Here is a 57,671-nt window from a genome sequence, read left to right as displayed (position 1 = left end):
GTAAGTACAGAGCTAAAAGCCAAGCTCAGTACGATAATCAGCCCCGCCACAACTTTCTATCCCGCTGAGCATTACCATCAAGACTATTACATGAACAATCCTATTCGGTATACCTTTTATCGGCAAAGCTGCGGTCGAGACAAACGCCTAAAAGTTGTTTGGGGTGACAAGTACAGTAAAGACTAATTTTATCTTTACTTATATAATAGAAAGTTAATAGTATAGATCGCAGGCTTATAACCAATATAAGAAAGGAGGCCTGCGATGGCTCATATAGTGATTTTAGGTGCAGGAACAGGTGGCATGGCGGCAGCATACGAGATGCGCCACAAGCTGAATAAAGAACATGAAGTAACTGTTGTCAACGAACGAGACTATTTTCAGTTTGTACCCTCTAACCCTTGGGTCGCAGTGGGCTGGCGCAGTGCTGATGAAATCAGCTTCAAAATTGAGCCATATCTGAAAAAACAGAATATTAATTTTATTGCCCAGCGCGTTGACCAGATTGACCCTGAAAATAAACAGATCACCTTTAGCAATCAAGAAACCCTTTCCTACGATCATCTGCTGATCATGACAGGCCCTAAACTGGCCTTTGATGAAGTGCCGGGGGCTGGCCCTGAAGGTGGCCATACACAGTCAGTGTGTTCTCTACCTCACGCACTAACCTCTTATGAAAACTTCCAAGCCCTTTGTGCTGATCCAGGTCCTGTTATTGTAGGGGCAATGGCAGGTGCCAGCTGTTTTGGCCCTGCTTACGAATATGCCTTTATTCTGAACAAAGAACTGCAAAACCGTAAAGTGCGCGACAAAGTACCTATGACCTATGTCACCAGTGAGCCTTATATTGGTCATTTAGGTTTAGGAGGTGTAGGAGACTCTAAATCAATGCTTGAGTCTGAACTACGTGCACATCACATCAAATGGATCTGCAACGCCAAAGTCAGCAAAGTTGAAGCAGGCATGATGTATGTAGACGAGCACAATGAAAAAGGCGAAGTGATCAAGCAGCATGAGCTACCCTTCAAGCACTCTATGATGCTGCCTGCATTTAAAGGGGTTGATGCCGTTGCAGCAGTAGAAGGGCTATGCAACCCAAGAGGCTTTGTCCTCATTGATGAGCATCAGCGGAACCCTAAATATGACAGTATCTGGTCAGCGGGCGTTTGTATCGCCATTCCACCAACCGAAGTGACCCCAGTGCCAACGGGCGTACCCAAAACAGGCTACATGATTGAATCCATGGTAACGGCCATTGTAGAGAATATTGATGTCGTATTAAAAGGCCAGCAACCAAAAGCCAAAGCGACATGGAATGCCATCTGCCTTGCGGATATGGGCGACACAGGCGCAGCTTTTGTGGCTATTCCACAAATTCCACCTCGTAATGTGAGCTGGTTCAAAAAAGGTAAATGGGTGCATTTAGCGAAAGTGGCTTTTGAAAAATATTTCATCCGTAAAATGAAAACAGGCAATCCTGAGCCTTTCTATGAAAAGCAAATACTGAAGATGATAGGTGTGGAGCGCCTGAAAAACGACTAAACCAATACACCGTTTTCAGCTTTAGAACCAATCTAACTGCCAAGGAAGGTGGTTAGTAAATAGCCTATTAAAAAAGGGCAATTGTTAGATGCTTTTAATATTGCCATCTACCTTGCTCTACCAGTAACGGCTTATTTTTAATATCTGTAATTTCTAGTATGCCGGAATTGTAAATAAAGTATTTGGCGCCATCAGTCATAAATTCATAACCCTGGAATGCACATGGGGTAATGCCATCAGCACACGTTGTATGTACAGTTCTCCCGATAGCAATTTGTTTTTTCTCAATGTCGGTGGGTGAGTATATGAATCTCATCATATCGCAAGTTACCTCACCTTCTTCGCAATCACGCTCAATTTGGATTGTGAAGCTATCCGTAATGAGTGTTTCAGCAAAAGCAACAGAAGACATAACTGCAATAAAAATAAGTACATATTTCATGTTACTCTCCTAGCACATAATGAACCTGTAGGAAAATCTGCATCCAGCCAGTCTTTCCCCATAACCGCTAGTTCACTGTTGTTTATTTTCGATTGCTAACTTTGACCAGCAGTCACTTGTTGATTATATATTTTTGGCCATCTGCAAGTTATATTCTATGCTGCTTCAGTGTCTATTTTAAGATTATCTTAGCTCTGTTACACCGCCTTTGCTGGCTTAGATGGCCGTATTTAGCCAGTTTTTTTACATAGAGTTGTTTATGCTGGCGCTATCTATTCGACGCTTCATCCAACTTCGTCTAAAGCGCTGTCGGAACGATGATCAAGAACTCAATCAGATATGAGGATAACTGAGCCGCAGAAGAACAAACTTGGGCTCCCTGACCGAGATCAACGACCAAAGTTGAACCTATCGGTCTTCCACTCAACTTAACATTGTCGACATTTTACTTTAGAATTGCGCCACCGAAGAAAAAGGTCGATGTAACATCGAACGCTTTGATTTATTGCAAAAAAACAATTTTTAGTGTCCGATCAAAGCTCAAACTGATGAGGGTCTTACCGTGCTTGAAGCATATCGCAAACACGTTGAAGAGCGCGCTGCAGAAGGCGTAGTGCCTAAGCCGCTGAACGCTGAACAAACCGCAGCTCTAATTGAACTGTTGAAAAATCCACCAGCAGGCGAAGAAGAGTTCATTCTTGACCTGATCACCAACCGCGTTCCTGCGGGTGTTGACGAAGCTGCTTATGTTAAAGCAGGTTTCTTAGCGGCTATCGCTAAAGGTGAGACAGCTTCTCCACTGATCGACAAAAAACATGCTGTTAAGCTGTTGGGCACCATGCAAGGTGGCTACAACATCGAGACACTGGTAAGCCTACTAGACGATGCTAACCTAGCGGATGCAACTGCTGAAGAATTGAAGCACACTCTGCTGATGTTCGAAGCCTTCCACGATGTAGCCGACAAAGCTAAAGACGGTAACGCTGCTGCTAAAACCGTTATTGAATCTTGGGCGGCTGGCGAGTGGTTTACCTCTCGCCCTAAACTGGCTGAAAAAATCACTTTGAGCGTTTTCAAAGTGACTGGCGAAACCAACACTGACGATTTGTCACCTGCGCCAGACGCATTCACTCGTCCAGACATTCCAAAGCACGCGATGGCGATGCTGAAAATGGAACGTGATGGTATCAACCCTGATCAACCAGGCGTTCAAGGCCCAATCAAACAGATTGAAGCTCTAATTGCAAAAGGTCACCCTGTTGCATACGTGGGTGATGTTGTGGGTACGGGTTCTTCTCGTAAGTCTGCAACTAACTCTGTGCTGTGGTTCTTCGGTGATGATATCCCGAACGTACCGAATAAGCGCGCAGGCGGTTTCTGCTTTGGTAACAAAATTGCGCCAATCTTCTTCAACACTATGGAAGACGCTGGTGCTCTGCCAATTGAAATGCCAGTAGAAAACCTGAACATGGGCGACGTGATCGACGTTTATCCATACGAAGGTAAAGTGTGTAAGCACGGTACTGACGAAGTGGTTTCTACGTTCGAACTGAAAACCCAAGTGCTGTTAGACGAAGTTCAAGCAGGTGGTCGTATACCTCTGATCATCGGTCGCGGTCTGACTGAAAAAGCACGTGAATTCCTAGCACAAGGTCCTACTGACCTGTTCAAGCGCCCTGACCAGCCAAAAGATACTGGCAAAGGTTACTCGCTGGCACAGAAAATGGTTGGTAAAGCTTGTGGCGTAGAAGGTATCCGTCCAGGTACTTACTGCGAACCTAAGATGACCACTGTAGGCTCTCAAGATACCACTGGTCCTATGACCCGTGACGAGCTGAAAGATCTGGCTTGCCTAGGTTTCTCTGCTGATCTGACTATGCAGTCGTTCTGCCACACTGCAGCTTATCCTAAGCCAGTAGACGTGAACACACACCATACACTGCCAGACTTCATCATGAACCGTGGTGGTGTTTCTCTGCGTCCAGGTGATGGTGTAATTCACTCTTGGCTGAACCGTATGCTGCTGCCTGATACTGTAGGTACTGGTGGTGACTCTCACACCCGTTTCCCAATCGGTATCTCTTTCCCTGCAGGTTCTGGTCTAGTAGCTTTCGCTGCTGCGACTGGTGTTATGCCTCTGGATATGCCTGAGTCTGTTCTGGTACGTTTCAAAGGTACTAAACTGCAGCCAGGTATCACACTGCGTGACCTAGTGAACGCAATTCCTTACTACGCAATCAAGCAAGGTCTGCTGACTGTTGCTAAAGCGGGTAAAAAGAACATCTTCTCTGGTCGTATTCTAGAGATCGAAGGTCTGCCTGATCTGAAAGTTGAGCAAGCGTTCGAACTTTCTGACTCTGCTGCTGAGCGTTCTGCTGCTGCATGTTCTATCAAATTGAACGAAGCACCAATCGCTGAATACCTAACTTCTAACATCACCATGCTGAAGTGGATGATCTCTGAAGGTTACGGCGATGTACGTACCATTGAGCGTCGCATCAAAGGTATGGAAGAGTGGTTGGCTAACCCTCAGCTGATGGAAGGCGATGCAGACGCAGAATACGCAGCTGTAATCGAAATCGATCTAGATGACGTTAAAGAGCCTATCTTGGCTTGCCCGAATGATCCAGATGACGTGAAACTGCTGTCTGAAGTTGCTGGTGCGAAAATTGATGAAGTGTTCATCGGTTCTTGCATGACCAACATCGGTCACTTCCGTGCAGCAGGTAAACTGCTGGATGCAGCTGGCAAACAACTGCCAACTCGCATGTGGATTGCACCACCAACTAAGATGGACGCAGCACAGCTGACAGAAGAGGGTTACTACAACATCTTCGGTCGCTCTGGTGCGCGTATGGAGATGCCAGGTTGCTCTCTATGCATGGGTAACCAAGCACGTGTAGGCGACAACACTACTGTAGTGTCGACTTCTACTCGTAACTTCCCGAACCGTCTGGGTACTGGTGCTGACGTTTACCTGTCTTCTGCTGAACTTGCTGCAGTTGCAGCACTGCTGGGCAAACTGCCTACAGTTGCAGAATACATGGAATACGCAGCACAGCTAGATCCTCTAGCAGCTGACGTTTACCGTTACCTGAACTTTGACCAGATCGCTTCTTACCAAGCGGCAGCGTCTAAGTTTATCCCTCTGGCTCAGGAAGCCTAATCAGTTACTACTGATTGAATGACTGAAACCCAAAACCCCAGCCTAGGCTGGGGTTTTCTTTTTTTTGGTTAATTATTCGGCAAAGCTGCTGGAGATGGTACAAAATCCTTAGCGTGAGCAATGCAGATACAAAGAAACAAAGGGGTTTGAGGGTAGGAAATGAACCCAAGCCTCAGTTTTGAGGCTTGAGTATTCGAGCAGGCAGAGTTAAATCGCGTTAGCAACACGCTCCATCTGTTGGCTGGCCTGTGTGATATTGGTGCTTTGTTGGCGTAGTTGCTCCGTCTCGTTTTCAACCACTTTTGCTGCGCTGACCAACTGATGAATGTTGCTATTCACTTCGCTGATGGTCACTTGCTGCTGCTCAGTCGCGCTGGCAATTTGTAGGTTCATGCTTTCTAACTGAGCTACAGCGTTTTGGATAGAGGTGAGTGCCGCTTCCGCTTCCTTAGAACGCTCTACTGTTTCTTTGGCTTCAACTGCGCCTTCTGCCATAGTTTTGATAGCATTGTCGATTAGCTTCTGTAGCTCATCAATAACAATCTGGGTTTTTTCTGTTGAACGTCGCGTTTGTTCTGAAAGCGTGCGAACTTCATCGGCTACAACTGCAAAACCTCGACCATGCTCACCTGCCCGTGCGGCTTCAATAGCTGCATTCAATGCCAGTAAGTTAGTTTGTTCGGCAATACTGGTGATGCTGTTTAAAACCTCACCAATTTGTTCACTGGATTGATGGAGTTTTTCCAGCTCTTGTGCGGCACCGTTGATTCGCTCAGAAAGTGCAGTGACTTGTTTCTGGTTTTCTACAATAGCTTTATGGCCACGCGCAGCTTCTTGTTTGGCTTGGGCGCTTTCTTCTGAAGCTGTTTGTGCTTGGCGTGCAACATCATCAAATGTACTGCTCAGCTCATTGGCAGCTGAAGCGACATGATCCATTTCAACCGTTTGTCGTCCAACTTGTTCGGCCAGAACTGCGCCACTTCGCTCTAGCTGCTGGGCTTCATTATTGAGATTACCTGCAACCCCTTTAATGCTGTCAACGGATTGGCCAAGCTTGGCCATAAAATCATTAAAGCTTTGTGTCACTGCTCTAATCTCTTTAGGGCCTGACGCTGTTAAGCGCGCACCAACGCCACTTTCATCACTGGTAACAACAGCCATAGCTTTTGCTAAAGCTGCAATTGGCTTGGCAAGTGATAGACTGGCCAGTACAACCAATACGGCAATAATGACTAAGCCAACAAACATTGTTGTGATAAGTAAAGAGGCTAGGCTATTGGCTGAAGCATAAAGTTGAGCGCTAGGTACCGACATACCAAACACCCAGCCTGGGGTATTGTTTATGGTTTGGAAAATCATTGTCACAGATTTCCCCTCAATATTTAAAATCTCACCCGTGCCAGACTGTCCTTGAACCATTTTTTTGCCATAGGCATCTAACCCTTTAAAGCCATGTTTGTCTGCATCGGTAACATTGATGCTCATACGAGCCTTTGGGGAAGGGTGAGCAATTAACAAACCTGAAGAGTCAATGATCCAGCTATAACTGTCGGGTGTGATCTTTGCTTGTTCAGTAATCTTGGTCAGCATCTCTAAGGTGATGGTAATTGCGATAATACCAACGGTCTTACCTTGGTTATCTTTTACACTGTGTGCAATAACTGAAATCGGTAAGTTTGTAGCTTTAGATATAATGGGGTTGGTTAGTATGCTTTCTGCTTTGCCACTGAGAATATCTTGCACATATTGGCGCTGGCTAAGGTTGGCGCTACCCGTTTTACCCGATGTTGCAAGGTAGTTAGCTTGGCCTTGCGAATCAACGAAGAAAATCATTTCAGCAAAAGACAGTTTTGACAAGTTACCTTTCATCCACTCAAGCATTTCACTGCTACGTTGCTCACCCCTTACTATTGGAGAGGTCGATAGCATGGCGACCTCTTCTTGTAACGCGAATAAGGTGGCCCCTACTTCGGCAGCTCTTGCTTTTGCAACCTGTTCACCAGAGTTCAACATAAGATCAGAGGTTTCTTGCTTAATCTCCGAATAGATCCAGAAAGTTAAACCTGACATCAAAATCAGAATTGGTAGTAAAACAGAGAATAGCATTTGGTGTAATAAAGGGGTTCCACTGCTGGTTTGCAGAGCTGATCCGTGGTTTCTCGTCATGAGGCTTCTCCATGTAAGTTAGCGCTTTTTTTTATTGTTGTTAATAAGGCGAATTGTCCTAAAAATACTGTTATCGTATTTTGAGTTTGTCTATGAAATCAATGAATAGGGTGTTTGCTAATTTAGCGCAAACTTAGACTATTTGCTCGCTTAAATTACAGTTTAGTGTGACCGTAAAGGTTCGTTTAACCTTGATATTCAAATACAGCTTCAAGAATTTGCACTTTGTTATCTGCTAAGTTTTGCTGCACATTTTTTCCCATTGTTATAAAGCGCTCACCAAAGACTAAAACAGGTGTTAAAGGTGACTTACTTTGAATGTTGCCTTTGGGCTGCTGCCCTTGCTCTCGCTGGCTATGTTTAGTGCGCCAGTCTAGGGCTTTATCCGTAATTAGTTGGCAATGCAGAGGCTTGAAATGGTGTTGTGCCAGTAACTCTACCAGTTGATTTAAACTAGGTAGGTGGCTTTGCTCAGCTTGACTGGCCCAAGGCACAGGTAGTGCTAGAGGTTCGGTATTGGCACCTGCAATTACTTCATGAAGTAGCAACTTACCACCTTTTTTCAGTACTCGCGCCAAGGTGGAGAAGAGCTTGTCTTTGTCTGGGATATTCATGATAGTGTGTTGGCTCCACACCGCATCTTGACTGTTGTCAGTCAGTTCAAGCTCAGAAGCATCTGCGCAAACTGAGTTGATAGTGCTGTAACCTTGGATTCGATTAATCTGTTGGCAAGCGAAGGTAAATGCGGGAGTGATGTCAACCGCTGTAATATGGGCATCTAAACGATCAGACAATAAGCGTGCAGTACCGCCCAAACCTGAGCCTATCTCTAAAATATAAGACTCTGGTGCCAAACCTGACACTGCAAGTAGGTCAGTTGACGCACTGCGTCCACCAATATGCAGCTGGTCAATTGGAGCTAACAAATCACTGTTGAGGTCCGACTCAGAAAAGCCTTTTTTCTCTAAGTGTTCACAAATGGTTTGCCATAAAAAGGTGGGATCATCATTGTATTGATAGTGCTGTTCGGTAGGTTGCTGAAGCTCTGACATCTCTATTAGCCTTTATAAAAAAGCGGCAGCCTGTCCTGTTATTGGTTTACAAGACAAACTGCCGCTTTGAGTCACACAAAGTTCAGTGCAAGCGAGACTTAGCCTTTCAAACCAAGCTCTTGAGTACTGATTTCACGCATTTTGAACTTCTGAATCTTGCCCGTTACAGTCATAGGGAAGTCACGGGTAATCTTGAAGTAGCGCGGGACTTTAAAGTGAGCAATTTTACCTTTGCAGAATTCACGCAGATCTGCTTCGGTCAGGTCTTTGCCTTCATGCAGCGAAACCCATGCCATCACTTCTTCACCATACTTGTCATCTGGGATGCCAATCACTTGAACATCGCTGATGTCTGGGTGAGTGTATAGGAACTCTTCGATCTCACGAGGGTAGATGTTCTCACCACCACGAATGATCATATCTTTGATACGACCTGTGATAGCAACGTAGCCCTCCTCGTCCATCTCGGCTAAGTCGCCTGTGTGCATCCAGCCATTGACGATTGACTTAGTGGTGGCTTCTTCATTGTTCCAGTAGCCCAGCATCACACTGTAACCACGGGTACAAAGTTCGCCTTTTTCACCGCGCTCAACCACTCGGCCAGTTTCTGGGTCTACCAGCTTCACTTCAAGGTGTGGGTGAATGGTGCCGACGGTAGAAACGCGCTTCTCAATAGGGGCATCCATCTTGGTCTGGAAGCTTACTGGGCTGGTTTCGGTCATGCCATAGCAGATGGTGACATCTTTCATATGCATGTGGGCAATGACTTTCTTCATGACCTCAATAGGACAAACTGCACCAGCCATAATACCTGTGCGCAGTGTGCTTAGGTCGTACTGGTTGAAGTTAGGGTGATCCAGTTCGGCAATGAACATGGTCGGTACGCCATACAGTGCGGTAGCTTTTTCTTCAGCGACTGCTTGTAAGGTGGTTTCAGGATCAAAACCATCGCTTGGGTAGATCATGGTAGCACCATGCGTCACGCAGCCTAGGTTACCCATTACCATGCCGAAGCAGTGGTACAGTGGTACAGGAATCACCAGACGGTCTTTATCTGTGAAGTCCATGCCGCGCGCCACAAAATAGCCGTTGTTCAGGATGTTATGGTGACTAAGGGTTGCGCCTTTAGGTGCGCCAGTTGTACCTGAGGTGTACTGAATATTGATAGGGTCATCAAATTGCAGTGTGCTTTGTAATGCACGCAGTTCAGCGTCGGTCACTTGGTCGTGCATTGAGATCAGATCAGACCAAGTCCACATACCTTCAGTGGCCAAATCTTCATCTAAACAGATCACACGACGTAGGTCTGGTAAACGCTCAGAGCTGAAGCTAGCGGGTGTTGCTGTTTTTAGCTCTGGTGCCAGTTCACAGATCATATTGACATAGTGAGAGGCTTTAAATTGGCCTTGTACAATCAGGGTGTTGGTGCCTGATTGCTTCAGGGCATACTCCAGTTCATGGGTGCGGTAGCTTGGGTTGATATTCACCAAGATGGCACCAATTTTTGCGGTTGCAAACTGAGTAATGCACCATTGAGTGTTGTTAGGCGACCACATCCCAACGCGATCACCTTTGGTAACGCCCATGTGCATCAGGCCTTTGGCGCACTTATCTACTTCAGCTTGCAGCTCTTGGTAGGTGTAGCGCAAGTTTTGATGGCGAGAGATCAGGGCGTCATTATTAGGATACTTGGATACGGTTTCATCAAACATATCGCCGATGGTCATGCCTTTTAGAGGCGTATCGCTGGTACCACTTACATAGCTCAATGCTTTAATCGTCATAACCCACCTTCTAGGTTGATTTTATTGTTGTTTTGTTAAGAGGAGCTGTCCTGCTCGGTTTTTAAAGTCGTACCGGTATTATTTTTAGTCTCCGGTTTGTATAGGGTCTAAATAAAATAGAGAGTCTTATTCGATAATGAAACCTAGGTAAAGCTTGATTGTATTAACTGGGTTTCTTTTTATGAATAACCACTTCATTTAGTGCCTTCTGGCAGCGATCTTTTACAGCTTCAAGCTCTGCTTTAACACGCACAATATCTTGTAGTTGCTGCTCAAGCTCAGCATGACGCTGTTCAAGAATACCCATCATCAATTTAAGCTGTTTTTCATCACCTTCTAAGGTGGAATCGTACAGGTCAAACAGCTCCTTGGTTTCAGCCAAGCTAAAACCTAAACGCTTGCCTCGTAGTGTTAGCATTAAGCGCACACGGTCTTTTTCTGCATAAATACGGGTTTGACCATTACGAGTAGGGTTAATAAGCCCTTGTTGCTCATAAAAGCGAATCGTTCGTGTCGTGACCTCGAACTCTTTTGACAACTCGCTAATGGAGTATGATTTTTTGGTTAGCATAATGATGTTTACCTGTCAGTTATGGCCTACTCTATCCAATGTTGACGTTTACGTAAAGGTGAAATTAAACCCAAATGACGCTAAAAATAGGCTGGACTTTCCTTGTTCATCTTTCTTGATTCGTGACCATTGAGTCATTTTTTCGACATTGTATGTTGCTGCGCTTGCGTTGTCAGGGATTAATCTTATTTGGAAACAGAGTTTAAACGTTTATCGCAGCTGGTTCCGACGGTACTGGGTGGGTGCTATCCCCATTACTTTCTTAAATAAGCGTGAAAAGTAGTAACTGTCTTCGTACCCTAGGCTGTAGCTGATCTCGCTGATGCTTTTTTGTGTGATATCGAGCATGTAGCATGCGCGCTCAATTTTGAGGTGCAGAAAATGTTGAATCGGTGTAAGCCCTGTCATCTCTTTGTATTTGTTTACAAAATGAAATTTAGACAGATTAACCCGTTGCGCCAGTGTGTCTAAATCCAAGCGGGTGTGTAGGTTTTCCTGCATTAGGGCATGTATGGTGTCTAAGTTCAGTTGTGAATTACGTGCATGAGAGGTGACGGGCTTTAGCAGAGCAATAAATGAAAAAATCTGTCTTAGCAGGCAGGCGGCATAGATTGAGGTATTCAAATTAAAGCCGCTGCTACGGCAGTCAATTAGGCTGTCAAAATCCTGAATCAGTCGAGGGTGATTGCCGTAATGGCGAATGAAAGTTTGCTCATTAAAACCTGCATGTTGGCTGGCTAAAGCGCAATCTTCTCCTGTTACGTGTAACCAATAGATCGTCCAAGGGTCGTCATCGTGGGTTTTATAGTGGTGGCTGACCCCTGGAGGGAGTAGCAAAACATCCCCTCCCTGAATTTGTAGATATTGATCCTTTAACCACAGATCTGCTTTGCCATGTATACAGTAGATCAGCAGATAATCATCATGGTTCTGGCGTTTCATTTCGTGGCCTTTAGCCTTTTTATAGTTACCAAAGGAAACAGGATATAGGCCACAGCTTAAGGGGTGTTGTCGAAGTTTGTCGCATAAAAACTGTGGCACTAAGTAGCGAATACTGCCGGAGGGTAGCGGCCAATCTGAGGTCTGAGACATTAGTCTAGCTCTTGCAAATTAAAAATGATTAGACCGCAATATAGTCCATTAGGTGAGCAACTTAGTCAATCCTTGCACTTTTTTAGCTGTGCTACTTTACAGTCATCCAAGCAACCGCTAGGTTTGTAGCTAGCTCAGTTGCACTTACTCAGTCGTACTAAGTGAATAATTCATTAGTACGATCTACGCCAGAACAACAACAAAACCGTTAGATCGGTCTGAAGGAAGGTAATTACCATGACAAAAAGAGTGCCACTATTCATCGACGGTGAATTCGTACAGAGTCAATCTGAGAAGTTTCTACCAGTGACTAACCCAGCTACTCAGGAAGTGCTGTGTGAAGTGCCTTTCGCAACACAAAGCGAAATGGAAGCGGCTTATGCCAGCGCTAAAGCTGCATTTTTGACTTGGAAAGAAACGCCGATCTCTGAACGTGCTCGCGTAATGATGCGCTATCAAGCGTTGCTAAAAGAGCATCATGATGAAATTGCAGAGATTCTAAGCTCTGAAACAGGTAAGACCTTTGAAGATGCGAAGGGCGATCTGTGGCGTGGTATTGAAGTAGTTGAGCATGCAGCCAATATCCCAAGCATGATGATGGGTGAAACGGTTGAAAATGTAGCTCGTGAAATTGACACTTACAGCTACACTCAACCACTGGGTGTTTGTGCGGGTATTACACCATTCAACTTCCCAGCGATGATCCCTCTATGGATGTACCCAATGGCAATCGCTGCGGGTAACACCTTCATTCTGAAACCTTCTGAGCAAGATCCGCTGACGCCAACGCGTTTGGCTGAACTCTTTGTTGAAGCGGGCGCGCCAAAAGGCGTACTGCAAGTGATTCACGGTGGTAAAGAGCAGGTTGACTTCTTACTGCACCACCCAGACATCAAGGCGATCTCTTTCGTAGGTTCTGTACCTGTTGGTCAGTACATCTACAAAACAGGCACTGCCAACATGAAGCGTGTACAGAGCTTCGCGGGTGCTAAAAACCACATGGTGGTGATGCCTGATGCAGCTAAACAGCAAGTGATCAATAACATTGCAGGTGCGTCTGTGGGTGCTGCGGGTCAGCGCTGCATGGCGATCTCTGTTGCAGTACTGGTGGGCGAAGCTCGCGAGTGGAAGCATGAAATTAAAGAAGCACTGCAAAAAGCCCGTCCAGGTGCATGGAATGATCCAGGTGCAAGCTATGGTCCAGTGATCAGCCCTCAAGCGAAAGAGCGTATTTGTAACTTGATTCAACAAGGTGTTGATGAAGGCGCAGAAATTCTACTAGACGGCCGTGATGTTGTAGTAGACGGTTATCCAGATGGTAACTGGGTTGGTCCAACGCTGTTCGCTGGTGTAACCCCAGAAATGAGCATCTACAAAGATGAGATTTTCGGCCCAGTGCTATGCCTAGTTGAAGTGGACACCTTGGATGAGGCGATCGAGCTGATCAATAACTCACCATACGGTAACGGTACTTCTATGTTCACCGCATCTGGCGCGGCTGCACGTAAGTTCCAGCACAACATTGAAGTGGGTCAAGTGGGTATCAATATCCCAATTCCGGTACCTCTACCATTCTTCTCGTTCACTGGCTGGAAAGGTTCTTTCTACGGTGATCAACACGCGTATGGTAAGCAAGCGGTACGTTTCTACACAGAAACCAAGACCATCACTGCGCGCTGGTTCAATGAAGACACGAAATCAGGCCCTAACTTCTCAATCAACTTGAAATAAGTTTTTGAGATTTTAGGTCTGTAACAGGAGAGGCTGCCCCCTCTCCTGTTTTAAATGATTGAAGACCTTGATCGCACAAGATTGTTTTTTAAAGCCTAACGGGCTGTTGGTTTTAAAAAGCGATGCGTTCGCTGTATCAAGTTGTGCTAAGACAGATTCTTAATTAGAAGAACAAAAACTGACGGTATTATTATGGATTTCAATCTTACAGAAGATCAGATCGCCTTTCGTGATGCAGCTCGTGCCTTTGCAGAGAATGAGATGGCACCCCATGCCGCAAAGTGGGATGCCGAGCATATTTTCCCGATTGAGGTGATTAAAAAAGCCGGTGAGATGGGGTTTTGCGGCATCTATGTACCTGAGGAAGCAGGCGGCATGGGACTGAGCCGTCTGGATGCCAGTGTGATTATTGAAGAGCTGGCGATGGGCTGTACCTCAACCACCGCTTATATCACCATTCACAACATGGCGACATGGATGATCGCAACCTTTGCTGACGAGGCACTGCGCGATGAATTTGCCCCCGCGATGGCGATGGGTGAAAAGTTAGGCTCTTACTGTTTAACTGAGCCGGGTGCGGGTTCTGATGCAGGTGCATTGCGTACAACAGCGCGTCGCGATGGCGATGATTTTGTGCTAAATGGCAGCAAAATGTTTATCTCTGGCGCGGGTAGTACCGATGTTTTAGTGGTTATGGCGCGGACAGGCACGCAGGAAGATGGCCCTAAAGGCATCTCTGCCTTTGTTGTACCTGCGGATACAGCAGGTATTCATTACGGCAAAGCAGAGGAGAAAATGGGCTGGAACAGTCAGCCAACGCGTTTGATCACCTTTGAAGATGCTCGTATCCCTGCGCGCTATATGCTCGGTAAAGAAGGTGACGGCTTCAAAATCGCCATGAAAGGCTTAGATGGTGGGCGTATCAATATCGCCACTTGCTCTCTAGGTGCGGCCCAAGCAGCGATTAACGACACGCAGCGCTATATGCAAGAGCGCTCACAGTTTGGTAAGCCGCTGGCGAGCTTCCAAGCGTTGCAATTTAAACTGGCTGATATGGTGACGCATCTTGTGGCATCTCGCCAAATGGTACGTTTGGCAGCCTCTAAGCTGGATGAGAAAGACAGCGAAGCCACATTGTACTGTGCAATGGCCAAACGCTTTGCCACAGACGCTTGTTTTGACGTGACCAATGATGCCATTCAACTGCATGGCGGTTACGGCTATATCAAAGAGTATCCATTAGAACGTTATATGCGTGATGCCCGTGTGCACCAGATTTTAGAAGGCACTAACGAGATCATGCGCTTAATTATTTCCCGTCGAGTGATGATGGACGGCGTGTTAGAGGTGATTCGATGAGTACTGAAAAACTATTAGTTGAAATCCAAGGTCATACTGCAATTGTGACCATCAACAACCCACCTGCAAACACTTGGGATGATGTGAGTTTGCCTGCGTTAAAAGCGCTGGTGGAGGAGTTGAATGCCAATCGTGATATCTATGCGTTAGTGATTACCGGTCAGGGCGAGAAGTTTTTCTCAGCGGGCGCTGACCTGAATAAATTTGCCGATGGCGACAAAGCAGTGGCTCGTCATATGGCGCGTATCTTTGGTGAAGCATTTGAGACTTTGTCAGAGTTCCGTGGTGTTTCGATTGCCGCAATCAACGGCTACGCAATGGGTGGCGGTCTAGAGTGTGCCCTTGCTTGCGACATTCGAATCGCTGAGGAACAAGCGCAAATGGCATTGCCAGAAGCCGCAGTAGGTTTACTGCCTTGTGCCGGTGGTACACAGAATTTAGCTTGGCTGGTAGGTGAAGGCTGGGCGAAACGCATGATTCTGTGCGGTGAGCGTGTAACGGCAGAGAAAGCTTTGCAGATTGGCCTAGTTGAAGAAGTGGTAGGCAAAGGCGAAGCCTTAGCAACCGCAATTGCGCTGGCTGAAAAAGTGGCGAAACAGAGTCCTGTTGCCGTCACCGCGTGCAAAAAACTGGTACACAATGCCCGTGGCAATAACTCACTGGCAACAGGTTGTATGCAAGAGCGTGAGCTGTTTGTTGATCTGTTTGATACCCAAGATCAGAAAGAGGGCGTCAATGCTTTCTTAGGCAAACGTAAACCAGAATGGAAGAACGCATAATGTCTGATTCGCCTGCGATTTTAGATCCTGTAGTTTTCGAAGAGCTGGCCACCCGTGATGGCCACTTGATCGGTATTGCGACGCTGAACGCGCCCAAAGCATTAAATGCCTTAAGCCTTGAGATGATCGACCTGCTGTATCCCAAACTTCTGGAATGGCAGGCGAACAGCAGCGTTGTGGCTGTTTGGCTACAAGGCTCGGGTGACAAAGCTTTTTGTGCGGGTGGCGACATTGTTCAGCTTTATAACTCAATGGTTGAGCATGGTGAGCAACAAAACCCTTATGCGGAAAAGTTTTTCACTGACGAATACCGTTTAGATCACCTGATTCACACCTACAGCAAGCCGTTTATTCTATGGGGTAACGGTATTGTCATGGGGGGCGGTTTGGGCTTGATGGCGGGTGCCAGTCATCGTGTGGTGACAGAGTCTTCTCGTATCGCTATGCCTGAAATCAGCATTGGCTTATACCCTGATGTGGGTGGCAGCTTCTTCTTGAATCGTATGCCGGGTCGTACAGGCCTGTTCCTAGGCTTGACCGGTGCCAGCATTAATGCCGCAGATGCTTTATTTGTGGGGTTAGGGGATCGCTTTGTGACCCATGATCGCCGCGAAGCGGTGATTGATGCGCTGTTATCTGTCAGTTGGGCAGACAATGCCACTCATATTGTTAACTCGGTACTGCGCCAACATGAGCGCGCCAGCCTAGGCCAACTGCCAGAGTCTGAGGTGCGTAAGCATTTTGATCTGATACAGCAGTTAACCGACGGAGATGATGTGGCGGCAATCGTGGATAACATCACCTCTTGTCATACCGATGATAAATGGTTGTCTCGCGCAATTGGTTCTTTGGCCGTTGGCTCACCCACTGCGATGCATTTGATTGTGCGCCAGTTAAAAGCCACCAAACAGATGTCATTGGCTGAAGTGTTTCGTGCCGAACTTGATCTATCGGTTCAGGCGGCTTGCAAAGGTGAGTTTGCAGAGGGAATTCGTGCCTTGTTAATCGACAAAGACCGTCAGCCAAAGTGGCATGGTGGCACTTTGGCCGCAGTAGAGGCTGAGTGGATCGACAGTTTCTTCGTGTCCCCTTGGTCAGGTGAGCACCCACTGGCTGATTTGAAATAATGTGTTTTCGGCACCCCTGCGATGGCTTGGGTGCTTCTTAAGATATTCCAGTAACAAGAACAACAAACTCGGAGAGTGAACATGGCGAAGATCGCGTTTATCGGTTTGGGCAATATGGGCGGCCCAATGGCGGCCAACCTAGTGAAAGCAGGTCATGAAGTGACAGTGTTTGACCTAGTGGCAAGCGCAGTACAAACGCTAGTCGATGCAGGCGCAAGCTCAGCAGAAACTGCGGTTGAGGCGGCTAAAGGCAAAGACTTTGTAGTGTCTATGTTGCCAGCCAGTCAGCACGTTGAGGGTTTGTATATCGACCAGTCTGCGCTTTTAGATGTGGTAGATAAAAATACGGTTATTATTGACTCGAGCACCATCTCTCCTGAGTCGGCGCGTCGTGTGGGTGCTGAAGCAGCCAAACGTGGTATCACAATGGTAGATGCGCCTGTATCTGGCGGTGTAGGCGGTGCCAAAGCGGGTACATTGTCGTTTATCGTAGGTGGCAGCGCTGAGGCTTTTGCAACCGTAAAACCTGTGTTAGAAGCGATGGGCAAAAACATCTTCCACGCAGGTGACAGCGGCGCAGGCCAAGTGGCCAAAATCTGTAACAACATGATGTTGGCGATCTTGATGGCGGGTACGGCAGAGGCGATCGGTTTAGGCGTTAAAAATGGCTTAGATCCGGCTGTACTGTCTGACATCATGTCAAAAAGTTCAGGCAACAACTGGTCACTGCAAGTGTACAACCCATACCCAGGTGTGATGGAAGGCGTACCTTCTTCTAACAACTATCAAGGCGGCTTTATGGTTGACCTGATGGCGAAAGACCTTGGTTTGGCCTTCGACTCTGCCGTTAAGTCTCGTAGCAGCATTCCAATGGGCGCATTGGCGCGTAACCTGTTTGCAATGCATGCGGCCAATGGCAATGGCGCACTGGACTTCTCCAGTATCCAGAAAATGTTTGCTGATCTGGACTAATAGACGCTCAGCCAATACGTTGCTTAAAAGGGTGTTTTTAAACACCCTTTTTTAACCTTTTTAAAAATGCTCAATCTGAGTGTGACAAACAGCCTGAAAGGGTGTTGATTTGTGACAATGCAGTGGGCCGCAATAACCGGATGATGGGTGATACAGCTGACAAATACTGACTAAAAAGCTTCGCTTGTCGCTTGTTCTGGCTGTAATCGCATCATCACGGATGATCACAACCTAACGGTTAACCACAACAATAAAAACGGAAAGCCGACATGAGTTATGCAACTGAATATCAGCGTTCGCTGACACAACCGGAACAGTTTTGGGCTGACCAAGCTGATCTGATCCCTTGGTTCAAAAAACCAACTTCTATTCTTGCAAACCTACCAGATGGCACCCACCGCTGGTTTGCCGATGGTGAGCTGAATACCGCTTATATCGCCCTTGATTATCAAATTGAACAGGGTCGAGGCGATCAAACCGCACTGATTTACGACTCACCTGTTAGTAATACCAAAAAGCGCTTTACCTATACCGAGCTGCGCGACCAAGTCGCACAGTTTGCAGGCGTATTGACCAACCTAGGCGTGGGTAAAGGTGATGGCGTAATCATCTATATGCCGATGGTACCTGAAGCGGGTATTGCGATGTTGGCTTGCGCTCGTGTCGGCGCAGTGCACTCTGTCGTATTTGGTGGTTTTGCACCTCATGAGTTGGCGATTCGTATTGATGATGCGAAACCTAAGGTCGTATTGACCGCTTCTTGTGGTTTGGAATTCACCAAAGTTATTGAATACAAACCGCTCGTCGATCAAGCCATGCTTGAGGCGACGCATAAACCTGAACACGTCGTGGTATTGCAACGTCCACAAGCACAAGCGCAATTACAAGCGGGTCGTGACCTGGATTGGTATGAGCAATTCAATGCTGCCAATCCAGTGGGCTGCACGCCCGTTAAAAGTACAGATCCGCTTTACATCATGTATACCTCCGGCACGACGGGTAAGCCAAAGGGTATTGTGCGTGACAACGGTGGTCATGCCGTGGCGTTGCACTATGCTCTGCGTAACATCTACAACATGCAGGCAGGGGATGTCTGGATGGGTTGCTCCGATGTGGGCTGGGTCGTCGGTCACTCGTTCATTATGTACGGCCCACTAATGGGTGGTTGTACCACTGTATTCTTTGAAGGTAAGCCTGTTCGTACGCCTGATGCAGGTACTTTCTGGCGTATGGTGCAGGAGTATGGTGTGAATGGCATGTTTGCTGCGCCAACCGCTTTCCGCGCTATTCGCAAGGAAGATCCAGAAGGTAAGCTGTTCCGCCAATATGATGTTTCTTCACTGAAGCATATCTTTGTAGCCGGTGAGAAACTCGACTCGCCGACCTATCACTGGCTGCACGAAATTGCCCAAAAACCGGTGTACGACCACTGGTGGCAAACCGAAACGGGATGGCCTGTGACGGCACCCGCTACGGCACTAGGTGCAACAGATATTCGAGTGGGCTCGACCAACCGTGCGGTCGCAGGCTATGACGTACAAGTGTTAGACCCTATGGGTACTCAGCTTGGCGCCAATACCACGGGCGGAATTGCCATCAAGCTGCCATTACCACCAGGTTGTGCACAAACCCTATGGAATGACCATGAGCGCTATCTCAGCTCATATTTAGGGGAATATCCGGGTTATTACCATACAGGGGATGGGGGGTATATCGACGAAAATGGTTTTGTTTACATCATGGGGCGTACCGATGATGTGATTAACGTTTCCGGCCACCGTCTCTCAACGGGCGAAATGGAAGAGCTGGTGGCTAAGCATCCGGCAGTTGCAGAATGTGCGGTAATCGGTGTGCATGAGGCATTAAAAGGTCAGGTTCCGGTTGGCCTTATTCTGCTAAAAGATGGGGCGGATATTGAGCACAAAGCACTGGAGCGTGAGTTAGTCGCCATGATCCGTGAACAGATCGGGGCTATTGCCTGTTTTAACCGTGCCATTGTGGTGGATCGTCTGCCTAAAACACGTTCAGGAAAGATTTTGCGGGCAGTGCTACGCAAAATTGCGAACGGTGAAACTTATGCAACACCTTCCACCATTGACGATGAATCCATTTTGCCGGAGATCACTGAAAAAATGGTGCAGGAAGGCTTAGTGTTTGAAAGCAGTCCTGAAGAGGCTTAATGGTGAACAAGTAAAATGAACGGAGTGCAGTTGAAGTCGCCAAGATAATGTCAATTGCACTCTATTCTAAGCCTGTTCGATACATGTACATGGATGTGCACGTTAGTGACCATATAGTCTCTTTTTTGCTACAAATGACCGCTAATAGTCATCTGTTTTAAACGTATTAATCTTTAGTCTAAATGGATAAAAAAAAGGATTGTGCCTCTTTTTTAAACCCTATATGTTACGTTTACGTAAAGGTGAGATTATGCCTTTGTCTGAAACAACACCGATAAGCTACAACAACAAAATAATCGGCATTTAATTTTCAGACGCGTTACAACAATAACAATATTTTGGGAAAGTTTTTTGCAGTTTCAAAACTTCCCTGCTAACGAGGACTTCCGAATGAGCCAAGATTTTGTGCTGGAAACCCAAGGATTGATCAAAGAGTTTAAAGGGTTTACCGCCGTTGATGATGTGAATCTTCAAGTTCAACGTGGGCATATCCATGCGTTGATTGGTCCAAATGGTGCGGGCAAGACTACATGCTTCAACCTATTGACCAAATTTTTGACACCTACCCACGGTAAAATCTTGTTTAACGGTAAAGATATTACCCACAAGTCACCAACCGATATCGCGAAGATGGGTATGGTGCGTTCTTTCCAAATTTCTGCGGTTTTCCCTCATTTAACTGTGATGGAAAATGTGCGTATCGCTTTGCAACGTAAGCTGGGCACTTCATTTCATTTTTGGAAATCAGATGCCAGTTTGAATGTACTGAATGACCGTGCCATGCAACTGCTTGAAGAAGTAGATCTAGGCCAGTGGGCAGACACCATCACAGTTGAGATGCCCTATGGCCGTAAGCGTGCTTTAGAGTTGGCGACAACTTTGGCACTAGAGCCTGAGCTAATGCTATTAGATGAACCGACTCAAGGCATGGGACATGAAGATGTTGAGCGTGTTATGCATCTGATCAAGAAAGTGTCTGCGGGTCGTACTATTTTGATGGTTGAGCACAACCTGCACGTTGTTTCAAGCCTCTCTGACCGGATTACAGTATTACAACGCGGTGCGGTGTTAACTGAAGGTCCTTATGAAGAAGTTTCTCAGAATCCACAAGTTCGTGAAGCTTACATGGGGAGCGAAGCAGCATGAGTCAAAATCATAAAAAGCACGATGTTGAACAGTTAAGAATTTCAGATTTACACGCGTTCTATGGCGAGTCTCATATTCTTCACGGCATCGACATGAAAGTTAATCGTGGTGAATTAGTTACTCTATTAGGTCGCAACGGCTCTGGGCGTTCAACAACACTTAAGTCAATCATGAATATGGTGGGCAAGCGCACAGGCTCTATCATGGTGAATGGTAGTGAAACAGTGGGTATGCAGGCGCATCAAATTCCTCATTTAGGTATTGGCTTTTGCCCAGAAGAGCGTGGCATCTTTGCCAGCTTAAATGTAGAAGAAAACCTGATGTTACCGCCTACTGTACGTAGCGGCGGTATGAGCTTGGAAGAAATTTACGACATGTTCCCTAACCTATATGAGCGCCGCATGAGTCAAGGCACGCGCTTATCTGGTGGTGAGCAGCAGATGTTAGCAATGGCTCGCATCCTACGTACAGGGGCAAACCTGCTGCTGTTAGATGAAATTACGGAAGGTCTTGCGCCTGTTATCGTACAGAAGCTGGGCGAAGTATTGCTGAAGCTAAAAGATAAAGGCCTAACGATTGTGCTGGTTGAGCAAAACTTCCGTTTTGCTGCGCCGTTAGCTGACCGTCATTACTTGATGGAGCACGGTACTATCGTAGAAGAGATCGCCAGTCATGAGCTGGAAAGTAAAATGGATGTGCTGAATACCTATCTGGGTGTGTAACTGATAGGCAGACAAAAAAAATAAAAGTGCCTAAGCATGGGGGTTCACAATGAGTGTGAAGCACCCATTAAATAAGAAAACCACAACAACAATAACAACGCGAAAGCGATGGAGTGGACTATGAAAATGTTGAAAAAACTGATGTGCAGCGCGGTTGTTTCTGCAATGGCAGCTTCTACGGCAGCTCATGCTGGATCAATCTCTAATGATGAAGTGCGTATCGGTTATCTGGCAGATATGTCAGGTACTTATAGCGCGCTTGCTGGCCCAGGTGGCCTTGAAGCAGCAAAAATGGCGATTGAAGATTTTGGCGGTAAAGTAAACGGCAAAAAAATCACTATCGTTGGTGCTGATGATCAGAACAAACCAGATATTGGCGCAAACAAAGTACGTCAGTGGATCGATGTTGAAAACATCGACATGGTTGCAGGCATGGTATCTTCTGCTGTAACCATCGCTGTAAACAAAGTGGTAGAAGCGAAAGATAAAATCTCTATCGTATCAGGTTCGGCCTCTTCTTCTATTACCAACCAATACTGTACTGCAAACTCTATTCACTACGTGTATGACACTTACGCCCTGGCACACGGTACAGGTGAAGCGGTTGTACAAGAAGGCGGCGACAGTTGGTTCTTCTTAACAGCTGACTACGCATTCGGTCATGCAATGGAAGCTGACGTAACAGAAGTTGTTAAACAAAGTGGTGGTAAGGTTGTTGGCGGTGTTCGTCACCCATTGGCAACCAATGATTTCTCTTCGTTCATTCTACAGGCACAAGCGTCTGGCGCTAAAATTGTTGGCCTAGCTAACGCAGGTGCTGACACTACTAACTCGCTGAAAACTGCTAAAGAGTTTGGTGTTGTACAAGCAGGTCAGAAAATTGCTGGCTTGTTAATCTTCTTAACAGACGTATACAGCCTAGGCCTAGAAACCACACAAGGTCTACAGTTGACTACTGGTTTCTACTGGGATCGCACACCAGAAACTCGTGCATGGTCAAAACGTTATTTCGAGCGTACAGGTGCAATGCCATCAATGGTACAAGCAGGTATCTACTCTTCAGTTAATCACTACCTGAACGCAGTGAAATCTGCGGGCACTGATGAAACTAAAGCGGTTATGGCTGAAATGAAGAAGACCCCAATTAATGACTTCTTCGCTCAAAATGGTCAGATTCGTGAAGATGGTCGTATGATTCACGACATGTATTTAGCAGAAGTGAAAAAGCCATCTGAGTCAAAAGGTGACTGGGATCTGTACAAAATCCTACGCACTATTCCAGCAGATAAAGCATTCCGCCCTCTGTCTGAATCTAAGTGTAAGTTAGTAGCTGGCCGTTAATATTCAGCTTGTTGTTGGGTGGCCTTGCCACCCAACTCACTACTCACAGCTACAGCGTTTTATGAGTAGAGAAGGCTGGAATAGAGTGAAAAATAACAATAAATACACCTGTGTTTTAGGTGTTTGCGTCGACAAGAGCGTTAAAGGGTTTTGGTTATGGCAGAGTTACTAGGTTTTCCGCCGCAGGTTTTGTTTGGGCAGCTATTGATTGGTCTGATCAATGGCTCATTTTACGCCTTACTCAGTTTGGGTTTGGCAATTATCTTTGGTCTGTTAAATATTATTAACTTTGCTCATGGTGCTCAGTATATGCTGGGTGCGTTTGTAGCATGGTTTGGCTTAAAGTTTTTTGGTGTTAACTACTGGGTGGCCTTAATACTCGCGCCATTAGTGGTGGCTGCCATCGGGATTGCAATAGAGAAGACGTTATTACGTCGGTTATACAAAGAAGACCACCTTTATGGTTTGCTGCTGACCTTTGGTTTAGCACTGATTATTGAGGGTTCTTTTGTTCACTTCTTTGGTGTATCAGGTCAACCTTATTCTGTACCAGCTGCATTGCAGGGTGGGAATAACTTAGGCTTTATGTTCCTGCCAACCTACCGTGCATGGATCATTGTTGCGTCTTTAGTAGTGTGCTTTGGTACTTGGTACATGATCGAGCGCACGAAATTAGGGGCTTATCTGCGCGCAGGTACTGAAAACCCTAAATTATTACAAGCTTTTGGTATCAATGTACCTTTATTGATTACACTGACCTATGGTTACGGGGTTGCTCTGGCTGCATTTGCAGGAGTTTTAGCCGCACCAATCTACTCTGTAAGCCCTGTGATGGGCTCCAACATTCTGATTGTTGTATTCGCAGTGGTAGTAATCGGTGGTATGGGCTCTATTATGGGCGCTGTAGTAACTGGCTTGCTGATGGGGCTGATTGAAGGTTTAACCAAAGTGTTTTATCCAGAGGCTTCAACGACTGTGATCTTCCTTGTGATGATTGTTGTGCTGTTGGTTCGTCCTGCAGGCTTATTTGGTAAGGAGGCCTAACATGACAACTCAAGTACTCAAGAATAGCGCAGTGGAGAAAGGTATGAGCAAAACAAAAATGGGCTTTATGCTATTGCTGTTGATCGGCTTAGTTGCGCCTTATGCGATCTACCCTGTATTTCTAATGAAAGTGTTGTGTTTCGCGCTTTTTGCCTGTGCCTTCAACTTAATGTTGGGCTATGCTGGCCTGCTTTCCTTTGGTCATGCAGCGTTCTTAGCAACAGGGGGTTATATTACAGGCTATGCAGTCATGGAAATGGGGGTTACACCAGAGATCGGTATTTTGATCGGTGTGATTGCATCTGCCGCAATGGGCTTTGTGTTTGGTAAGCTTGCGATTCGTCGTCAAGGGATCTACTTTGCAATGATCACCTTGGCACTGGCTCAGCTGGTGTTCTTCCTGTACGTACAAGCCCCTTTCACTGGTGGCGAAAACGGTTTGCAGGGGATCCCACGTGGTAACCTGTTTGGCGTGATCAGCCTGAAAGGCAACTTGCCAATGTACTACTTTGTTTTAGCCATCTTTGTGATCGGCTTTACAATTATTCACCGCGCTATCCACTCACCATTTGGTCAAATTCTAAAAGCAATTCGAGAGAATGAGCCTCGTGCAATCTCTCTAGGCTATGATGTTGATAAATACAAACTGGTGGCATTTGTATTGTCTGCTGCTCTAGCAGGTTTAGCTGGCTCAACTAAAAGCTTGGTATTCCAGCTGGCTTCGTTGACCGATGCAAACTGGCACATGTCAGGTGAGGTAATCTTGATGACCTTACTAGGCGGTGTGGGCACTATTTTTGGCCCAGTCGTAGGTGCTGCTACAGTTGTGACGTTGCAAAACTACCTATCACAAGGCCCTCTTTCATCTTGGGTGCCAGTGATTCTAGGTCTAATCTTTGTAGTCTGTGTACTGCTGTTCCGTAGCGGTATTGTGGGTGAGATCAAGAAGTTCACTAAGAAGAACTTCAACTAGTACCATCGCTGTTCATTACAACTTTGTGCCTGTAAGCCTGTGCGTTTTGTACAGGCTTTTTTTATTATTACATTTAACACGTTATCTGCTGAAAATAGGTTTAAGCTATGAGTGACTGCTTACTATACTCCCAAGAAGGTCGCATTGTGACCTTGACCATGAACCAAGATACCACCCGAAATGCAATTTCAAGTGATGAGATGATTGATGCTTTTGAGCAGGCTGCTCTACGTATCAATCGAGATGACAGCGTGTCTGTTGTCATCTTAACTGGTGCGGGTAAAGCGTTTTCTTCTGGTGGTAACGTAAAAGATATGCATGAAAAGTCAGGGATGTTTGGTGGTAGCCCTGTACAATTGCGAGAAGGCTATCGTCGAGGTATCCAGCGCATCCCACTAGCGATGCATAATCTTGAAGTACCGCTTATTGCTGCCGTTAATGGCCCTGCAATTGGCGCTGGCTGTGACTTGGCAATGATGTGCGACATGCGTGTCGCTTCGACGCAAGCTAAGTTTGCAGAAAGCTTTGCCAAAATTGGTATTATTCCCGGAGATGGAGGGGCTTGGTTTTTGCCACGCGTTATTGGCATGTCCAGAGCCTGTGAAATGGCCTTTACAGGCGAAGCCGTTGATGCGCAGACCGCTCTGAGTTGGGGGATGGTGTCTGAGGTGGTTGAGCCTGAGCAGCTGTTATCAACCGCTAACAAGTTAGCCCAGCGCATTGCTGTTAATCCGCCTAGAGCACTGCGTATGACAAAAAAACTACTTAAAGAGGGACAAAAGCAGTCTCTTGAAAGTTTATTAGAGCTGTCTGCGGCCATGCAGGCGTTGGCGCACCACACTGACGACCATGCCGAAGCGGTAGCCGCAATGCTGGATAAAAGAACGGCTCAATTTACTGGTAACTAAAAATAACACCGAATAGTTATTTTTTTTGGAGGTAAGATTTGTGATAATCCGCCTCCAAATCAGGATATGGATAGCCTGAACCTTATGTCAGGCACTATAGATGAAAGATAATACCACCCGTAATTGGACTTTATTGATATTACTGCTGGGCTTTTTGCTATCGGCTACTTCTGCGTGGCTGCTATTTGTCTCTGAAAAGGCACAACTCAGTAATCGCTTAGCTAAGGATGTGGCTGACCGCACTGCCGCCTTTGAGCTTGAGTTCTCCTCATCTATTGAAGCACTGTATACCATGCGTGCACTATTCATTGATCGGCCAATGCCTGAGTATCGCCACTTCAAGCAGTTGGCACAGCAGGCACGCACTAGACACCCTGATATAGTGGATTTTTATTGGGTTGCTGACATCCCTTCTGAAAAGCGGCCTTATTATGAGGCCGCGACACAGATTATGCTTGATGATCCCTCATTTATTATTCGGGATCAGGGTAAATCTGAAAACTTACCCCTACCCTTAATAACTGCAAGCCAGAGGTCAAGCTACCGAGCAGTGTTGTTTGCTGATACAACGGCAGCTGTTTTACCTTTAGGTCTTGATTTAGCAGCTAATGGCAATCTAACGGCTTTATTAGAACACTCTGAGCGTCAGAATAAAATGATGCTTTCACAAAGCATTACGGCTGAAATTGAAGAGCGGAATATCCCTTTGGTTTTTCTTATCTTGCCCCTAGACCGTTTACCCACTAGTGCTGACACTCAGGCAAGCAATGGGTTTGTAATTGCCGTGTTAGATCTTGCACGAACCTTTGAGGATGCATTGACTAATATCCGTGTTAGCGGCATTGAAATGCGCTTGTGGGATAAAACAGAGAAAGATAAACCTATCCTAATGTATACCCATACAAGCCGAACTCGACTGCTTATTGATTACAACACCCGTATTGAGACAACTTTGACGCTAGAAAATGAACGCCAGTGGGTGATTGAAGCCATTCCTACCTTTTATTACTTTGAGAATAAACGTAGCTGGCTACCGCACTTAGTCTTTTTTATGGGGTTAGCGGCCACTTTCCTTATTATGCGTTTATTCGTGAGCTTTGCTGCAAAGAATGAGCGTATAAGGTTAGAGTCTCGTCAGCTTATGACATCGAATCAAGAGCTGGAACAAATCTCACGTACCGATGCTTTAACGGGTGTCGCTAATCGACGTTATTTCGACGAAATACTCGACAAAGAGTGGAAGCGAGCACTGCGTAATCACAACCCACTTACCCTAGTGATGGTAGATATAGACTGCTTTAAGTTATACAACGACTATTACGGTCATCTAGAGGGTGATGAATGCATTCGAATGGTTGCACAAACCTTGAAAGATATGATGTCTCGACCAATGGATCTAGTTGCCCGCTATGGTGGTGAAGAGTTCGCGATACTGCTGCCTGATACTAATGACAATGCTATTGTATTAGCAGAGCAATGTCGCAAAGCAGTTGAACAGCAACAAATGCCTCATGCCGCATCTAAAGTATCCCCTTACATCACAATCAGCTTGGGTATGTGTACGATTAATCCTGACCAAGAGCTGGAGATGAATGAATTAATTCGACAAGCTGATAGAGCGCTTTACAAAGCTAAAGAAAGTGGTCGTAATCGGGTTTGTTCAGCATCTGATAGCCCCAAAGCCATACAAAAAGAAAAGGCATAATCTTGGCAACTTCTTCTGTAGGAAATCAGACACCCAGAACCAAGCCTGACTTACTCAAAGACCCTCTACCTATTTTACTATGGCGTATGACGTACCCTGTAATTGGCGGCATCATCACTTTAATGCTGTTCAACTTGGTCGATGCCTATTTTATCAGCATGTTAGGCACAGAGGCTCTGGCGGCTGTAACCTTTACTTTTCCCGTTACATTCACACTGATCTCACTTTCAATAGGCTTAGGTATTGGCACTTCGGCAGTTGTTGGACGTTTATTAGGAGAAAAATCTTTTCTGCTAGTTAAGCGCCGAGCAACAGATGCCGTGTTATTGGCGATTGTATTATCTGTATTGCTTACGATAGTTGGTTTGCTAACTATTGAACCATTATTTCAGCTGTTAGGGGCTGGTGATGTGTTGATGCCCTATATCCATGACTATATATCAGTTTGGTATATGGGAGCTTTGTTTGTCATTGTACCTAGAACGATTACCAGTGCACTGCGGGCTAGTGGTAACACCTTAGTACCCGGCTTGGTCATGATTGGCTCTGGTATTGTGAATGGGATACTTGACCCTATCCTGATTTTTGGCTGGGGGCCAATTCCGGCAATGGGTGTTCAGGGGGCAGCATTTGCGACTCTTATTTCATGGGCAATGCTAACCATCGGTATATTCAGCTTGTCTGCGGTGAGAAAAGAGCTATTAACATTTACTCGCCCTCAATGGCAGGCAGTAAAAGAGAGTTGGCAAGCTATTGGTCATATCGCAGTACCTGCCATTATTTCTAGCATATTGACTCCTATTAGCAGTGCTATTTTGACCCGAATCGTCGCAGTTTTCGGCAATGAGGCTGTAGCAAGTTTTGGCGTGGGCACTCGAATAGAGTCGATCTCATTGATTGTTGCCTTTGCGCTTTCTATGACACTACCACCTGTAGTGAGCCAGAACCTAGGCGCAGGCCAATTACAACGTGTGCAGTTGTTGGTATTTGGTACATTCAAATTTGTCTTGATCTGGCAGCTTGGTATATGGGCATTGTTATTATTGTTTCAAACACCTTTGACCAGTGCATTTGCGACAGATAGTCCGCAGTTTACCGATAATTTGCTTTGGTTTTTGTGGTCAGTACCTCTAGGCTTGGGGTTTCAATCAGTTATTATCCTGGCTAATTCTACGATGAATGCACTGCATCAGCCGATGGTCGCACTACGTTTGAGCATCCTTAGGCTCTTTGTTTTTTATGTTCCCATTTGCGCATTAGGCGCTTGGTTATATGGCTTATACGGTGTTTTTATTGGCGCTGTAATTGCCAATTTGCTCATGTGTGGCATTTCATGGTGGACTGTGAAGGGTGCTTTACAGCTGTTAATAGCTAAAAACGCATCTTTAAAGCCTCTTAATGATTAAAATAACTACTTAGATCAATAGCTAAGACTTGAGATTTTAAGATGAGTTAAGGACACTGCTTCAGTGTGACTGAAAATAACTAATGCCAAAAAGGACGTGTACCATGGCCGATAAAAAAAAGAAGAAAATTAACAATAAAATTTATGAGGCAGAACTAGACCGCTTGCAGATTGAGCTGGTCAAGTTACAGGAGTGGATCAAACACACGGGTATGAAAGTGGTTGTGCTGTTTGAAGGGCGTGATGCGGCAGGTAAAGGGGGGTCAATTAAGCGTATGACCCAAAGCCTGAACCCAAGGGTTTGTAAAGTAGTGGCATTGCCTGCTCCTACTGAGCGCGAAAAAACACAGTGGTATTTTCAGCGTTATGTTAAACACTTGCCCGCAGCAGGTGAAATGGTGCTGTTTGACCGGAGCTGGTACAACAGAGCAGGTGTTGAGCGTGTGATGGGTTTCTGCACAGACGATGAATATCAAGATTTTTTGCATGACTGTCCAGAGTTTGAGCGTATGCTAACTCGCTCAGGCATCACGCTGATTAAATACTGGTTTTCAGTATCTGATGATGAACAAGAAAGACGCTTCCAAGGACGTATCTATCACCCAACAAAACACTGGAAACTCAGTCCAATGGACTTAGAATCCCGTTCACGTTGGGTAGAGTATTCAAAAGCAAAAGACATTATGTTTATGCACACTGATACACCCGATAATCCATGGTATGTCGTTGATGGTGATAATAAAAAGCGGGCGCGTTTGAATGTGATTAATCACTTACTGAATCTGATTGACTATGAAGATTTAAGCCCTGAGCCTGTTGAGTTGCCACCAAGACAAAAAGACAACGGCTATGAACGCCCATCAATGTTAAAACAGAATTTTATCCCTGAAATTTATTAGGGGTAAGCAGTGCTGGGTAACCAGCTAGAATAGACGCCTTTGAGGCATTGTGTGAGAGCAAATATGTTAAACGTAAATGAATACTTTGATGGTACAGTGAAGTCAATTGGTTTTGAAAATAACCAAGGCCAGCTGACAGTTGGTGTAATGGCTGTTGGTGAGTACACTTTTGGTACAAGTCAGCATGAAACCATGACTGTTGTTTCTGGTGCGCTAACGGTAAAACTACCTAATAGCGAAGCATGGGTGACATTTAACGCTGGTGAACGCTTTGAAGTTGATGCTAACCAAAGCTTTGATTTAAAAGTAGCTGAGCCAACTGCTTATCTTTGCCAGTACCGCTAAGTCTTCATTTGCGATTCTAAGCGATAAAGTATGTTGTGAAACAGGCTCATCCTGAGCTTGTTTCACAATCCAATGTTGTAATTTTCCTTCCCTTATCTACTTTATAAACTTGCTGTAAATTAAAGAGTTTTTCTAAAAGATTGAGCTTTTATCTCGCTCACCGTATATTGCCGCCTTTACTCTTTCTCAAGGAACTCTTATGGCGCTCAAGGCGACGGTATTTAAAGCTTCTGTTAACTTAGCGGATATGGATCGTGGTGTTTATCTGGATGAGAGCTTAACGATCGCCCAGCATCCGTCAGAAACTGATGAGCGTATGATGCTGAGAATTCTAGCTTGGGCGCTGAATGCAAACGAGCGGCTAGAGTTCACAAAAGGATTATCTGCGGATGATGAACCAGAAGTTTGGCAGAAAAACTATTCTGATGAAATTGAGCTTTGGATTGAGTTAGGCTGTCCTGATGAGAAGCGCCTGCGTAAAGCCTCTTCAAGATCAAAGGAAGTGATTTTATACGCCTACGGTGATCGCTCTGCGCCAATTTGGTGGGATCAAAATAAAAGTAAACTCAGCCGATTTGGTAATTTAGCCATTTATTTTGTCAACGAATCTATCATAGAGGGTTTGACTGCAATGACTGCGCGTACAATGCAGTTACAGGTGAGCATCCAAGATGGCACCGCATGGGTCTCCTCTGGAGATCATAGCGTAGAGGCTGCACTAGAGCGTTGGATGTAGCCTTTCATCTACAGTGCAGCCTTATCTTGAGCGCTAGGGCGCTACAGCACCCAGAGTGGAAATTGACTGATACCATAGTGCAAAGTGCCACCTAGCCATAGCAGATAGCTTGCTGTAAGTAGGTGCTTTAAAATGGGGTGCGATGTAAAACGAGACATGGTTATCCCTCTTTTATATGACGCGGGTAGCGCCTAACAATTAACGTCAAAACAGCTGATATACTGGTTTGACGTTAGTTATAAAAGGGTTATATAACCAATTTATGACAATGAAAAATATTTAAATATCAATCTTTTCTAATCCATAAGGTAATGGCAATAGCTTGAGCTGAACACCTTGTTGAGTACCAACATGTAAGCTTTGCTCTAAGGCGCTATCTTTTAGTACAGCCAAACATTCCTGTTGCCCTTGCTCATTACTGGCCGCTAGTAACACCTCGCCAACAGCCTCATCATGGCCTGCAACGTAGATCAAAGTACCTACTGTAATTGCCTCTGCGCTATCTTGCAGCAAAGGTTGTAAGCGTTTTCTTACTCCGCCGCGGTATTGTGCGCGTGCAATTGTTTCTTGTCCTGTATAGCAGCCTTTTTTGAAGCTAATTGCGCCAACTGCCTGATAGTTCAACATCTGTGGGATAAACTGATCACTTTGGCTTTGTTCAATCAGAACCTGTCCGGCTCGAATATTTAGCAGCTGCCAAGCGGGTTCATCTACTATTGAAAGCTGACCACTTAATTGCGCTAATAGGGCTGATAATTGTTCGCTAGGACAGATCAGTAGGCTGCGACTTTGGTCAGGCAAAACAACTTGTTTAACTGTATCAGGTAAGTCGGTTAATGCTTCCGCACGGTTATAACCCAATAAGCTGTATTGTGTTTGAGCATCTTCAAGCTGGCAACGATACAACGGCGCAAATTTATTCAAAGTTTGTAAAGTCGTGTCCAAAGTGCTTGTTGGGAGGATAAGGTCAAAGTCTTCCCCTTGATGCACCACATAGAAAGTGGCATAGATGCGACCTTTAGGTGAGCAAGCAGCGGCTTGTTTGAGTTCGCCTTGTTGCATCTTTTCAATATTTTGAGTCACCTGGCCATGCAGTAGCTTAGCGCTGTTGCTGCCTTTTACACGTAAAATAGACAGTGATGGTAAACGGCTAATACAAGGCTGGCTCAGTATCTGTTGAGCTTGCATGGCTTGATTGGTTTCTGCTGTACTATTAAAAACTTGAGTCATGAGTTTGATTTTTCCTGAACCTAAGAGGCTCTATCATTATGAAGTGCAGTAAATATTGGTATTATAGGCGGCCTACTCAAGGTTAAAAATAACTTTAAATTTAAGGATTTAATTTGCAGCTGTCGGTGCGGTTTAAATTGTGTGCTCTATCTCTGATAACAGTGCTATTGGTGCAGTGTTTTTCAGGGCTGGCGCAATGGCGATTGCTGCAAGCCGATGAGTTTAGCGCTGGCCACTCAAACAATGTTCAACTGAGTAGACTTTCACATAACTCACAGCCAACATTATTTTTAAGCCCCTGCTGTGAACGTTTTAATACACTATCACCTGTAACAGATCACCCGTTGTCTTCAGTAGCCCTATTGCTGGCGCTACTTTGGCTGCATAGTATTTGCTATCGCTGCCAGTCTCCTAGAAACGCTTGTTTTTATCGGTATCGGCTGCATCTCATTTTTTGCTGTTGGCGTAATTAAGTTATACCTAACTCACTCCATTTACTGAATAGTGATTGGGTGCGTTCACCTTAGCATCCATCTATGATTTGAATAATTGCCATCAAATTTGAGCAGATATATGACTTCGATAATCAAACGCAGTGCGCAACTACTTTTAGTTCTAAGTGGTTTAATTTTAAGTGCCTGTAGCGAACCAAAAACAGAAACTACACATAATTCACAAGCAGCCCATAATATGAGTAATACGGCTGGGCAAAATGGCCGCTGGTATAGCGCAGAGCAAGTTAGCCAAGGTAAAAAACTATTCCAACAATACTGTGCTGAATGTCATGGTGCTTTTGCACAAGGCAACCCTAATTGGCGTCAACCAACCGAAAATGGGCGCTATCTACCACCGCCATTAAATGGAACAGGCCATGCGTGGCATCATCCTATGGCGCAATTGCGAGATGTGATTACTAATGGACGTGGACCAGATGTGCCTAGCGATATGCCTGCTTGGGGAGAAAAAGTTAATGCTCAAGAGGTTGATGCATTAATCGCTTGGTTCCAGTCTCGTTGGCCTGACGAAATCTATCAAGCTTGGAGCCGACCTAAGCACTAAGGCCATTGAGTGCCAGTACCCTTGGTTTAATTGCTATTTCACTAGAAAAGCTTGACCCTAAACTTTACTTTAGGGTTTAAGCTTTCAATATTCTGTAATCCATTGATGTTAAAAACGACGAAAAGGTCACCATAATGAGCAAGCAAATTGTACTTACCCTTGAAGGTTTATCTTGTAACGGCTGTGTAAACTCTGTCACCAATGCGCTGATGATGTTAGAGGGTGTTGATCAGGTCGAGGTAACACTATACGAAGCCTATGTCACAGGTAGCGCCACCGCAGAGCAGTTAATTGAAGCAGTAGAAGAAGCAGGTTTTGATGCTAGCGTAAAAGGTTAGGTTGAAAAACAACATAAGCCTTTTTCTGGAAACGAACCAAAAGGAGTGCGGGTGATGACTCAAGAGCTATCGCAACAACAATACCGCTTAGCCTTAAGAGGAATGCATTGCGCCAGTTGTGTGCAGCAAGTGCAAAGTGCGCTTGAACAACTGTCAGATGTGAGTGATGCAGAGGTGAATCTGCCTGACCGCTCGGCAACAGTTCACACCCGCCTACCTGTGGCAAAAATTATTCAGGCTATTGAGCAAGCGGGCTTTGGCGCCACCTTGTTGGATGATAAATATGGCGAAGATGAGCGCCAAGCTGAAGAGCGCAGCCATTATCAGCAGCAGATGAAAAAGACCTTTGTGGCTTTGGCGCTAGGCACCCCTTTGATGCTAATGATGTTCTGGTCTGGCATGCCAATGCTCGATAATATCCAAGGCCAGATATTCTGGTTTGTTACAGGCTTATTAACTTTAGGTGTAATGGTCTATTCTGGAGGCCATTTCTACCAAGGTGCATGGCTGGCGTTTAAGCGCCATTATGCCAACATGGATACCTTAATAGCATTAGGCACGGGTACTGCTTGGTTCTACTCTATGCTAATCAGCATTTGGCCTGACTTGGTGCCTATGCAAGCTCGCCATGTTTACTTTGAAGCCGCCGTATTTATTATCGGTTTGGTCAACTTAGGCCAAGCTTTAGAAAGCCGTGCACGTGGCCAAGCCTCGCAAGCCATTCGCAAGTTATTGAACTTACAACCAGAAACAGCACGCCTCATTCGCCAAGATGGCGAAGAAGTGGACATGCGTATTCAGTCGATACAAAAGCGCGACATGATTCGGGTGCGCCCTGGAGAAAAAATACCCGTCGATGGCAAAGTTATGGAAGGAGAGTCACGGGTTGATGAATCCATGCTCACAGGGGAACCCATGCCTGTGAGCAAACAAAAAGGCGATGAAGTAGTCGCTGGATCACTTAATCAGAATGGCGCACTCAGGATTCGAGTACTAAGGGTGGGAGCGGATACTGCACTGGCACAGATTATTGAACAGGTGCGCCAAGCACAAAATGCCAAGCCCGCTTTAGGCCGCTTAGCCGATCAAATCGCTGCTGTCTTTGTACCAATAGTATTAGTGATTGCTATTTTAACCGCATTGTCATGGTTTAACTTTGGCCCAGAACCTGTGTCAGCTTATATGCTAGTGACGACAATGACCGTTTTGGTAATTGCCTGCCCTTGTGCATTAGGTCTGGCAACGCCTATGTCGATTATGGTAGGGGTGGGTAAGGCTGCTGAGCAGGGTATATTGATTCGTCGTGGTGATGCCCTTCAACAAACCTCAGAACTTGATGTCATCGTACTGGATAAAACAGGCACTGTAACGCAAGGCCATCCAGCGGTAACTGACCTAGTGCTATTGAACCGCGAAATCAATCAGCAACAGCTTCTCCAGTGGGCGGTAGCTTTAGAGTTAGCCTCTGAACACCCTCTGGCACAGGCCATTATTGCCAAAGCTAAAGAAGAAGGCCTAGCACTGACCGCAGCAGAGCGAATTAAGCCTATTGCAGGGCAGGGGATTGAAGGTTGGCTTAAGCCAGAACAAGAAGGTATAAAAGGGGTTAATCTATTACTAGGTAATCCTGCCTTGATGCAGCAAGTTCAGATCGACATCCTTGAAGCCAAACCTGAACTTGAGCGTTTAGCCTCACAAGGTAAAACCCCTGTACTACTAGCGGCTAACGGCCATCTTCAAGGGATTATAGCCATTGCTGACCCGATCAAAACCGACTCTGCCGAAGCGATTCAACGTCTAAAACAGCAAGGTGTAAGAGTCGTCATGCTGACGGGAGATAACACCATTACCGCGAAGGCTGTCGCACAACAAGTGGGTATTGATGAAGTTCTAGCCGAGGTCATGCCTGAAGATAAAGCAGAACAAGTGCGGCACTTACAAAACCAAGGTTTAAAAGTGGGTATGGTAGGTGATGGTATTAACGATGCCCCCGCCTTGGCACAAGCCGATGTGGGCATGGCAATTGGTACAGGTACCGATATTGCCATAGAAAGCGCAGACTTGACCCTAATGCGAGGCTCTTTGCATGGTATTGCCGATGCAATGGAAATCTCCCGTTTAACAATTAACAACATCAAACAAAACCTTATAGGCGCCTTTATTTACAATGCGATTGGTATTCCCTTGGCGGCAGGGGTTTTATTCCCCGTATTTGGCTGGTTACTTAACCCTGCCTTTGCAGGTGCTGCAATGGCATTATCATCTGTTACCGTAGTCAGCAATGCTAATCGCCTACGATTGACGCCCTTAACAAAGAGAACACAAGCATGAGCGCATTATGGGTGAATCTAGCAGGAGTGGTGTTAATCGGTTTAGTACTTTGGTGGTTTTGGTGGCGCAGGCCTTAAGCCAAAGCCACCTGTTGCAAAGTGCTTAAAAATTTATGCTCAAATAGCCTAAACCGTTGCCAGTAAAAACAGCATGAGAGTGTAGCGTTACACTAAACTGGCCTGTAATAGTCAACTAACTCTGATCAAGCTTATGCGGCAACTGCGTGTAAGCTTTGCTGACGATCAAAAGGGATGTAGCGCACATTGGCATCAGCATGACTTATTTTTAGCGCCTTTGCGGTGGCACTATTAATCATCAGCATACCATCTGCTGCTCGACGAGCGGGTGCCAGCATAACGCGGTATTGGCCTAAGTCAGCATTACTGAGCATATATAACGGATCTTGCTCGCTTACCTCATCACTGATGCACACGCAGCCTTGTGCACTCTCACGTACTGTATGAATCTCATTAGTTGCGGCCTGCACTGAGGGGCCACCATCAAATAGATCAACATAGCCTGTATATTGAAAACCCTCTTTCTTCAGCATGTGCAGTGCAGGGGCTGATGAGTCGTTTGGTTTGCCTATTACCTCACGCGCAGCTTGCGGTAATAGGTCAATATAAATGGGATACTTTGGCATAAGATCAGAGATAAACTGAGTACCCTTTAGAGCGACTGTATTAACCGCTTCCTGAAACTCGATACCAAAAAATTGACGCCCTAAGTTTTCCCACAGCGGTGAGCGCCCTTCAGTATCTAGCCAGCCTCTTAACTCAGCCATTACGGTTGACCCAAAACGCTCAGGAAAGTCTGCCATCGCTAAAAAACGGGCACGGGATAAAAACTGTCCCACACCGGGACGGCGGAACTCAGGTAATACAAATAACGAACCAACCTCAGTTGCACCCGTGTAGTCATTTACCATGCTTAAAACACGAGCTTGTCGAGTTACGGCCAGCTCATTGCTACTACTGACCAATGTAGAAACTTTATAAGAATAAAAGGGCTTCTCTAAACCAATCCCCGTGTAGATCGCAGTAGTACCGACAACACGGCCAGATACTTGATCCTCTAGCACCATAAAATAAGTACCTGAAGAATGGTTCATACCTTCTTGAGAGAAGGCTCGCTCTGAAGCATGAATTTTACTCAGCCAAGCCGCTTCATCGGCTGGCATAGAGGTCATCCCATCGCCAACAGCCTGTGATAGCGCCATTAGGTCTGTTAAATCACTCATTTGACAGGGACGAATCAGTAACATGGCAACACCTTTTATCTTTTAATTGTTAGGTATTATTTTAGTCGTTGATTGACAAAATTAGGTGTTTGATTCAGAGCTTAAAACGCAGAAGATATTTATCTTGAGTAATTTGTCAAAATTTTATTCTGCATAGGGTAAATAGCTTGCGATGACCTTTAAATCTGGGCAGACTGCGCTTTTTCGAGTGTTTAATAGGATTTTTACACTGATTAATGATTTGTAATGGCTTAATTCTGCATTAAAAGAGACCCTAACATGCAACTTGACCGTATCAGTCGAAATATTCTTTCGATCCTGCAACAGGAAGCTCGAATTACCAATCAAGAGCTGGCTGATCGAGTAGGGCTATCACCAAGCTCTTGCCTAAATCGTGTACGTAAGCTTGAACAAGAAGGCTTAATTGGTCCTTACTTATCTCAGTTGAATCTCTCTGCCTTGTGTCGCAGCGTTACCGTTATTGCAACAGTGCGCTTAAAAGATCAAAGCACCGATGCTTTCCGAGCCTTTCAGCAGGCCACGCAACAGCATCCCGAGGTGGTGGAGTGCTATACGGTAAGTGGTAGTTTCGATATTTTCTTGAGAATAGTGGCACCAGATATGACCCGTTATAACGAGATTAACGATCAACTACTGGATGTGTTGCCCGGTATGGTCAATATCAGCAGCCATGTAGTGCTGACGACGGTTAAGCCATTTAGAGGCTACCCGTTGGAAGCGTTATTAGAAGATTGAATAAATCAACTTTTTGATGAAAACCGTATCATATGAAAGCTATCACCGCCTTAGAGCAAGGCGGTGATAGGTTGATAGCCCTAGGAAGTTTAGGGCATGAGAGAAGTTTACTGCCCGTCTTTACGCAACCCTTGAGCTAAATGCTCAAGCTGATCAGCCAACTGTTTTGACTGCTGTAAGCTGGCGCTTGTTAAAGCAGACTCTATCAATAGCTGTAGCTGGGCAAAATGCTGCTGCCCAACATGTTCTATCCCGCTTTTACTCAGCTGTTTTTTGAACGACTCAACCACATGCTGTGCTTGTTTTTCAATGTTCGCGTTCATGCTGGCTCCCCAACTACAGCGTCCTCAGTGGTAGGCTTTTCCCCTACAGGCTCACTAGAGTGATGCGCTTGAGTATCTTCTGTAATATTTTCTTCATTAGATGCTGGAGCGCTTACTGTAGGACTAGACTTAGGAGCATGGCTTAGCACTTGCTCATCAATTTCATGAACATCACTGGCTCTACCGATCAGTAGAGGGTCTGGCGCGCAGACAAGGTCAGTGTTTTTATTCGGGTATGGCAGAGTGTGCAAAACATGCAGCATCGCATTAATACGCGCACGCTTTTTGTCATCAGACTTAATGGTTGTCCAAGGTGCATCAGCGGTGTCGGTGTAGAAAAACATCGCTTCTTTTGCTTCGGTATAGTCATCCCATTTATCAAGCGATGCTAAGTCGATCGGGCTGAGCTTCCATTGTTTCAGTGGGTCATGGCGACGCTCTTGGAAACGGCGTAGCTGTTCTTGACGACTAACAGAGAACCAAAACTTGAATAGGTGAATACCATCGCGGGTTAGCATACGTTCGAGTTCAGGGGGCTTGGCGCATAAACTCTAGATATTCTGTTGACGAGCAAAAGCCCATTACACGCTCAACACCTGCGCGGTTATACCATGAACGGTCAAACAGTACGATTTCACCTTTTGTCGGCAGATGGTTGATATAGCGTTGAAAATACCACTGGCCAAACTCTTGCTCAGAGGGTTTCTCAAGTGCAACTACGCGAGCACCACGAGGGTTAAGGTGCTCCATAATACGTTTAATGGTGCCCCCTTTACCCGCAGCATCTCGCCCCTCAAATAGAATAACAATGCGCTGGCCTGTTTCTTTTACCCAATTCTGCATTTTCAAAAGCTCAATCTGTAGCTCTTGTTTTCGCTTCTCATATTCAGCGCGCTTCATACGCACCGAGTAAGGGTAGTTTGAACCTAGCGGTGGATTTCTCACCCGTTTTGCACGGCTTGCCACTTGGTCTAGTGGATGAGGCTTAGATGCCTTAACGGGTGCAGCAGTTTCAGAAATTGGAGACTCTTGAGGTTGAACCTGAGTTTCTTGCTCAATATTTACAGTGTTAGATTGGGTCATAACTGCTCCTTGTTTTGATCAGTATTGTCTAAAGACTACCTTAAATACGCTAATCATTTAAGGCAGGGGATACAAGAAAAAGATGCTGATTAGATTCAACATTTTTGACTAGAACGGCACCTCAGTATCAAATCTAAGCCACTCATTTGTTCGTGGGTGGAAAAATTCAATACGATTAGAATGCAATAGAAGGCGTGGTGAAGCTGAAAATAGCTCAGCAGATGCGTAAAATTCATCGCCCAATATAACATGTCCCAGTGCTTGCATATGCAAACGCAGTTGGTGTGAACGCCCTGTTACAGGTTTAAGTAATATTCTAGTTTGCTGTTTTTTCTCATCACGTTCCAGTACTTGATACTGAGTAACAGAGGCTTTACCTGCTTGCTGACAAATTTTATAGCAACGCGGATTAGCCTCATCTTTGCCGATAGGTAAATCAATAACGCCTTCATCCTCAAGCACAAGGCCATTCACAATGGCGGTATACTGTTTCTTCACAACTCGTGCTTGGAACTGTTTACTAATATGTGACAGGCAAGGCTTATTTAACGGCAAGATCATCAAGCCAGAAGTATCGTAATCTAGGCGGTGAACAATCATCGCGGTTGGAAAAGCCTGCTGTACACGACTGACTAAACAGTCGTGATTGTCAGGATGTCGCCCCGGAACGGAAAGTAACTTGGTAGGTTTGTTAACAACAATGAAATCTTCATCCTGATGAATGAGTTGATAAGCCTCTTGGCTTGCAGCTAAAACGCTTAGCTCTGTAATCTCGGTTGTCATAAAATCTCAGTAATTCATATAGATGTGGTGCGTCGGATTATCAAATTAATCCATCTGTGAATTGTAGCACTCTAGCCATCGCACTGCTTCGATTGTAATAACCAACTAAAATAGATTGGATTGACAGTAACCGTTAGAAAAATTTAGAATTCACTAATATTGATTCTAACCTTAGTCCCAAGTTGAGCCATAAAATGTTACCGAAAAAATACCTACCTTTTGTTACGCCACTGCTCATGTCTATCTTGATGGTCTTTGTGATGACAGGCGTTGTTACCGCAGCTAATACTGGTATTGAAGGCGCCTTTTTTCAACGCTGGGCGCATGCCTACATGGTAGCTTGGCCTATAGCATTTTTATTTATTTATTTTATGGGAAAACGAGTGCAAGCCTTTGCGGCAAGAATTTGTAGTTTGGAGTCTTAGTTGCAACCTATCCTACGCCAAGTGACCTTTTCAACAGTCTAAATTAACAGCCCATTTAATTAATGCGACTTGTCTTTTACTTTTTTCTCTATATATTTCGTAACCAGTTACGTAACTAGGATTGTTGATATGACAAACAAACAAGACCAGATGCAGAGCTTTGGCAGTTTGTCTTTAGGTAGCCGATTAAAACGCCTCTCTGACCGAATGATGCAAGAGGTGAGTAATCTTTATCAGGCGCAAGGTATTCCCTTAAATCCATCCTTCTTTCCGCTATTGAACTTGTTGCTAAAACAAGGCGCGCTAACGGTCACTGAAGCGGCTGAAGGGCTAGGCATTAGCCATCCAGCAGTCAGTAAAATTGCGCGTAAGATGCTAGATGAAGGCTGGCTGATTAAAAAGCCTGATCCACAAGATGTACGTCGGCAACAGCTCTTTCTAACAGATCAAAGCCATCAATTACTTGAGCAGATTCAACCTGTATGGCGTGAGATTAAAACCTATTTAGATGAGCTAATGGCGATGCAAACACATCCGCTGTTATCTGCCATTGATGAGTTTGAACAGCTGATCAATACGCAAGGCTTTACTCAACCAATATTGCAGCGTTTACAGACACGCACACAGCTAGACCAAGTGAACATTATTGGTTGGCAACCAGAGTTAAAAAGCCATTTTCAGCGACTGAATATGGCTTGGCTGAATCAATACTTTGCGGGTGAGTTAGTAGAGGCTGACCACTTAGCTCTAGATCATCCAGAAAGTTATTACTTGGCAAAAGGCGGTTATATCTGGTTTGCAGAGTTGCCAGAACAATCCCCCTCGGATGACAAGCGCAAAATTGTTGGCTGTGTAGCTTTAGCCCGCCACAGTGCAGATTGCTTTGAAATATCAAAAATGGGTGTTGAGGATGAGGTACAAGGGCTAGGTGTGGGTAGAAAGCTGCTATTGGCAGCATTAGATAAAGCCCGTGAGTTAGGTGCTAAGGCAGTTTATTTAGAAAGTGCAACTCAGCTCACCCGCGCACTTCAACTTTATCAAAACATGGGCTTTATTGAGGTGCCGCATCCTAATGGCGTTTCGATTTACCCACGATCTGATATTTACATGACGTTAACGCTTTAGGCTCAGATAGATCAGGAGTACAAAATGTCTGCGGAGAGCAGTATAAATATGACCAATGCCACACAGGCGCAGCTGAGCCGAACAGCTGAGTTTATCGCAGGGGCAAAGGCCACAGTGCCTTTGATTATTGGCGCAATACCTTTTGGCATTATTTTTGGCACCTTAGCAGAGCCTAGCGGTTTATCTACCGCTGGTGCATTGGCGATGTCGCTATTTGTTTTTGCAGGCTCCTCTCAGTTTATTGCCCTTGGCTTATTAAGTGCTGGGGCGGCACTACCTGTGATTATTGCCACTACCTTTGTGGTGAACCTGCGTCATATGCTCTATGCCGCCAATTTAGTACCTAAAGTTCGACATTTGCCACAAAAGTGGCGCGCTTTAATGGCTTTTGGTTTAACCGATGAAACTTTTGCAGCCGTGAGCAACCGCTACTTACTGCAAGAGAATATACAAAATGCACATTGGTTTTACCTAGGCTCTTTTCTAGCCATGTATGGAAACTGGGTGCTCTGCACGGCCTTAGGGGTGGGATTAGGAGAGCTATTTCCTGATATGACCGAATGGGGCTTAGATTTTGCGATGTCTGTTACTTTTATCGGTATGGTGATTCCACATCTGAAAAGTAAACCTATGTGGGGCGCGGTGATCGTGGCAGGCGCAATGGCTATTGCGACAGTGACGATGCCTCATAAGCTTGGCCTAATTGTGGCGGCTGTTTGCGGCATTGCTGTTGGCTTGTCATTGCAACTGTTACTTAAGGCTCAAGCAGCGAGTGAGGCACAAAGCAGATGAACGAAGCAGCGCTAATATTCGGTATGTTTGTTGCCACCTTCAGTGTGCGCTATCTGCTGTTTGCAGTTGCAGGACGGGTACATTTTCCAAGCTGGCTGAGCACAGCCTTAGCTTTTGTACCGTCTGCTGTTTTAACCGCCATTATTGTACCTGCGGTATTAATGCCCAAAGGTGAGCTGTGGCTAAGTATGCAGAACCCTTGGTTGCTCGCTGCGTTTGCAGCAGCGGTTATTGCCTTGATCCGTAAAGACCTACTAACCACAATTGTTGGTGGCATGCTTGTGTTTGTGGGCTTGAAGTTTGGCTTAGGGTTAGGCTGATTGAGGTTAATTGGTTACTCCCAGCGCGCCTCATCTTCTTTCTTTTTGAAGCTTACTTTGCGGCCATCAGAACAGAGCTGTAAGATTTTGCGGGGAGAGCCATCCTCGTTCAGCTCCAGAAGACCAATACCTGAAGCATTGACCAAGCGTTCGCCATGATCAGCAGTGGTAGGTTTGCGGGGAATTACCCGCATTTTCCGCCTTTTAGTGAGCCAGTTTAACGGTGAGCGTGGCGAATACAGCCATCGATTAAGGCGATCAAAAATATTGAGCAAGGTTCTAGGGAACTCATTTTTAATACCACTGCTGGTGATTTGCCAAATATTGGGGCTGTGGTGTTCGCCTCTTAGCTCAATGTCATAAACAAAAGAGTAGTGCACATCACCGGATAAAATAACAAAGTGCCGCGGTGTACGAGGGTGTTTAAATAAATTGATCAGCGCATAGGCTGAGCCTCTATGCGCCATCCAGTTTTCTGCATCAACCATTAATGGCTGACCAAACCATGTAAAAGCCCTTTGTACGGTCTCAATCAACTTGACACCAAACATAGGCGCAGGTGAAATCATCACAACAGCTTTGTGCCCTAACAGCTGCTGCTGTAGGTCAGTCAACGCCTCCCAATCCATTAATCCAGAGGGTTGGTTTAGCGACAACTCAGAGCGCCAGCGGTGGGTGCGAGTGTCTAGCACAATCAAAACAGGGTCTGTTTGCCACTGGTAATGCCAGTGTGAGAAGCTGAGTAACTCATCAACTAGCTGATTATGAGCCTCTGCCCCTAATTGCTGCAACGCCTGCTGAGTTTGTGTCAGCATTTGAGCAGGAATTTGCTCCGGTGCATTGCCCCAGCCTTGGCAAATTAAATAACCTAAAAGTGCGTTACCAATAATCCGCTTAGAGAGCGGATGACCATATGCCGCTTGCTCCCATGCTGCGGTAAGATTCCAGTCATCCGTCACATCATGATCATCAAAGATCATTGCAACAGGCAAATGTGCCATGACTCGTCGAACCTGCCCTAAGTGAGCCGCAAACGCCAAAACAGCTTGCTGTTCTGCTTGATAGACTGCTTTTTGCGCTTCGGTTAAGGCCAGCTCCGGTGCGTCGCTATTGGGAATAGACAAACCTTGCCAAGGTGCTGGAGACCAAACTAATAGGTACATCGCCAGCACTTCAGCCAGACTAATTAAATGATTATGCGCGCTGTCTGAGGTGAAAACGGGTTTTCTGGCACCGCCAAAGATAAGATCAACCACCGCCTGCCCACCTTTGGTTTTAGGCAGCAGATTTTCCCGAGCATAATAATGAGGCTGTACTTGGTGCAGTTGTTCTGAGTCAACAACCTCGCTTTCAGGTAGAGGCTCATTGCTAAATCCCAGTTGCGCAATCAGCTGATGAATAGCAATCAGCATGGGGGCCGCCACATCATCTGCGTAAATCTGGTCTCCACTTAACATCAAAAGTGCCGGCCATTCAGTCTCAGATGATTGCGCTAGTAACTGATCAGCTTGCAGCAAACCATCTGCACTTGGGTGGTGGGGCTTACGACAAGAACCATGCAATAAACGATTAAGACGACTTTGAATCACAAAACTGGGCAGTTCACGGTTATCGTAAACCAAGTCGGGTGCCCAAGTTTGCCAACCTTGGTAGACAGGTATCTCTGAGTTCAAATCTGACACAGGTGCAAGCTGCAAATCATAACCAATCCAACAGGATTTAGGTAAGGCTTGTTCTAACGGCAAGTCAATCAGCTGAAAATACAGCCGCTTGCCTGCTTGTAGCGTTGTGCAAGCAGAGCTTAACGCCTCTGTTGCAACCTGAATACTTGATTGATGCTCTGGGTAAAGCGCTAACTGCAATTGCACTGGGCAAGAGGTTACCAACCAAAATGTTAAACGCTCTGTTGTGATACGACGTAGAATTGGCCCTGCTAGCACCATAGGTAAGTTTTTCTGCATATTTTGAGAGCCAACCGTTATTGTCATGTCTGAGCCAGAAGCTTATGAGTGTATTGAAACATTAAACTACTACTAGGACATAGTCATTGCTGGGTAGTTCAGAGCGTTAGGTTTTAGGTAAAAGTCCCAAAACTGTTTCAATAGTTCTCTCTACTAAGTCCTTATCTGATTCTGTTACCGAATAAGGCTTATTTTGCTATAGTCTCGCCCCTAACTACGCTTTGCTCATTTTTATAGAGCTGTTTGCAAAAAAGTTTATTTTTTCACTCTACGCCTGAGAACCCCCATGTCATTTTCCAAACTAGGATTAAGCGATCCGATTTTAAAAGCGGTAGCCGAGCAAGGCTACCAAACACCGACGGCCATTCAGGAGAAAGCCATTCCTGTCGTGCTGGCAGGTAAAGACCTGATCGCTGCCGCACAGACGGGAACAGGCAAAACCGCCAGCTTTGTGCTGCCCATATTGGAAAAGCTGGATTCAACGCAAAAAGTGCGCGCCAAACGTGTACGTGCCTTAATCTTAGTGCCTACTCGTGAACTGGCTATTCAAGTGGAAGACAATATTCGTCTTTATAGCAAGCACCTGAATTTCAGCTCTATGGCGATGTACGGCGGTACTGATCTTGCGCCGCAAAAGCAAAAATTGATCGAGGGTATTGATATTCTGGTGGCCACACCGGGCCGACTGATCGACATGGTGTATCAGCGCGCCGTGTATATTAACGAACTGGAATGCTTTGTACTCGACGAAGCCGATCGCATGTTGGATATGGGCTTTATTGGCGACATCAATAAAATCATTGAGCGCTTACCTGAAGTCCGTCAGAACTTACTGTTTTCTGCAACGCTGTCAGCGGATGTGCGCCATCTGGCCAAGAGCACGCTACACCATGCGGTTGAGATCAGTGTGACAGACCAACCAGAGGCCAAACCACAGATCGACCAGTGGATCATCACCGTTGATAAAGACACCAAATCAGCACTATTAAGCCACCTGATCACTCAAAATCAGTGGGATCAAGCGCTGATTTTTATTCGCACCAAAGCTGGTGCCGCAAAATTGGTGAGCCAGCTCGAAAAGCGTGGTATAGCGGCCGACTCTATTCACAGCGGTCGAAGCCAGCCTGTACGTACTCAAATTTTAAATGACTTCAAAGCGGGTAAGATTCGCTATTTAGTGGCCACTGATATTGCCGCACGCGGTATTGATATTGAACAGCTCTCACGAGTCGTTAACTATGACTTGCCCAACGAGTCACATGATTACGTTCACCGCATCGGTCGAACAGGGCGAGCAGGGGCAAAAGGGGAGGCGATCTCGTTGGTCTCTAAAGACGATTTTAGAAACCTATGCGCCATTGAAAGCCGCCTAAATCACCTTTTGGTGCGCAAAGAGGTTGAAGGTTTCAAACCACAAAAAGAAGTGCCTATTTCAATCTTGAATTACATGCCAAAGAACGGCAAACCTTTTGGTCGCCCTGATGAAGCTGAGCGGCCACTGCGTAACCGCAGTCATACTGAGCCTAAGCCAGAGTCAAGGTTCAAGGCCAAAGGCAACTTGGAGCGTGGTCAAGCGCCAAAGCGAAAGACCACTAGCACAGGCGTAGCACCCACTAACAACCCTTGGCAGAATTGGGTCAAACCAAAGGATTAGGTTTTGAACCACTTAGGGAATACGAAAAAAAGAAACCGCGAAAAGACAAAAAAGGCTGCTGATTTCTCAGTAGCCTTGAGTCAAACCTTCAAGCACTTGGTGGGCAATGCCGTTGATCGTAGCGCAAGATTAAAGATCGAGTGATCCCAGTCCCGACCAGATAAGCAACCAACACTATGGCGATCTCTTGATTGATAAAGCTGATCGAGGTAATGATCGGCCCAGGGCAATAACCTGCAAGCCCCCAACCTAAACCAAAAATAACACCGCCAATCACAATGCGGACGTCCACTCGTGTTTTAGAGGGGAGTTTAAACTGATCGGCACATACCGGATGCTTGCGCTTCATAATCAAAAAGCTCGCCACCCCGTTCACCAACAAGCCACCGCCCATCACAAACGCTAAAGAGGGGTCCCACTGCCCTGTAAAATCTAGAAAGTTCAACACCTTCATCGGGTCAACCATTTGGGCAATGCTCAAACCAAGGCCGAATAACACACCCGAGACCAACGCAATAAACAAACGTGCAGTTGCCACAATCACCCTCCAAACAGATGCCTGACAAGCCAAACGGTAACTGCAGCACTGGTCATAAAGCTCAGTGTTGCCACTAAAGAGCGCAAACTGCCATGGGCCAAACCACAGATTCCATGCCCACTGGTGCAGCCCGTACCGATCATCGTACCCACTCCGACCAAGAAGCCCGCCAGCGCAAGCCACTGAGGAGCAACCGCTGCTTTAATCTCTGTCAGCTCCGGTTGTAATCCTAAGCCTTGATAGAGCAAGCCACCCAGCACCAAACCCAGTAAAAACACCAGTCGCCACGCCCAGTCCCCTTGCTTGGGAAGCAACACGCCAGAGACGATGCCTGAGATACCAGCAATTCTGCCATTCAGCAACAGCAGCAGTGCTGCAGATAAGCCGATTAATCCACCGCCAATAAATGCGGTAAAGGGCGTAAAATTTACGATTTCCATTAAGCACTCATTACATAAAGCCTATGACCTAGGCGCGCATCATACTTGAACTCTGATTGATACGCAGCTTGATAACCGCTTGTTTTTGAGCATAAAAAAAGCCAGCTGATCTCTCAGCTGGCTTTGATCAATCCGCAGCAGCGGCTTACATTTTGAACAGGCTGCTCAGTTTGGTCGCCAACATCATGTTGCCTTCCGCTTTGATTTTGCCAGTCATAAAGGCGGTCATCCCGTTGATTGAGCCAGTTAGCACACCCTTTAAAGTGTCTGCATTCATTTTCAGCGTAACGGATGGATCATCGTGCTCGCCAGAGCCGATTGCACAAGTGCCATCATTGATTTCGATGTAATACTCGCCAGCGCCTTCAACGACAAATTGGAACACGTCATTCATGCCTTTAGCAGCATCTGGGTTAAATTTATCTTGTAAAGAGGTGATTACTTTTTCTACATCAGTCATGGCTTGTACCTTCGTATTTGTTTGGCAGAATGTTAACTCTGAGAATCAGCTTATTTCAAACATACGTTTGAATCAAGCATAAAAAATTATTCTTCTTAACTAAAAGCCTCTTGGGACTTCACTTAAACCTACAAACCCCTTATCCCTTCAGGTATGCTTGCCGCGCCGTAACTAAATTTGGAGTAATAAGTGTACGAATTTTTCAGCGATTATGGGCTTTTTCTCGCAAAAACAATCACCTTGGCGATTATTTTTGTGGGTGCAATTGTCATGATTATTATATCCGCCAGCCAGAATAAACGCCGTGCTGGTGAGGGTGATATTGAAATTATTCACCTGAATGAGAGCCTGACCGATACCAGTAATGCTTTAAAAGAAGCCATTTACGACAAGCACGCCTTTGAGCAAGAGCGTAAGGCCGAGAAAAAAGAAGAGAAAGCCAAAGCTAAAGAAGCCAAGGCCAAAGCCAAACAGAAAGGTGCTTCAGAGGAAGACGCTGAAGAGGTACAAAAGCGCGTGTTTGTACTGAATTTTGACGGTGACATTCGCGCTTCTGATGTGGAATCTCTACGGGAAACCATCACCGCAGTATTAAGCATTGCCCGCCCAGAGATCGACGAAGTGGTGGTCAGATTGGAAAGTGGCGGCGGCATGGTGCACAGCTACGGTTTAGCGGCATCGCAACTGAGCCGCATCACCAGTCGTAATATCGAGCTGACGATTTGTGTTGATGAAGTTGCAGCCAGCGGAGGCTATATGATGGCCTGTACCGCAGACCGTATTATTGCCGCGCCTTTTGCCATTATTGGCTCGATTGGCGTGGTGGCTCAACTGCCTAACTTCCACCGTTTACTGAAAAAGCATGACATTGATTTTGAAGTGTTAACCGCAGGTGAGCACAAACGCACGCTTACGGTGTTTGGTGAAAATACTGAGCAAGGTCGCACCAAGTTCTTGCAAGATCTTGAAGAGACGCACACGCTATTTAAAGATTATGTACAACAGCAGCGTCCCGAACTGGACATGAGCAAAGTTGCCAACGGCGATGTGTGGTATGGCGCACAAGCACTTGATTTAGGCTTGGTCGATGAACTGAAAACCAGCGACGAATACCTGATTGAAGCCTGTGAAGAAGCGGATGTTTACGAAGTAAACTATGAGTTTAAAACAGGTTTGGTTGATAAGTTGGGCGATATGGTCTCTATTGCCGTTGATCGTGCCACCGACCGCTTGATGACAAAAGCCAAGCGTTCTGAGATCGAGCGGTAATACATCAGCGATCAATAGTTGAATGCAGTGAAACCCCAAAACACTTGTGTTTTGGGGTTTTGATTTGTGCGCAAACAAATGCTTTATAATCGGCGAATATGGCTGGCATTGATCTGATCAATCGACGAACAGCCCGCTAAGATCATGCAACGCTCAAACTCCGCCTTTAAGATCGACAACGCTTTTTCAACGCCCTCTTGACCACCGGCAGAAAGCCCTCGTACATAAGCCCGCCCTAAACTGCAAGCATTAGCACCTAGCGCCAAGGCTTTAAAAATATCGGTGCCGCGTCGAATACCACCGTCGACAATAATTTCCATCTGATCGCCAACTGCCGCTCGAACCTCTGCCACCAGATCAATGGGTGCAGGGCAGCCATCCAGTTGACGCCCGCCATGATTGGACAAAATCACCGCACTGGCACCCGCTTGTTGAGCGCGCAGGGCATCTTCTACTGACATAATGCCTTTAATGGCAAAAGGCCCGCCCCAATTTTGAATCATCGCTTCAGCATCCGCCCAAGTCAGATCCTTTTTAAACAGCTTACCCATAGCGATTACAAAAGCTTGTGAGTCGGTCATTGAGACCTTTGGTAGATGAGGAAAATTACCCAGACGCGCCCCATCACTGAGCAGATAGTGGATTAACCACCGAGGGCGCATCATATACTGCATGGCTGACTTGACCGTTAAACGTGGCGGAATAGACAAACCGCTACGGGCATCACGCTCTCGATTGCCGCCCACTATGGTATCAACCGTAAGCACCATCGCTTTAAAGCCAGCCTGCTTGGCACGCTGGTTTAACTGTTGGGCAAGGGTTTTATCGTTCAGCACGTAGACTTGAAACAGTTTGTCACCCGCTGACGCTTGAGCGATCTCTTCTAACGAGCGGTTTGAGAAAGTAGAGGCGGTATACAAAGTGTCAAACTTAGCCGCAGCACGTACACCTGCTAGCTCAGCATCCTGAGGACACATCATGCCGGAAAAGCCTGTGGCAGAGATATAAAATGGCAAAGCAATCTCACAACCCATTACCCGTGTTGCGGTGCTGATGCGACTCACATCTTGCAGTGCCTTGGGCACAATCTGATAACGATTAAACGAGTGGCAATTTTGTTTAAGCGTCACCTCATCATCTGCCCCCCCTTCAACATAGTTGTTCACCGGAAACGGTACTTTTTTGGCGGCCAAACGGCCAAGGTCATCAATATTGATGCAGGATTTTAACCGATTCATATTCAGCCCCAGTCAGACAGGTTATGCGTGATGATTAGGTGATGAGAGAGGCAACCCAATATAGGTTGCCCCTATAAGCCAGCGGTGTTTAGTTCTGTGCGGTTTTACGAGGTAGGAAGGCGTTCTGTTCCCACAGGTCGTAGCCTTTGCGGAACGTGCTCAAATCTTGCCAAACCTTGTTGAAGAACGGATCTTCAGCACTTTTCTCTGTCACCACCTCATCCCATGCCTGCTCGTAAGCGGTCAGAATCTCATCACTCCAACGACGCAGTTCAATGCCTCGCTCTGGTGCAGTGGCCAACACTTCAAACTGTTTGGCCTCACCCTCTGCCAAGGTGTCTGCTACTACGGCTTTACAGGCGGTTTCAAGCAGGGCTTGCTGCTGAGGGTTCATCTTGTGCCAACTGTCTTTGTTGATCAGTAGCTCTTGCATAGACGTTTGCTGATGCCAGCCCGGGAAATAGTTGTACTTCACAATTTTGTGAAAGCCCAACATCTGGTCAACTTGCGGCAGAGAAAACTCAGCGGCATCAATCGCCCCTTTCTCCAGTGCTGAGAAAATCTCCGCCGGTGGAATCTGTACTGTGCCTACGCCCATTTTGTCCATCACGTTAGCGCCTAGACCATAAAAGCGCATATTCAAGCCCTTCAGGTCTTCCACTTTGTCGATTGGTTTAGCAAACCAGCCTGAGGTTTCAGGCGGAATCATGCCGCAAGGGATCGCTTTAACGTTATAACCTGCGCTGTCATACATCTCTTGATGCAGCTTGCGGCCATTGCCGTAATACATCCAAGCTAAAAACTCACTGGCTTCAGGGCCAAAAGGCACCGACGTGAAAAAAGCCGCCGCAGGCATTTTACCTTGCCAGTTGGCAGATGCCGCAAAGCCTGAGTTCACTTTGCCTGTGGAAACCGCATCCAAGATTTCAGAGGGCGCAATCAGTTTACCCGGTTCGTACACCTTCATTTTAATACTGCCACCGCTGGTGCTTTCTAAGGTCTCAGCCAGCTTAGTTACAGGCGTGCCTACTGCGGGTAGTTTGGTGGGAAACGCAGTAGGGGTTTTCAGTAACAGTTTGTCTGCCGCGGTTGCAGGGTTGGCAGCCAATGCTACCGCCAAGCTTAAAGGGGCTAAGGCCAATCCAGTCATCCATTTCTTCTGTACGGTCATCGAAAGCTCTCCAGTGTTTATCGTTATGTTTTATTGTTTTGTGTCTTAAGGGTGTGTGGGATTGATCCTGTCGATCAGTGGATCAATCAAAAACTTTACCGGGGTTCATGATCATCAAGGGATCTAGCGCCTGCTTGAGTTGCTTCATCAGCGCCACACTCTCGCCATGCTCTTGAATGAGATAATGTTTTTTGCCAAAACCGATGCCGTGTTCACCGGTACAAGTACCTTGTAGGCTGAGTGCTTTCTCAACGATCATTTGAGAGAGAGTCTTGGCTTTGCGAACTTGTTCTGGGTCAGCGCTGTCTTGCAAAATCAGTACATGAAAGTTGCCATCGCCGACATGGCCGACAATAGGGCAGATCAGACCTGAAGCCTCTGCTGCTGCTTCAGCGGATAAAATGGCTTCTGCCAAAGCTGAGATCGGCACACAAACGTCTGTAGTCAATACCGAGGCTCCGGTTTGCAGTGACAAACCTGCAAAATAGGCTTGGTGTCGGGCTTTCCACAACGTGTTGCGCGCCTCAACGGTTTCAGCCCAACTGAAGTGCTCTCCGCCATGTTCTTCTGCCAACGCTTGCACCAGTTCGATCTGTTCTGCTACGGCAGTTTCAGTGCCTTGGAACTCAAAAAACAGAGTGGGTTTGGGGTCGAGTCCTTCTAACTTGGAATACTGAATGCAGGCTTTCATTTGAAGGTGGTTCAACAGCTCAATACGTGCCACAGGAATGGCACACTGCATCACCTCAATCACCGTGTTCACCGCACTGGCAAGGTCAGTGAACTGACAAGTGGCGGCTTTAATCACCGGAGGAATAGGGTGTAGCTTCAGTTGGATCTCGGTGATTACCCCCAACGTGCCTTCTGAGCCAACATATAAACGGGTTAGGTCATAACCTGCGGAGCTTTTACGGGCGCGGCCTCCGGTTTTAATGATCTGGCCGTCAGGTGTCACAACGGTTAGCCCCATCACATTCTCGCGCATGGTGCCATAGCGCACTGCGTTAGTGCCCGACGCGCGGGTAGCACTCATCCCGCCAATACTGGCGTTAGCACCGGGATCAATAGGGAAGAACAAACCGTCATAGCGTAGTGCTTGATTTAACGCTTCACGGGTTACACCCGCCTGTACTCGACAATCCATATCTTCGGCATTGATCTCAATGACCTGATTCATTTCCGACAGATCTAATGAAATTCCTCCATGCAGCGCCAGCAACTGCCCCTCAACCGAGCTGCCCGCACCATAAGGAATAACAGGCACACGATATTGGTGACAAAGCTGAATAACCGTCGCAACCTCTTCCGTGCTGTGCAGATATACCACTGCATCTGGTGGATAACAGCCATAACTGTCTTCCCCTTGCCCATGTTGCTCAAGCACTGCACGGCTGATCTGCACCCGTGAGCCAAACTGCTGTAGCAGTTCAATCAAGTGTTGGCGGGTATTGGCATCCGCATATTGTGCTGCGAAGTCTATCGCAGGCTTCACAGGGTTTTGCGTAGTATCACTCATCATCACCACTACTCATTATGGGTTGGTGCAAAGGGCTGGCCATCGGTTCAACAGCGGTTGGAATACCGACTCAAGCGATGGCGCACAACTTTAGAGCATTGATAATAGAGTGAAGGGCAAAGCGTAAAAAATTCTTTATATGAATCCAGTCATTCATTTTATGAATGATACAAACTCGATAGAATATCCGCACACCTCTTATTTTAAAGAGACAAAGCCTTAACCGAGCGATTCAGCCCGTTCAAATAATTCATAATACTGATAATGAAAGGATTGGCAGCCGCATGAAAGACTCGTTGCACCTCAGCCGACGCTTAAGCCGGATCAACCTCAATCTGTTGGTGGTGTTTCATGCGTTATACCAGCATCGCCATCTCACCAAAGCCGCTGAACAGATCAACCTTAGCCAACCCGCCATGAGCCATGCGCTGAAAAAACTACGGCAACAATTTGATGATGAACTGTTCACCAAAACGGCTCAGGGGATGCTCCCTACGCCATTGGCCAAACAGATTTTTCAACTGGTAGAACAAGGGTTGTTTCAGTTGGATCAAGCCTTTGCCAGCGCCCACAGCTTCGAGCCTGAAAAAGCCGTACGAGAATTTCGCATCGGCATTATGGATTTTATGATTCACGAACTGGTGCCACATCTGGTGCGCGCCGTAAACCAATCTGCCCCCGGCATCAGCTTTAATATTCTGTATGCGAAAATCTCAGGGCCAGAGATGGCCTATCAGCTACTACAAGAGCAAGCCCTAGACCTTGCCATTACCCAGTTTGAATACATCCCGCAAAACGATTATTGCGAACACCTTTACACCGATCAGTTGGTCTGTATCGCAGATCGTCACTACTACGGCGAAAAAGAAAACCTCAGCTTGGATGAATTTTTAACACCGCCCCATGTGGCTTTATCTCACCGTGAAGATGAACCCATATTGGTGAATAAAAAGCTCACCTCTTTAGGTTTAACCCGAAAGGTGATCGTTAAAACCCCTTACGTCACCACACTGCCCACGCTGCTCTGCGGCACCAACATGGTCACCGTCATCAACCAATACGCTGCTGACTTTATCAGCCCCAACACCAGCCTAAAAAGCTACCGACCACCTATCGAGTTTTGTGACTTGAACATCTGCCAAATCTGGGAAGCGCGCAAAGACCATGATCCCGGCATTCGCTGGCTGCGGGAGTTAATTCGAGAGCATGTACCGAAAGAGTTTTAACCTGACTGAACAAAAAACTCTTGCACAACATCATGTTATGCGTATAATGCGCACCCATAGAAGACGCGTAGCTCAGTTGGTTAGAGCACTACCTTGACATGGTAGGGGTCGCTGGTTCGAGTCCAGTCGTGTCTACCAGAACATCATAAAAAACAGCTGCTTACAGACACTATCTGAGCAGCTGTTTTTTTTGGCAAAAAATTAGCAATATTTTGGCAATATAATTTTTGCTAAAACTCCTTTCATCATTAACTTGCTAGCTGTTGTGGCTACGTCTCGTGCCTCATCTGCCAGTTTTAGCAACAGGCGAACGCTGATAGCTGCTGCAAACAAGCAGCACAGGCGTGGTGACTAACTGGACTGGATTGAATAGCAGTGTTGCTCAACGCTGTGTTTTTAAGCATTTCAGATAGAACCGGGTATCGCAGGATAGGACTTTAAAGATGATGTTGGTTTCACAACACCACTGGATCTCACGGCTGAAGGTGATGCCTTTAGAATAAGCAAATAGGATAATTTTCAGCAGAATAGCCGGATCATAAGCCGGATGGCCTTCTCGATCATTTTTGTAAGGCTGATGAAACGCGGAAAGATTCAACTTTTCAGAGATCAGATAATGCAGGGCATGCTTGAAGCGTTTGTTAGCCGATTTTCAGATCTAGCTTGAAATTACGAATAATCTTTTCATCCAAACAGCTTCGTAAAAACTTATTCATATGTGTCATGTCATTAGAAGAGTAAAAATCGAGCATGAGTGTATTAAACTCTTGCTGACGTTTGGCTTGCACATTGATGATAGGAAAACCATTGGCCAACAAAATACCGTTCATCATGAACCGACCGGTACGTTTGTTAACATCCCAAAAAAATTGAGCGCGTGCCATTTGTAAAAATGCAGTAATTGCTTGATCGTACACATCAGATTCACTATTAACCTGACTCTCAACTTCAAGCCATTTATCGTCCAACTCATCTGGAGCGGGAGGCTCATGCTCTGAACCCGTAATGGAAACGTAACCAGAGCGAAACTTACCCCACTCTAACGCTTCTTCTTCTTTGCCAGCTATATTGTGAATTTTTAAAGCGGTTTCTTTATTAAATTGAAACTCACCTTGATCAACTAAACCAAAAATAAGCGCCCATGCTCGAGCTTGGTTTATTGCCATATTTTGATCACTAATTCGATGGCCACCTACAGTAATCCCATCCAGAATCGTTTGCACCTCAGGCAAAGTCATTGCAACACCTTCGAGGTTAACAGCGTCATAAACCAAAGCTGGTACATCTCTTTTGGCAAGTTGTTTAGCCAGCGGTATATTTGGTTTCATATTCCACATGTTATCTGTCAATGCTGTCATGGTGAGCTTCTTCAATGTAAGTAAAACTTGGCTAAGTATACACTTACTGATGAGTAGGGTGGTAGAAGTCGGCTAATGCCACGGGTGCCAAGTCCCTCTTCAACGCTTTGTTAACCGCTCATTCCCAAAGGTTTTTGTCTACTTAACAAAAACTTACGCAAATCTCTCTCAGCGCGCATAACAAACAGAATAAATACCCTGTCACCGTCTTGCTTATAGAAAACACGACATGGATTTGCTACAACTTCACGATAACTGAAATGCTCTAATTCTGGCGGAATACGACCTGACTCTGGGAAAACTTCTAGACGTTCGACTTTCGAGAAGATCGTTTGAACCAGTTGCTTTGCAGCCACGACATTTTCAATCGCGATGTACTCAGCGACATCATTTAGGTCAGATAGTGCCGATTCAGTCCAAATTACTTCAGCCATTTTGACATTTTGTCCTTGGCTTCATTATGACTAACAACTTTACCCTCAGCTATTGCGCGTTCACCTCGTGCAATACCCTCGAGAATGGCCAAACGATTTTGCATAAACTCGTAATCATCAACATCAACCAGATACGCAGATGGCCTACCATGCTCGGTAATTAACACGGGTTCTTTGGTGTCGTGGAGATCGGCGAGGATCTTGGTTGCTTGCCGTTTGAGTGATGTCACTAGTTCTACTTTCATGAAAGCCGCTCCAAAGGACTACTAAAGTGATACTATTCTGTCGCTTTGAGTATAGCAAGCGCCTTGCCCAAAATGCCATTTGATACCATAATTAGGTACTTTTTGGTATTTAAGGAAAAGAGCTCATGGCTAAAAACACAAGTATCACTCTTGGTGAACACTTCGATGGCTTTATTACAAGCCAAATACAAAGTGGACGTTACGGCTCAGCAAGTGAAGTCATTCGCTCTGCGCTACGTCTACTCGAAAACCAAGAAACCAAACTACAGTCACTCCGTCAATTACTTGTTGAAGGTGAGCAAAGTGGTGATGCTGATTATGACCTTGATAGCTTCATCAATGAACTCGATAGTGAAAACATTCGATGAAACCATTTAATCTTACTGTCGCCGCTAAAGCCGATTTACGGGATATTGCTTTATTCACTCAACGACGCTGGGGAAAAGAGCAGCGAAATGTTTATTTAAAGCAATTCGATGATTCCTTTTGGCTTTTAGCGGAAAATCCCGACATCGGTAAATCATGCGATGAAATCCGAGAGGGATACAGAAAATTTCCCCAAGGGAGTCACGTCATCTTTTATCAACAAACCGGCAGCCAACAAATTAGGGTGATCCGAATTCTTCATAAGAGCATGGATGTGAACCCAATATTCGGCGCATAACGAGCCTGTAGAAAAACCTGTTTTTAGCCAGCTTTTTCCTCCAACAACTCGCCCTCTGTTGTTTATTTCCGATGGCTGATTTTTATCAGTCACCGTTTGTTTACTCTGTGCTCTCCGCCTTTTTAGGCTTTAGCTAACTGTAAACCCGATTCATGCTGCTTTCAGCGCCTGTTCAAGCTGCATTGACTCCGCATTACGGACTCAGATGACCGTATTTTGCCAGTTTTTCTACATTGTGCACCAAGCAGTAAAGCTGCCATTGCCCCTGTACTTTAGTTTTGCTTCTCAGGCTGAAGCGGTTCAGTCTTTTGTTGGTGCCGATGTTGCCGAATACTGGTTATACAACGGACATCCGGTGGCTGTAGATTTGTTTGCCGTATTTCTCTTTCTGGTGAGCGAACTTGGGATCGCGGCTGCGGAACTGGTTCTCCGTGATATTGCTTTTTATTTCTTTGCTGCGCTTACCCTGCCCCATCCTCGGTTGGTTCTGCTGTAAGAAGTGATC

At 45.9% G+C, this 57,671-nt stretch carries 55 protein-coding genes, 1 tRNA gene and 2 pseudogenes (1 of these 58 cut by a window edge); 34 read left to right on the top strand and 24 right to left on the bottom strand.

All coding sequences use genetic code 11. The annotated features are described in order from the left end of the window. Positions 1-186 carry the final stretch of a peptide-methionine (S)-S-oxide reductase MsrA gene (gene msrA, locus B5D26_RS07880; RefSeq protein ID WP_078745183.1) on the top strand. 429 nt of this gene lie to the left of the window's left edge, so the window shows 186 of its 615 coding nt (coding positions 430-615); its start codon lies off the left edge, out of view; it ends in the stop codon at positions 184-186. A gap of 78 nt (positions 187-264) precedes the next feature. Further along, entirely contained in the window at positions 265-1,542 is a 1,278-nt protein-coding gene (locus B5D26_RS07875; RefSeq protein WP_078745182.1) for an NAD(P)/FAD-dependent oxidoreductase, read from the top strand. A gap of 94 nt (positions 1,543-1,636) precedes the next feature. Here the strand turns inward: B5D26_RS07875 and B5D26_RS07870 are convergent, their stop codons facing one another. Further along, positions 1,637-1,984, bottom strand: a complete 348-nt coding sequence (locus B5D26_RS07870) for a hypothetical protein (RefSeq protein ID WP_078745181.1) — start codon at positions 1,982-1,984, stop codon at positions 1,637-1,639. 562 nt (positions 1,985-2,546) lie between these two features. Between B5D26_RS07870 and acnB the strand changes: the two genes are divergently transcribed. Then, entirely contained in the window at positions 2,547-5,150 is a 2,604-nt protein-coding gene (acnB, locus tag B5D26_RS07865) for a bifunctional aconitate hydratase 2/2-methylisocitrate dehydratase (RefSeq protein WP_078745180.1), read from the top strand. Between the two features lie 207 nt (positions 5,151-5,357). Here the strand turns inward: acnB and B5D26_RS07860 are convergent, their stop codons facing one another. The 5 genes from B5D26_RS07860 to B5D26_RS07840 form a co-directional block, all read right to left on the bottom strand. After that, on the bottom strand, positions 5,358-7,316 hold the full coding sequence (locus B5D26_RS07860) for a methyl-accepting chemotaxis protein (protein ID WP_078745179.1): 1,959 nt from the start codon (positions 7,314-7,316) through the stop codon (positions 5,358-5,360). A gap of 185 nt (positions 7,317-7,501) precedes the next feature. After that, positions 7,502-8,368, bottom strand: coding sequence for a class I SAM-dependent methyltransferase (locus B5D26_RS07855; protein ID WP_078745178.1), 867 nt, complete (start codon positions 8,366-8,368; stop codon positions 7,502-7,504). Positions 8,369-8,466: 98 nt separating this feature from the next. Further along, positions 8,467-10,152, bottom strand: a complete 1,686-nt coding sequence (locus B5D26_RS07850) for an AMP-binding protein (RefSeq protein WP_078745177.1) — start codon at positions 10,150-10,152, stop codon at positions 8,467-8,469. 163 nt (positions 10,153-10,315) lie between these two features. Beyond that, complete coding sequence (locus B5D26_RS07845; protein WP_078745176.1) at positions 10,316-10,723, bottom strand: MerR family transcriptional regulator; 408 nt, start codon at positions 10,721-10,723, stop codon at positions 10,316-10,318. 210 nt (positions 10,724-10,933) lie between these two features. Continuing rightward, the gene (locus B5D26_RS07840; protein WP_078745175.1) at positions 10,934-11,815 is read right to left on the bottom strand and encodes an AraC family transcriptional regulator; all 882 of its coding nucleotides are present in this window, start codon (positions 11,813-11,815) and stop codon (positions 10,934-10,936) included. Between the two features lie 237 nt (positions 11,816-12,052). Here B5D26_RS07840 and B5D26_RS07835 point away from each other — a divergent pair, with 237 nt between their 5' ends. The 17 genes from B5D26_RS07835 to B5D26_RS07755 all read left to right on the top strand — a co-directional run bounded on the left by B5D26_RS07835 (position 12,053) and on the right by B5D26_RS07755 (position 31,187). Continuing rightward, entirely contained in the window at positions 12,053-13,546 is a 1,494-nt protein-coding gene (locus tag B5D26_RS07835; RefSeq protein ID WP_078745174.1) for a CoA-acylating methylmalonate-semialdehyde dehydrogenase, read from the top strand. A 192-nt stretch (positions 13,547-13,738) separates the two neighbouring features. Then, complete coding sequence (locus B5D26_RS07830; RefSeq protein ID WP_078745173.1) at positions 13,739-14,905, top strand: acyl-CoA dehydrogenase family protein; 1,167 nt, start codon at positions 13,739-13,741, stop codon at positions 14,903-14,905. Further along, a complete protein-coding gene (locus B5D26_RS07825) occupies positions 14,902-15,684 on the top strand; it encodes an enoyl-CoA hydratase (protein WP_078745172.1) in 783 nt (260 codons plus the stop codon). Before B5D26_RS07830 ends, B5D26_RS07825 begins: the two co-directional genes overlap by 4 nt. Beyond that, positions 15,684-16,811, top strand: coding sequence for an enoyl-CoA hydratase/isomerase family protein (locus B5D26_RS07820; protein ID WP_078745171.1), 1,128 nt, complete (start codon positions 15,684-15,686; stop codon positions 16,809-16,811). Before B5D26_RS07825 ends, B5D26_RS07820 begins: the two co-directional genes overlap by 1 nt. An 81-nt stretch (positions 16,812-16,892) precedes the next feature. Next, the gene (gene mmsB / locus B5D26_RS07815) at positions 16,893-17,783 is read left to right on the top strand and encodes a 3-hydroxyisobutyrate dehydrogenase (protein WP_078745170.1); all 891 of its coding nucleotides are present in this window, start codon (positions 16,893-16,895) and stop codon (positions 17,781-17,783) included. A 269-nt stretch (positions 17,784-18,052) separates the two neighbouring features. Further along, a complete protein-coding gene (locus tag B5D26_RS07810) occupies positions 18,053-19,963 on the top strand; it encodes a propionyl-CoA synthetase (protein ID WP_078745169.1) in 1,911 nt (636 codons plus the stop codon). A 390-nt stretch (positions 19,964-20,353) separates the two neighbouring features. Then, the gene (locus B5D26_RS07805; RefSeq protein ID WP_078745168.1) at positions 20,354-21,109 is read left to right on the top strand and encodes an ABC transporter ATP-binding protein; all 756 of its coding nucleotides are present in this window, start codon (positions 20,354-20,356) and stop codon (positions 21,107-21,109) included. After that, complete coding sequence (locus B5D26_RS07800; protein WP_078745167.1) at positions 21,106-21,831, top strand: ABC transporter ATP-binding protein; 726 nt, start codon at positions 21,106-21,108, stop codon at positions 21,829-21,831. The genes B5D26_RS07805 and B5D26_RS07800 overlap by 4 nt, the downstream gene beginning before the upstream one ends. Before the next feature lie 120 nt (positions 21,832-21,951). After that, on the top strand, positions 21,952-23,172 hold the full coding sequence (locus B5D26_RS07795) for an ABC transporter substrate-binding protein (RefSeq protein WP_078745166.1): 1,221 nt from the start codon (positions 21,952-21,954) through the stop codon (positions 23,170-23,172). A gap of 156 nt (positions 23,173-23,328) precedes the next feature. Then, positions 23,329-24,216, top strand: coding sequence for a branched-chain amino acid ABC transporter permease (locus B5D26_RS07790; protein ID WP_078745165.1), 888 nt, complete (start codon positions 23,329-23,331; stop codon positions 24,214-24,216). A gap of 43 nt (positions 24,217-24,259) precedes the next feature. Beyond that, a complete protein-coding gene (locus tag B5D26_RS07785; RefSeq protein WP_078745250.1) occupies positions 24,260-25,189 on the top strand; it encodes a branched-chain amino acid ABC transporter permease in 930 nt (309 codons plus the stop codon). A 107-nt stretch (positions 25,190-25,296) separates the two neighbouring features. Next, positions 25,297-26,097, top strand: coding sequence for a crotonase/enoyl-CoA hydratase family protein (locus B5D26_RS07780; RefSeq protein WP_078745164.1), 801 nt, complete (start codon positions 25,297-25,299; stop codon positions 26,095-26,097). 100 nt (positions 26,098-26,197) lie between these two features. After that, a complete protein-coding gene (locus tag B5D26_RS07775) occupies positions 26,198-27,802 on the top strand; it encodes a GGDEF domain-containing protein (protein WP_078745163.1) in 1,605 nt (534 codons plus the stop codon). 2 nt (positions 27,803-27,804) lie between these two features. Further along, complete coding sequence (locus B5D26_RS07770; protein ID WP_234985241.1) at positions 27,805-29,208, top strand: MATE family efflux transporter; 1,404 nt, start codon at positions 27,805-27,807, stop codon at positions 29,206-29,208. A 103-nt stretch (positions 29,209-29,311) separates the two neighbouring features. Then, entirely contained in the window at positions 29,312-30,106 is a 795-nt protein-coding gene (ppk2, locus tag B5D26_RS07765; RefSeq protein ID WP_078745162.1) for a polyphosphate kinase 2, read from the top strand. A 63-nt stretch (positions 30,107-30,169) separates the two neighbouring features. Then, the gene (ppnP, locus tag B5D26_RS07760; RefSeq protein WP_078745161.1) at positions 30,170-30,451 is read left to right on the top strand and encodes a pyrimidine/purine nucleoside phosphorylase; all 282 of its coding nucleotides are present in this window, start codon (positions 30,170-30,172) and stop codon (positions 30,449-30,451) included. A 199-nt stretch (positions 30,452-30,650) separates the two neighbouring features. Further along, positions 30,651-31,187, top strand: a complete 537-nt coding sequence (locus B5D26_RS07755; RefSeq protein WP_078745160.1) for a YaeQ family protein — start codon at positions 30,651-30,653, stop codon at positions 31,185-31,187. Positions 31,188-31,466: 279 nt separating this feature from the next. On the opposite strand, the gene ygfZ is transcribed toward B5D26_RS07755, so the two are convergent. Further along, complete coding sequence (gene ygfZ / locus B5D26_RS07750; protein WP_078745159.1) at positions 31,467-32,417, bottom strand: CAF17-like 4Fe-4S cluster assembly/insertion protein YgfZ; 951 nt, start codon at positions 32,415-32,417, stop codon at positions 31,467-31,469. A gap of 690 nt (positions 32,418-33,107) precedes the next feature. Here ygfZ and B5D26_RS07745 point away from each other — a divergent pair. The 3 genes from B5D26_RS07745 to B5D26_RS07740 all read left to right on the top strand — a co-directional run bounded on the left by B5D26_RS07745 (position 33,108) and on the right by B5D26_RS07740 (position 36,145). After that, entirely contained in the window at positions 33,108-33,476 is a 369-nt protein-coding gene (locus B5D26_RS07745; protein WP_234985240.1) for a c-type cytochrome, read from the top strand. 134 nt (positions 33,477-33,610) lie between these two features. Next, positions 33,611-33,814, top strand: coding sequence for a cation transporter (locus B5D26_RS16395; protein ID WP_080051869.1), 204 nt, complete (start codon positions 33,611-33,613; stop codon positions 33,812-33,814). Positions 33,815-33,868: 54 nt separating this feature from the next. Continuing rightward, positions 33,869-36,145: a heavy metal translocating P-type ATPase gene (locus tag B5D26_RS07740; RefSeq protein ID WP_139776642.1), complete on the top strand. Its 2,277-nt coding sequence runs from the start codon at positions 33,869-33,871 to the stop codon at positions 36,143-36,145. Positions 36,146-36,353: 208 nt separating this feature from the next. On the opposite strand, the gene B5D26_RS07735 is transcribed toward B5D26_RS07740, so the two are convergent. Then, complete coding sequence (locus tag B5D26_RS07735; protein WP_078745157.1) at positions 36,354-37,409, bottom strand: arginine N-succinyltransferase; 1,056 nt, start codon at positions 37,407-37,409, stop codon at positions 36,354-36,356. Between the two features lie 255 nt (positions 37,410-37,664). On the opposite strand from B5D26_RS07735, the gene B5D26_RS07730 reads away from it, so the two are divergent. Then, positions 37,665-38,141 (top strand): Lrp/AsnC family transcriptional regulator, encoded by a 477-nt coding sequence (locus B5D26_RS07730; protein ID WP_078745156.1) that lies wholly within the window; start codon positions 37,665-37,667, stop codon positions 38,139-38,141. Positions 38,142-38,248: 107 nt separating this feature from the next. Here B5D26_RS07730 and B5D26_RS07725 read toward each other — a convergent pair whose 3' ends face one another. The 4 genes from B5D26_RS07725 to B5D26_RS07715 all read right to left on the bottom strand — a co-directional run bounded on the left by B5D26_RS07725 (position 38,249) and on the right by B5D26_RS07715 (position 40,330). Then, a complete protein-coding gene (locus B5D26_RS07725; RefSeq protein ID WP_078745155.1) occupies positions 38,249-38,464 on the bottom strand; it encodes a hypothetical protein in 216 nt (71 codons plus the stop codon). Beyond that, positions 38,461-38,982, bottom strand: coding sequence for a polyphosphate kinase 2 family protein (locus tag B5D26_RS16530; RefSeq protein ID WP_249024956.1), 522 nt, complete (start codon positions 38,980-38,982; stop codon positions 38,461-38,463). Before B5D26_RS16530 ends, B5D26_RS07725 begins: the two co-directional genes overlap by 4 nt. Positions 38,983-38,992: 10 nt before the next feature. Beyond that, positions 38,993-39,547, bottom strand: a complete 555-nt coding sequence (locus B5D26_RS16525; RefSeq protein WP_249024957.1) for a polyphosphate kinase 2 family protein — start codon at positions 39,545-39,547, stop codon at positions 38,993-38,995. Between the two features lie 108 nt (positions 39,548-39,655). Further along, positions 39,656-40,330 carry an RluA family pseudouridine synthase gene (locus B5D26_RS07715; protein ID WP_078745154.1) on the bottom strand — a complete coding sequence of 225 codons (675 nt, stop codon included), beginning with the start codon at positions 40,328-40,330 and terminating at the stop codon, positions 39,656-39,658. Positions 40,331-40,524: 194 nt separating this feature from the next. Between B5D26_RS07715 and B5D26_RS07710 the strand changes: the two genes are divergently transcribed. The 4 genes from B5D26_RS07710 to B5D26_RS07695 all read left to right on the top strand — a co-directional run bounded on the left by B5D26_RS07710 (position 40,525) and on the right by B5D26_RS07695 (position 42,992). Beyond that, positions 40,525-40,755 carry a DUF2798 domain-containing protein gene (locus tag B5D26_RS07710; protein WP_078745153.1) on the top strand — a complete coding sequence of 77 codons (231 nt, stop codon included), beginning with the start codon at positions 40,525-40,527 and terminating at the stop codon, positions 40,753-40,755. Positions 40,756-40,884: 129 nt separating this feature from the next. Further along, entirely contained in the window at positions 40,885-41,880 is a 996-nt protein-coding gene (locus B5D26_RS07705) for a bifunctional helix-turn-helix transcriptional regulator/GNAT family N-acetyltransferase (protein WP_234985239.1), read from the top strand. A gap of 24 nt (positions 41,881-41,904) precedes the next feature. Next, positions 41,905-42,672: an AzlC family ABC transporter permease gene (locus tag B5D26_RS07700; protein ID WP_234985237.1), complete on the top strand. Its 768-nt coding sequence runs from the start codon at positions 41,905-41,907 to the stop codon at positions 42,670-42,672. Continuing rightward, positions 42,669-42,992, top strand: coding sequence for an AzlD domain-containing protein (locus tag B5D26_RS07695; protein WP_078745152.1), 324 nt, complete (start codon positions 42,669-42,671; stop codon positions 42,990-42,992). Before B5D26_RS07700 ends, B5D26_RS07695 begins: the two co-directional genes overlap by 4 nt. Positions 42,993-43,006: 14 nt before the next feature. Here B5D26_RS07695 and B5D26_RS07690 read toward each other — a convergent pair whose 3' ends face one another. Further along, positions 43,007-44,980, bottom strand: coding sequence for an alkaline phosphatase D family protein (locus tag B5D26_RS07690; RefSeq protein WP_234985235.1), 1,974 nt, complete (start codon positions 44,978-44,980; stop codon positions 43,007-43,009). A 259-nt stretch (positions 44,981-45,239) separates the two neighbouring features. On the opposite strand from B5D26_RS07690, the gene B5D26_RS07685 reads away from it, so the two are divergent. Continuing rightward, positions 45,240-46,607, top strand: a complete 1,368-nt coding sequence (locus B5D26_RS07685) for a DEAD/DEAH box helicase (protein ID WP_078745151.1) — start codon at positions 45,240-45,242, stop codon at positions 46,605-46,607. Positions 46,608-46,695: 88 nt separating this feature from the next. On the opposite strand, the gene B5D26_RS07680 is transcribed toward B5D26_RS07685, so the two are convergent. The 3 genes from B5D26_RS07680 to B5D26_RS07670 all read right to left on the bottom strand — a co-directional run bounded on the left by B5D26_RS07680 (position 46,696) and on the right by B5D26_RS07670 (position 48,045). Next, a complete protein-coding gene (locus tag B5D26_RS07680) occupies positions 46,696-47,145 on the bottom strand; it encodes a YeeE/YedE family protein (RefSeq protein ID WP_139776643.1) in 450 nt (149 codons plus the stop codon). Positions 47,146-47,147: 2 nt separating this feature from the next. Continuing rightward, positions 47,148-47,585, bottom strand: coding sequence for a YeeE/YedE family protein (locus tag B5D26_RS07675; protein ID WP_078745150.1), 438 nt, complete (start codon positions 47,583-47,585; stop codon positions 47,148-47,150). Positions 47,586-47,730: 145 nt separating this feature from the next. Beyond that, complete coding sequence (locus tag B5D26_RS07670; RefSeq protein WP_078745149.1) at positions 47,731-48,045, bottom strand: SCP2 sterol-binding domain-containing protein; 315 nt, start codon at positions 48,043-48,045, stop codon at positions 47,731-47,733. Between the two features lie 189 nt (positions 48,046-48,234). On the opposite strand from B5D26_RS07670, the gene sohB reads away from it, so the two are divergent. Then, positions 48,235-49,314, top strand: coding sequence for a protease SohB (gene sohB / locus B5D26_RS07665; protein WP_078745148.1), 1,080 nt, complete (start codon positions 48,235-48,237; stop codon positions 49,312-49,314). 83 nt (positions 49,315-49,397) lie between these two features. Here sohB and B5D26_RS07660 read toward each other — a convergent pair whose 3' ends face one another. The 3 genes from B5D26_RS07660 to B5D26_RS07650 all read right to left on the bottom strand — a co-directional run bounded on the left by B5D26_RS07660 (position 49,398) and on the right by B5D26_RS07650 (position 53,242). Continuing rightward, entirely contained in the window at positions 49,398-50,552 is a 1,155-nt protein-coding gene (locus B5D26_RS07660) for an alpha-hydroxy acid oxidase (protein ID WP_078745147.1), read from the bottom strand. Positions 50,553-50,640: 88 nt separating this feature from the next. Continuing rightward, entirely contained in the window at positions 50,641-51,723 is a 1,083-nt protein-coding gene (locus B5D26_RS07655; protein ID WP_078745146.1) for a TRAP transporter substrate-binding protein, read from the bottom strand. 82 nt (positions 51,724-51,805) lie between these two features. Further along, positions 51,806-53,242: an FAD-binding oxidoreductase gene (locus B5D26_RS07650; RefSeq protein ID WP_234985234.1), complete on the bottom strand. Its 1,437-nt coding sequence runs from the start codon at positions 53,240-53,242 to the stop codon at positions 51,806-51,808. Positions 53,243-53,523: 281 nt separating this feature from the next. Here B5D26_RS07650 and B5D26_RS07645 point away from each other — a divergent pair, with 281 nt between their 5' ends. Together B5D26_RS07645 and B5D26_RS07640 are read left to right on the top strand one after the other, a co-directional pair. Beyond that, positions 53,524-54,465 carry a LysR family transcriptional regulator gene (locus B5D26_RS07645; protein ID WP_078745145.1) on the top strand — a complete coding sequence of 314 codons (942 nt, stop codon included), beginning with the start codon at positions 53,524-53,526 and terminating at the stop codon, positions 54,463-54,465. Positions 54,466-54,526: 61 nt separating this feature from the next. Further along, positions 54,527-54,603 (top strand) — tRNA-Val (locus B5D26_RS07640). A gap of 280 nt (positions 54,604-54,883) precedes the next feature. Here B5D26_RS07640 and B5D26_RS07635 read toward each other — a convergent pair. The 4 genes and pseudogenes from B5D26_RS07635 to B5D26_RS07620 form a co-directional block, all read right to left on the bottom strand. Beyond that, positions 54,884-55,099 (bottom strand): annotated as a pseudogene (locus B5D26_RS07635) (transposase); the annotation flags it as partial. Positions 55,100-55,106: 7 nt separating this feature from the next. Beyond that, positions 55,107-55,823, bottom strand: coding sequence for a Fic family protein (locus B5D26_RS07630; RefSeq protein WP_139776644.1), 717 nt, complete (start codon positions 55,821-55,823; stop codon positions 55,107-55,109). A 110-nt stretch (positions 55,824-55,933) separates the two neighbouring features. Next, positions 55,934-56,257, bottom strand: coding sequence for a type II toxin-antitoxin system RelE/ParE family toxin (locus B5D26_RS07625; protein WP_078745143.1), 324 nt, complete (start codon positions 56,255-56,257; stop codon positions 55,934-55,936). Further along, the gene (locus B5D26_RS07620; protein WP_078745142.1) at positions 56,245-56,502 is read right to left on the bottom strand and encodes a type II toxin-antitoxin system Phd/YefM family antitoxin; all 258 of its coding nucleotides are present in this window, start codon (positions 56,500-56,502) and stop codon (positions 56,245-56,247) included. The genes B5D26_RS07625 and B5D26_RS07620 overlap by 13 nt, the downstream gene beginning before the upstream one ends. Before the next feature lie 125 nt (positions 56,503-56,627). On the opposite strand from B5D26_RS07620, the gene B5D26_RS07615 reads away from it, so the two are divergent. Both B5D26_RS07615 and B5D26_RS07610 read left to right on the top strand, forming a co-directional pair. Further along, a complete protein-coding gene (locus tag B5D26_RS07615) occupies positions 56,628-56,870 on the top strand; it encodes a type II toxin-antitoxin system ParD family antitoxin (RefSeq protein ID WP_001107720.1) in 243 nt (80 codons plus the stop codon). Further along, positions 56,867-57,166: a type II toxin-antitoxin system RelE/ParE family toxin gene (locus tag B5D26_RS07610; RefSeq protein WP_000802136.1), complete on the top strand. Its 300-nt coding sequence runs from the start codon at positions 56,867-56,869 to the stop codon at positions 57,164-57,166. The genes B5D26_RS07615 and B5D26_RS07610 overlap by 4 nt, the downstream gene beginning before the upstream one ends. Before the next feature lie 193 nt (positions 57,167-57,359). Here B5D26_RS07610 and B5D26_RS16735 read toward each other — a convergent pair. Next, positions 57,360-57,548 (bottom strand): annotated as a pseudogene (locus B5D26_RS16735) (transposase); the annotation flags it as partial. Positions 57,549-57,671: the final 123 nt, after the last annotated feature.

Source organism: Oceanospirillum multiglobuliferum (assembly GCF_900167095.1).
Lineage (GTDB): Bacteria > Pseudomonadota > Gammaproteobacteria > Pseudomonadales > Halomonadaceae > Oceanospirillum > Oceanospirillum multiglobuliferum.
The sequence above is the reverse complement of the archived record's forward strand: the minus strand, read 5'-3'. Positions and strand labels throughout refer to the sequence as shown.

Bases quoted from the DNA above. Each gene is read 5' to 3' on its own strand.
- ygfZ (WP_078745159.1), bottom strand. From the start codon at position 32,417: ATGACTCAAGTTTTTAATAGTACAGCAGAAACCAATCAAGCCATGCAA.
- B5D26_RS07660 (WP_078745147.1), bottom strand. From the start codon at position 50,552: ATGAATCGGTTAAAATCCTGCATCAATATTGATGACCTTGGCCGTTTG.
- B5D26_RS07785 (WP_078745250.1), top strand. From the start codon at position 24,260: ATGAGCAAAACAAAAATGGGCTTTATGCTATTGCTGTTGATCGGCTTA.
- B5D26_RS16525 (WP_249024957.1), bottom strand. From the start codon at position 39,547: ATGACCCAATCTAACACTGTAAATATTGAGCAAGAAACTCAGGTTCAA.
- B5D26_RS07870 (WP_078745181.1), bottom strand. From the start codon at position 1,984: ATGAAATATGTACTTATTTTTATTGCAGTTATGTCTTCTGTTGCTTTT.
- B5D26_RS07655 (WP_078745146.1), bottom strand. From the start codon at position 51,723: ATGACCGTACAGAAGAAATGGATGACTGGATTGGCCTTAGCCCCTTTA.
- B5D26_RS07845 (WP_078745176.1), bottom strand. From the start codon at position 10,723: ATGCTAACCAAAAAATCATACTCCATTAGCGAGTTGTCAAAAGAGTTC.
- B5D26_RS07685 (WP_078745151.1), top strand. From the start codon at position 45,240: ATGTCATTTTCCAAACTAGGATTAAGCGATCCGATTTTAAAAGCGGTA.
- B5D26_RS07625 (WP_078745143.1), bottom strand. From the start codon at position 56,257: ATGGCTGAAGTAATTTGGACTGAATCGGCACTATCTGACCTAAATGAT.
- B5D26_RS07780 (WP_078745164.1), top strand. From the start codon at position 25,297: ATGAGTGACTGCTTACTATACTCCCAAGAAGGTCGCATTGTGACCTTG.
- B5D26_RS07730 (WP_078745156.1), top strand. From the start codon at position 37,665: ATGCAACTTGACCGTATCAGTCGAAATATTCTTTCGATCCTGCAACAG.
- B5D26_RS07745 (WP_234985240.1), top strand. From the start codon at position 33,108: ATGAGTAATACGGCTGGGCAAAATGGCCGCTGGTATAGCGCAGAGCAA.
- ppnP (WP_078745161.1), top strand. From the start codon at position 30,170: ATGTTAAACGTAAATGAATACTTTGATGGTACAGTGAAGTCAATTGGT.
- ppk2 (WP_078745162.1), top strand. From the start codon at position 29,312: ATGGCCGATAAAAAAAAGAAGAAAATTAACAATAAAATTTATGAGGCA.
- B5D26_RS07875 (WP_078745182.1), top strand. From the start codon at position 265: ATGGCTCATATAGTGATTTTAGGTGCAGGAACAGGTGGCATGGCGGCA.
- B5D26_RS07805 (WP_078745168.1), top strand. From the start codon at position 20,354: ATGAGCCAAGATTTTGTGCTGGAAACCCAAGGATTGATCAAAGAGTTT.
- mmsB (WP_078745170.1), top strand. From the start codon at position 16,893: ATGGCGAAGATCGCGTTTATCGGTTTGGGCAATATGGGCGGCCCAATG.
- B5D26_RS07670 (WP_078745149.1), bottom strand. From the start codon at position 48,045: ATGACTGATGTAGAAAAAGTAATCACCTCTTTACAAGATAAATTTAAC.
- B5D26_RS07695 (WP_078745152.1), top strand. From the start codon at position 42,669: ATGAACGAAGCAGCGCTAATATTCGGTATGTTTGTTGCCACCTTCAGT.
- B5D26_RS16530 (WP_249024956.1), bottom strand. From the start codon at position 38,982: ATGCTAACCCGCGATGGTATTCACCTATTCAAGTTTTGGTTCTCTGTT.
- B5D26_RS07650 (WP_234985234.1), bottom strand. From the start codon at position 53,242: ATGATGAGTGATACTACGCAAAACCCTGTGAAGCCTGCGATAGACTTC.
- B5D26_RS07835 (WP_078745174.1), top strand. From the start codon at position 12,053: ATGACAAAAAGAGTGCCACTATTCATCGACGGTGAATTCGTACAGAGT.
- B5D26_RS07735 (WP_078745157.1), bottom strand. From the start codon at position 37,409: ATGTTACTGATTCGTCCCTGTCAAATGAGTGATTTAACAGACCTAATG.
- B5D26_RS07615 (WP_001107720.1), top strand. From the start codon at position 56,628: ATGGCTAAAAACACAAGTATCACTCTTGGTGAACACTTCGATGGCTTT.
- B5D26_RS07795 (WP_078745166.1), top strand. From the start codon at position 21,952: ATGAAAATGTTGAAAAAACTGATGTGCAGCGCGGTTGTTTCTGCAATG.
- B5D26_RS07705 (WP_234985239.1), top strand. From the start codon at position 40,885: ATGACAAACAAACAAGACCAGATGCAGAGCTTTGGCAGTTTGTCTTTA.
- B5D26_RS07725 (WP_078745155.1), bottom strand. From the start codon at position 38,464: ATGAACGCGAACATTGAAAAACAAGCACAGCATGTGGTTGAGTCGTTC.
- B5D26_RS07740 (WP_139776642.1), top strand. From the start codon at position 33,869: ATGACTCAAGAGCTATCGCAACAACAATACCGCTTAGCCTTAAGAGGA.
- B5D26_RS07855 (WP_078745178.1), bottom strand. From the start codon at position 8,368: ATGTCAGAGCTTCAGCAACCTACCGAACAGCACTATCAATACAATGAT.
- B5D26_RS07820 (WP_078745171.1), top strand. From the start codon at position 15,684: ATGTCTGATTCGCCTGCGATTTTAGATCCTGTAGTTTTCGAAGAGCTG.
- B5D26_RS07790 (WP_078745165.1), top strand. From the start codon at position 23,329: ATGGCAGAGTTACTAGGTTTTCCGCCGCAGGTTTTGTTTGGGCAGCTA.
- B5D26_RS07620 (WP_078745142.1), bottom strand. From the start codon at position 56,502: ATGAAAGTAGAACTAGTGACATCACTCAAACGGCAAGCAACCAAGATC.
- B5D26_RS07810 (WP_078745169.1), top strand. From the start codon at position 18,053: ATGAGTTATGCAACTGAATATCAGCGTTCGCTGACACAACCGGAACAG.
- B5D26_RS07850 (WP_078745177.1), bottom strand. From the start codon at position 10,152: ATGACGATTAAAGCATTGAGCTATGTAAGTGGTACCAGCGATACGCCT.
- B5D26_RS07840 (WP_078745175.1), bottom strand. From the start codon at position 11,815: ATGTCTCAGACCTCAGATTGGCCGCTACCCTCCGGCAGTATTCGCTAC.
- B5D26_RS07775 (WP_078745163.1), top strand. From the start codon at position 26,198: ATGAAAGATAATACCACCCGTAATTGGACTTTATTGATATTACTGCTG.
- B5D26_RS07710 (WP_078745153.1), top strand. From the start codon at position 40,525: ATGTTACCGAAAAAATACCTACCTTTTGTTACGCCACTGCTCATGTCT.
- B5D26_RS07800 (WP_078745167.1), top strand. From the start codon at position 21,106: ATGAGTCAAAATCATAAAAAGCACGATGTTGAACAGTTAAGAATTTCA.
- B5D26_RS07825 (WP_078745172.1), top strand. From the start codon at position 14,902: ATGAGTACTGAAAAACTATTAGTTGAAATCCAAGGTCATACTGCAATT.
- B5D26_RS07830 (WP_078745173.1), top strand. From the start codon at position 13,739: ATGGATTTCAATCTTACAGAAGATCAGATCGCCTTTCGTGATGCAGCT.
- B5D26_RS07690 (WP_234985235.1), bottom strand. From the start codon at position 44,980: ATGACAATAACGGTTGGCTCTCAAAATATGCAGAAAAACTTACCTATG.
- B5D26_RS07860 (WP_078745179.1), bottom strand. From the start codon at position 7,316: ATGACGAGAAACCACGGATCAGCTCTGCAAACCAGCAGTGGAACCCCT.
- B5D26_RS07755 (WP_078745160.1), top strand. From the start codon at position 30,651: ATGGCGCTCAAGGCGACGGTATTTAAAGCTTCTGTTAACTTAGCGGAT.
- B5D26_RS07700 (WP_234985237.1), top strand. From the start codon at position 41,905: ATGTCTGCGGAGAGCAGTATAAATATGACCAATGCCACACAGGCGCAG.
- B5D26_RS16395 (WP_080051869.1), top strand. From the start codon at position 33,611: ATGAGCAAGCAAATTGTACTTACCCTTGAAGGTTTATCTTGTAACGGC.
- B5D26_RS07630 (WP_139776644.1), bottom strand. From the start codon at position 55,823: ATGACAGCATTGACAGATAACATGTGGAATATGAAACCAAATATACCG.
- B5D26_RS07645 (WP_078745145.1), top strand. From the start codon at position 53,524: ATGAAAGACTCGTTGCACCTCAGCCGACGCTTAAGCCGGATCAACCTC.
- B5D26_RS07675 (WP_078745150.1), bottom strand. From the start codon at position 47,585: ATGGAAATCGTAAATTTTACGCCCTTTACCGCATTTATTGGCGGTGGA.
- B5D26_RS07610 (WP_000802136.1), top strand. From the start codon at position 56,867: ATGAAACCATTTAATCTTACTGTCGCCGCTAAAGCCGATTTACGGGAT.
- B5D26_RS07715 (WP_078745154.1), bottom strand. From the start codon at position 40,330: ATGACAACCGAGATTACAGAGCTAAGCGTTTTAGCTGCAAGCCAAGAG.